The organism is Streptomyces sp. NPDC043854, assembly GCF_056436005.1.
The window spans coordinates 111346-167601 of sequence record NZ_JBWKDK010000010.1; the positions used below are offsets into that span (position 1 = coordinate 111346).

The window sequence follows — 56256 nt, forward strand, 5'->3', positions numbered from 1 at the left end:
ATGAGGAGGAAGAGTTCGACGGAGGACTCGAAGCGGGCCCCCGCCGGGGTTGCCGCCCCGAGGACCTCGGCTCCGCGCTGCGCGGCGGCCGCCAAGGCCTCGTTCATCTGCACGGCGGCAAGGAGGGACCGGACCCAGATGTCGTCGTCGGTGACATAGCGTTCGCGGCGCTCGCCGGGAGTGCGCTCCCGCCTGAGCAGTCCCTGCTGTTCGAGGAAGGCGACGGCGTGCGAGACGGACGCCGGGCTGACGCGGAGCCGCTGGACCAGGTCGGCGGCGGTGAGAGCACCGGAGTCGGTGATGTACAGGCAGGCCAGCACCCTGGCCTCCATCCGGGGCAGCCCCGATCGGGCGAGGAGAGTGGTGAAGGACTCCGTGAAGTCCTGCACCGCTTCGGGGTCGCGCCCGTGGCCGCTGTCGGGGACCGGCGGCGCCGGAGGCTGAGCCTGCTTGCTCCGGCGCGCACGCTGCCGTGTGGCCTCGTGCGCCCGGTCCGCCCCGTAGGCGTCGGGCCCGCCGTTGCGGGTGACCTCCCGCATGACGGTCGAGGCGGGCCTCCCCAGGCGCCGCCCGATCTCCGCGTATCCGAGCCCCTCGGCCAGCCCCGCGGCGATGTGCTGACGGTCCTCGGTGGTGAGCCTGCCTCCCGGCATCGGTACTCGTCTCCCCTTCTGTCGACGTGCGCGGAGTCCGGTGTCCGCGCCACCCCGCTGCGCGCAGTATGCATTCACCCACAGCTCATTGCAATCTCTGCCCTGATCGCCCATTGCATTCAGCACCACGCCCATTGCAATGTAGGAGCACTAACGCCTGTTTTCAAGTGGAGTTGAGCCTCCTCCTCGTTGACGAATCTCTAAACGCAATGTAGCGTCGCAAGCGTTCAGTGATTCTCGAACATTGAATTTCAGGGGGATTCATGATGGGAAAGAGCAACGGCGGCTTCTCCGAAGCAGGGCTGCGCAGGATGCACGACGTGCTGGCGCGGTATGTCGAGTCCGGGAGGATTCCCGGGCTCGTCGCCCTGGTCGGCCGGGGCGAGGAGACGCACGTCGAAGCGATCGGGACGATGAGCCATGACGGTGGCGCGCCGATGCGACGGGACACGATCTTCCGGATGGCGTCCACGTCCAAGCCGGTCGCGATGGCGCCGGTGATGGTCCTCCTCGACGAATGCAAGCTGCGGCTGGACGACCCGGTGGAGCCGTGGCTGCCCGAACTCGCCAACCCCCGGGTGCTGAAGCGGACCGACGGCCCGCTGGACGACACCGTGCCGGCGCAGCGGCCGATCACCGTACGGGACTTGGTGACCTCCACGTTCGGGCTCGGCATGGACCTGTCGACGATCGGCGCCCCGATCCAGGCCGCAATTCAGGAACTGGGGCTCACAGGTCACGGAGCGCCGCTGCCCGAGCCGGACGAGTGGATGCGCCGCCTCGGCACGCTTCCGCTGATGCACCAGCCCGGAGCGCACTGGCAGTACCACATCAGCCACGATGTGCTGGGCGTGCTCGTCGCCAGGGTCACGGGCCGGCCGTTCGAGACGTTCCTGCGCGAACGTGTCCTCGACCCGCTGGGGATGAAGGACACCGGATTCCACGTACCCGCAGACAAGATCGACCGGCTGCCGCCCAGCTACGCCCCCGATCCGCAGACCGGAGAGTTCACGGTGTGGGACGAGCCGGCAGGCGGACGGTACAGCCGGCCTCCGGCGTTCCAGGCAGGCGGCGGCGGGCTGGTCTCCACCGTCGACGACTACCACGCCTACTTCCGGATGCTGCTGCAGCACGGCATGCACGGGAGCGAACGGATCCTGTCCCGGCCCGCCGTCCGGCTGATGACCACCAACCGCCTCACGCCCGAGCAGGAGGCCGCCCGATCCGCCCTGGCCCGCAACGCCGTCCACGTGTCGTTCGGTCAGGGGCAGCAGGGCGGCTGGGGCTTCGGGATGGCGGTGCGCACCTACCGCGGCGACTACGCGCCCATCGGCCAGTTCGGCTGGGACGGCGGAACCGGCACCTCGGCCTACGCCGACCCGGACGAACAGCTCACCGGAATCCTGCTCACCCAGGTCGGGCTGTCCGTTCCGGATCCGGCGCGGCTCATCCACGACTTCTGGACCACGGTCTACCAGGCGATCGACGACTGACACCGAGCCGGCGCCCCGGCGGGCCCGCCGCCCTCAACCCGCAGCACCAACGACCGCCAGGCGGGTGCTGCCGCCGACGGCATCCGCAGCCGACTGCGCCGCGGGCAACGGCGCTCCGCCGACGCTCAGTTGTCCTCGCCGGCGTCCTTGTCCGCGTCGGACGCCGCCTGCTCGGCGGCGTCCAACTTCTGCTGCATCTCCGCCACCTGCCCGGCATCGGCACCGCTCACGGACTGCCCGGCGGGCGCGGACTCCGCGCCGCCCCCGCAGCCGGTGAGGAGCAGCACCGCTCCGGCGGCCAGTGCCGCGAGTGCCGCGGCGCCGCGGACCCGGGCGGTCACTTGGTCCCCTGGGTGGCGCACCAGGTGCTGACGCTCTTCAGGTCGGCCTGGCGCTTCTGCAGCGTCGCCGGCATGCCCTTGCGCACGGTCAGACGGTCGTTGAGGAAGGTGTACACCTCGGCGTGGCCGGCGGTCTTGGCCTCGGCGACGCGCTTCTCCAGCCGGGCGATCGACCCGGGTACGGCGGCGTCGCCGTTCAGCCGGGTGAGGGCGGCGCTGACCCGGGCCTCGACCTTCGGCAGGCGCTTGCACAGGGCCTTGGCACCGTCGCCCTTCGGCACGGACTTCGACGAGGGTGCGGCAGAGGGGGTGCCGGCGTCGGCCTGCGCGGGCGCGGCGCACAGCAGCGCGCCGCCCAGTACGACGGTGCCGAGCGCGGCAGCGGTGGTCCTGCGGTTCGTGAGCATGGCGGGTTCCCTTTCGGTGTCGGTGCGAACTCGGCCGCCGCACGGGCGGTCCAGCCGGGCAGGACCGTAGGGACCGTTCTTGTGGATTCTTTGTGACCCGCCACCCAAGCCTCTTGAGGGACCGTCATGCCCCCGGACGCGCCGGATGCGGGCCCCGTCCTTTCGCCGATGTCACGGTCAGCGCGGCTGGCGTAGTCCCGCGACGAGGAGTGCGACGAGTCGGCGTGCGTCGTAGCGGGGATCGCTTTCGGCGCCGATGCAGAGGTTTCCGATGCCGCGCATGAGTTGGTAGGCATCGAGGCCGGAGCGGACCTCGCCGGCAGCGGCGGCGGCGTCGAGGAGCTGGGCGCACACCGGCAGGAGGCGGTCGAGGAAGTAGGTGTGCAGAGCCTCGAAGCCGGTGCTGTCGGCCTGCATGGCGGCCGCGAGGCCGTGTTTGGTGACCAGGAAGTCGGTGAAGAGGTCGACCCACCGCTCCAGGGCGGCGTGCGGCGTCGGGCCGGCCTCCAGCAGGGCCGGTCCGGCCTCGGCACAGGCTTCGACCTGGTGGCGGTAGACGGCGATGACGAGGTCCGCCCGGGTGGGGAAGTGACGGTAGATCGTGCCCACCCCGACTCCGGCCTCGGCCGCGATGTCCCGTACCGGCGCATCCACACCCGAGCTGACGAAGACCGCGGCGGCCGCGTCCAGCAGGGTCTGCTGATTGCGCCGGGCGTCCTTGCGCTTGGGCCCGGCTGCGCTTCCCGAGCCCCGGCTGCTGTCGCTCACCACGGCACTCCTTCCAAAGCCGATCTTGCAAAGCGGAACAATGTTCCGTATCGTAAGTGGAACAAGGTTCCGTTTCATTCATGATGGCAGACCGCAAGGCCGGCGGCCAAACCGCTGTCGCGCTCCTCGATCCACCCTCCTCTGTCCTGCCGGGCCCGGGCCCGCGGTGCCACCGCTCCCGCCGGGCCCCGAACCAAGAGTCGAAGAAACCGAACGGAAGGCACTTCCATGTCCGACTCGAACACCGCGAACGCGACGCAGAAGGTCGCGGGTGCGCCCACCACCGTGATATCCGCACAGCCGGTCCTCCTGTCCGCCCCGGGCCGCGGTGAGGATCTCCAGGTCCGCGTGTCTGCCCCCGCGACCGGCAGCGGCCTGCCCGTCATCGTCTTCTCGCACGGCTTCGGCTGGTCCATGAACGGCTACGCCCCGCTGGCGGACCACTGGGCCGCACACGGCTTCGTGGTACTGCAGCCCACCCACCTCGACTCCAGGACGCTCGGCCTCCCCGCCGAGGACCCTCGTACGCCGCGGATCTGGCGCTACCGCATCGAGGACCTCACGCGCGTGCTGGACGGCCTCGACCATCTGGAAGCGTCCGTGCCGGGCCTCGCCGGGCGCCTCGACCGCGACCGCATCGCCGTGGCCGGCCACTCCTGGGGAGCCCAGACGGCGAGCGCGCTGCTGGGCGCGCGCATCCTCGGCCCCGACGGCGTCCCCGGCGAGGACATGTCCGACCCCCGCATCAAGGCCGGTGTGCTGCTCGCCCTGACCGGCCTGGGCGACGACCTGACCCCGTTCGCCGCCGAGCACTTCCCCTTCATGAAGCCGTCCTTCGACGGCATGGCCACGCCGGCGCTCATCATCGCCGGGGACCACGACCGGTCCCACCTGTCCACGCGCGGACCGGACTGGTTCACCGACCCCTACACCTACAGTCCGGGAAGCAAGAGCCTGCTCACGCTGTTCGGCGCAGAGCACTCACTCGGGGGCATTCCCGGCTACGAGGTCGCCGAGACGACGGACGGGAGTCCCGCACGCGTCGCTCTGATCCAGCAGCTCAGCACGGCCTTCCTGCACAGCGCCCTCTACCCCGGGAACACCGCCTGGAAGGCAGCGGCCATCGCACTGGGGGAAGACCCCGACCCGCTGGGGAGGCTGCAGAGCAAGTAATCAGGCAAGCCTCCACCCTGACCCGACCACCCGGCCGTCGGAGACCGTGGATCGTTCTCTGAACGCCCGCCTGGAACAGCTCACTTGTGACCGGGGTCGGCTCGGCCATCCGGCGAGAGCGACGAGAACGACGAGATCCAGGCGCGCCGCTCCGGCACCCACGAACCGGGGGAGTCCGGGACGGGCAGGGGAAGGCGTACGGTGAACCGCGCCCCCGTGCCGCTGCCGTCCATCCCGCCCCGCCGATCTGGCCCGCCTGGCCCGCCCGGCCCGTCCTCCACGGTGACGGTGCCGCGGTGCAGTGCCACCTGCTGCGCGACCAGGGTCAGCCCCAGACCCGATCCGGGACTGCCCGGGCGGTGGTGGAACCGCTGGAAGACCGCCTCCCGCTCGCCGGGCGGGACACCGGGCCCCGCGTCGTCCACGGTCAGGACGGCGCTGCCGTCCTCCGCGCGCAGCCGTACCGTGATCCGCGGCGGCTCCTGCGGGGTGCGGCCGTGCACGACGGCGTTGCCCAGCAGGTTGGCGAGCAGGATCCGCAGCCCCGCCTCCCACCCGAAGAGCCTCAGCTCGGCGGGCAGGTCGGCGCTCAGCTGCGCCTCGGGGTGGCGGCGGGCCGCCTCGCCGACCGCCGAGTCCACCAGCTCGCACAGGTCGATCGAGCCGAACGAGGAGACGTCCACCAGGTCTCCCAGGGCGAGCATGCGCAGCGCCGCCAGGAGTTCGAACAGCCGCGCGTGGTCGCTCTGGAGGTCCCGTACCACCTCCGCCCGCTCCTCGGCGGGCAGGTCGGGATGGGCGGCGAGGACGTCGAGGTCGGTCCGCATGCTCATGAGCGGTGTGCGCAGTTCGTGCGAGGCCGCCGACGAGAAGGACCGGGCGGTGTCCAGCGCCCGCGCGGTGCTGGCGGCCTGCTCGTCGTAGCGGGCCAGGAGCTCGGCGATCGCGGCGGACAGCTCGTCCACCTCGGCCACGCCGACCGGCGCGGTGGCGAAGGCCGCGGCGCCCGCCGCCGGGTCGAGGGCGGCCGCCCGGCGGCTCAGCCGCCGTACGGAGGCGGTGGCGCGGCCGGCCAGCCCGTACGCCACCAGGCCGGAGACGGGTGCCGCCAGCACGGCGACCAGCAGGACGCGGCGGCGTACGGCCGCGAGCTGCGGATCCGTCGCCGAGGCCGGGGCGAACAGCCACAGCGTGCCCGGCGCGGACCCGGCCACCGGAACGCTGAGCACCCGCCAGGCGCGGCCCTTGGCCCGGACGGTGACGGGGCCGTCCGGGGTGCGTTCCGGCAGCTGCACCGCGTCGGCCGGCTGCGGTCCGCCCTCCAGCACGACCGACCCCTGCGCGTTCCGGACCCGGATCCCGGCGTCCATGACGCCGCCGAGGACCTTGCGCTGCTGGTTCTGCTCCACCTTCGGCCGGTCGTTGCGGTCGGCGTTCAGCAGCGTCCTGACATCCGGGAGCACCGCCGAGGCCCGGTCCTGGAGCCGGGCGTCCTGCTGCTGGCGCAGGTCCCGCTGGACCAGGCCGAGGAGCAGCAGGCCCGCGGCGAGCACGAGCAGCGGCACGACCACGGTCACCGAGACCGCGACACGGGTGGCGAGCTTCACGGCCCGCTCCGACCGTCGTCGGCGGTACGCAGTACGAAGCCCACACCGCGCACCGTGTGGATCAGGCGCGGTCGCCCGCCCTCCTCCAGCTTCCGGCGCAGATAACTGACGAAGGTGTCCACGGCATCGGTGCGGACCTCGAAGTCGTAGCCCCACACCCGGTCCAGCAGCTGGTCCCGGGTGAGGACGATGCCGGCGTTGCGCACCAGGGTGGCCAGCAGCTCGAATTCCCGGCGAGTGAGGTGCACGGCCACCCCGTCGCGGTGCACCTCGCGGGTCGCCGGGTCGACCACCAGCGGACCGGCCCGCAGCGGCGCGTCCGGTGCCGGGCCGGCGGGCCCCGCCGGCCTGCGGCGCAACAGCGCACGCAGGCGCAGCACCAACTCCTCCAGCGCGAACGGCTTGACCAGATAGTCGTCCGCCCCGGCCTGGAGCCCCGCGACCCGGTCGGCGAGCTCGTCGAGAGCCGACAACATCAGAACGGGCGTCTCATCACCCCGAGCCCGCAGGCCCCGGCACACCTCCGTACCGCTGAGGCCGGGCATGGACACGTCCAACACCAGGACATCGGGGCTCCGCTCGGCGAGCAGCGCGAGCGCCCCGGGCCCGTCCGCGGCGAGCACCACGGTGAACCCGCTCAGCCGCAGCCCGCGCTCCAACGAGCGCCGGATGGCGGCGTCGTCGTCCGCCACCAGCACCACGCCACCCGTGACCCCACTGCCGGCCATGCGCCCCACCTCCCGCTCCCGATCCCACCCCGCAGCCGGCCCGACCCTCTCACGCCACCCCCCCCGCCCCCTGGCCTCCACCAGCCCCGGAGGACCGCACATCGCCGACCTCGCCGGCGGCCGCGGATGGCTCATCTACACCTTCATCCGCCGCCACGCCGAACCGCAGATCACCGTAACCGACGCCTTCTGGACCTGACCTGCCGAGGGCTGACGCCTGGCAGTGAGCACTGGCCTTGGCGCCGCCCGGAGGCCTGACCCCTCACCTGACTGACGTGAATCGTCGACCCTTGGGCGGTGGCGGTGTTGTCTGGGGTGTGGCCGGTCGGGCTTCCGTGACCTCATGGCAGGCCCACCCAACCGTCCCACAGGCGGCTCGGTCATCGACAGCCTCGGCTGGCACCTCAAGGGCGTGGCCCGCCGATGGTCAGGCGCGGCCAGTCGACGCCGGCCCTCGCCGCCACTGCAGTGCTGGCGTGCACTGGCTTTGGCAGGTGTCCTGTCGCACTGCGTCTGGCGTGTGGTGGGCTGCTGACCTGCGCGGTTGCCGGGTCGTTTGAGACCGCCGACGACCAGCGTTCTCAAACGACCCGGCTTTCGCGGAAGTCTCGTTCGCGATAGATGGCAGGAGCACCACCAAAATCGCCGACAGTGTCCGCCGGAGATCGCCGTTCCTCATGGTGCTGCGATGTGGAAAGCCCCGAACCCGCCCTCGCCGCCTCGGATCTGCACGTGGTGATGTGCTGTGCGATGTGCACTGTTACCTGTACGCGGTGCTGAGCTGCACTGTTATAAGGGGAGTCGAACCCCCGCGTTGCTCTTCACGCGCCAGGAGTGGGCTGGAAAACCGCCAGCCCTCGGTGTGTGCACGCCTCCGAAGCTGCTACCTGCTCCACATCGTCCCGGCTTGCCGGACTACTCAGTCCAGCAGATCGACCTCCCAGTTCGTACGCTGGATCCGCATATCGACCTCGCGGATCTCCCGGGCGAGCGCATCCGCCTGACCGCGTAGTTCTGCGACCGGAAGCGCGGAAAGCATCATCAGCTCAGACCGAAGCTGCCGGCCGTATCCCCGATCGCCCTTACCCGCCGCCGCGTCCGCCGCCGCGGTGACCACAGAGTGACGCAACCGCAGGACATCCCGGCGTGCGAGGGCGTCGGTGAGCGTGCCGTCCGGCTCCATCTCCACGGTGGCATTGGTGCGGTTGATCCGCCGGATCAACGTTTCCAGAGCGTCCAGCACCTCACTGGCCTCGGCCAACAGCTGAGCTGCATCCTCGGCGGGTGTCTCCCCCTCCTGGTACCGCGCACTGCTGACGACACGCGCTCGCAGTTGTTCTACACGGCGCGTCGCCTCCGCACGTTCTCCCAGTGCCTCAGCCAGCTTCACTGTCTCCACCTCCGCCTCCATGAACTCGCACGAGTATACGAGTGCGAACCGGCTCATACGCACCTGGATTTTGATCCACCGGAGCCCTGACCAGCCACTGGGTGAGAGCGGACAGCCGCTCAGAGCGCCACGAAAGAGAACCGAGCGAAAGCGATGCTGTCGACCTGCCTCAGCCCCGGGCGACTGTCGTCGACTACGTGAAGGAGGACGGCTGTAGATCACCAACGGTCGGCTTGTCAGGTCCGCGCGGACACGCCGGCGTCCTGGTCGAGGCGGTCCGGCAGGCCGAAGAGCGGGAAGAGGCGGTCGGTGTCGCGGAAGGCCGTGATGCCCGTGACGCGGTCGCCGGTGAACTCGACGACCTGGAGGGCCCACGGCTCGTAGCCGGTGCCGTCCGGCCGGGGGCGGTACTGGCCGAACGCCGGAGAGCCGTTCGCCACGGTCGGGACCAGGCGGGACCCGCGGCAGCCGACGGCAGGACCGGTCAGCCACGCCTGGATGTCGCCAACTCCCCGCATCCACTTGGCGTACGGGGGCAGGCACAGGGTGGCGTCGACGTGGAGGAGCATGCCCAGCTCGTCCATGTCGTAGCGGGAGAACGCCGAGGCGTACCGCTCGGCCAGCACCCTCCGTACGGCATCGGACGGCCGGGAGGCCGGCGGCCCGTCGGCGCTCCCACGGCGCGCGGCCAGTGTGGCGCGGGCCCGCTGCAGCGCGCTGTTGGCGGAAGCGACGGTGGAACCGTGCAGGTCGGCGACCTCCCGCGCGGAGAAGTCCAGTACGTCTCGCAGGATCAGTGTCGCCCGCTGTCTGGGCGGCAGGTGCTGCAGCGCGGCGATGAACGCGAGCCGCACCGATTCGCCCGCAGCTGCCGCCGCCTCAGGGTCATCGCCGCCGCCCGGGCAGGGCTCGACCCACACGGCGGCGTCCGACGGAGCCCCCGGCGGGGTGGCGCCCTCGGCCGGACTTGAAAGGTCCATCGGCAGTGCCCTGCGCCTGCCGGAAGCCAGGGCGTCCAAGCACACGTTGGTGGCGATGCGGTAGACCCATGACCGCAGCGACGACCGCCCCTCGAACCGGTCGATGCTCCGCCACGCCCTCACCAGCGTCTCCTGAACGGCGTCCTCGGCCTCGGAGTACGCCCCCAGCATCCGGTAGCAGTAGCCGGTCAGCTCACCCCGGTACTCCTCCAGCCTGTCCGCCGCCACATCCGATGCGAAGCCCCCCAAAGCCGCGCCCCCTTCCCTCTCCCCGACTGGCAATTCCCGGCCCCCGCGGGCAACCACGGAGCCGCTCCAACGATAGATCCCCAGGTCGATGACGCTCCGGCCGGACCGGTGGCGGTCAGGTCAGCCGATCGGCTGCCGCGCCTCCGCCCGCCCGACGCCGCGGCGGCCTGGCGCCAGGCGAGTGAACAGACGGCAAAGCTCCCGGCGCCGGCCGCCCGGTCGCAATACTGGCGGCCATGACAAGCACCCCTGCTCCACCCGCCCCGTTCTCCCAGATCAAAATCCGCACCGGGGCGCTGGTGTTCTGCGGCGACGACGTAGCCCTCATCCGCCGCGACCGCGCCGACTCCACCCACTACACCCCGCCCGGCGGCAACGTCGAAGACGGCGAAGACCTCATCGCCGCCCTGCGCCGGGAACTCGCCGAAGAACTCGACCTGGACATCGACCAGGCCGAGGGCGGTGACCTGATGTGGGTCGTGGACCAGCGGGTCACCCGGCCCGGGCCCACGCCTCCGCCGCGCAAACTCCACCTGATCTACCGCTTCCACATCAGTCCCGACGTCCGCGAGCGGCTCGCCGAGCTGGAGCTGGACGAGCTGCCCGACGGCAGCCACGAGGCCGGCGTGATCGACTGGATCGACTACCGCAAGACCGCCGACCTCCCCATCTTCCCGCCCATCGGCCCCGCCCTCGCCGCCCTGCCGGGCCCCCGGGCCGCCGTCACCGACGCAGCCCTGGACGCCGTCACAGACGAGAACTACACCTGGGTCTGACTTCCGGCCAGCACATCGCGGCTCTTCGTGAGGGGTGAGCAGCCTCGCGCTGGTTCTGCTGCACGAGGGCAGGCAGTGCCCTGCCGGCCAGATGCCGGCTGCCGTCGCCAGCGGTGCGTTTGCGGCGGTCTGCCTCGGCGTAGCGCTCGATGAGGTCGGCCGGAGAGCAGTCGAGGATGTCGCAGAGCGCGGCAGGGACCGGCAGGGACCGGCAGGGACGGGCGCTCGGGCCGGGGGTCCGTCACCAACCGGTAGACCGGTGCTGCCCGCGTGTTGCTGCCCATGAGGTTGGTGGCGCCGCTCGTCGGTGTTGACCTTCAAGTTGGTTGAAGATCGATGATGGCGCGGTGCCAAATGATGATCTGATGCCGATCGGGGTCTTCGCTCAACGCAGTGGTCTGACCTCCAGCGCGTTGCGGTTCTACGCCGACTCCGGGCTGCTGCTCCCTGCCGAGGTCGACCCGGTCTCGGGCTACCGCTACTACAGCGCCGACCAGGTGGCCCGGGCGACCGTGCTGCGTCAGCTTCGTGAGATTGCCATGCCCCTCGCCGGTGTCGAGGCGGTACTCGGCTCCGGGGCTGACGCGGCATCCCGGCTGCTCGATGACCATGTCGCGAAGGTCGTCGGGGACGCGGCGGCGGCACAGCAGAAGGCTGCTGTCATCAAGTCCGCCCTTGGCAATGTGCCAGGTCTTCCGATTGCGGTGCTGAAGGGTCCCGTGCTGGCGGCTGCGGTCGAACAGGTCCTGACCGCGACCGCACATGAGCCCGGGATGCCGGTCCTCGCCGGCCTGCGCATCGAGGCGAGCCAAGAGGCGGTCACCCTGACCGCGACGGACCGCTACCGGCTCTCCACCCGAACCCTGGTGCCGGCTGAACCGCCGAGGCAGACGTGGGCCGGCACGGTCAACGGCGACGAGCTGCGGGCCGTGGCCGCCGAGATCCGCCGCAGCGCGCTGGTGCGGGTCGAAGCGGTGCCGCACGGGATCTGGCTCCGCGTGGCCGACCGGGAGGACCGGCACTGCCGGTTGCTACCCGGGGAATTCCCCGACCACCGGCTGATGCTCGCGTCACTGGGCGAGGCCACCACCCGTGTGACGGTCGCGAAGGATCTGCTCCTGCGAGCCCTGGAAGAACACCCCGGCGAGCGCATCGGGCTGCACATCGCCGACAACGCGGTGAACATCGCGCCGGCGGACGACGAGCACCCCGCCAGCCCCCTCCCGGCCGCCACCGCGACGGGGCAAGCCCTCCGGATCCGGTTCGAGCTGACCACGCTCTATCCCGCCGTGAGCACCGCGATCGGCCCCGAGGTGATGCTCGACCTGAGGGGACACGACAAGCCCGTCACGATCCGCTCCGCCGACCGCGGCGATCTCACCACCCTGGCCATGCCCGTCAAGGCCGACCACCCCGCCTGAGACAGACGACGAGGAACACCCCATGACCACCGCACCCGCCGGCCCCGACCCGACCATGGAAGCCATCGGCCACGCCGTCACCCAAGGCCGAGCCGGTGACATCGCTTCCGCCCGCCGAAAACTCCTGAACCTGTGGTCCGCGACCAGTGTCACCGGCGATCCGCTGCACCGCTGCTCCCTGGCTCACCACCTGGCAGACCTCTACGAAGATCCCGCCCAGGCCCTGGCCTGGGACATCCGGGCCCTGGACGCTGCCGACGCCGTGACCGAGCAGCGCGTCCAGAAGCACCACGCCAGCCTCCACATCGCCGGCTTCTACCCCTCCCTGCACCTCAACCTCGCCGACGACTACCGTCGGCTCGGCTCCTTCGAAGCCGCCACCGAGCACATCAACGCGGCCCAAGTGCACGCCCCCCGGCTCCCGCAGGATCCCTACGGTGACCTTCTTCGTGGCGCCGTCGAAGAGGTCGCCGCGGCCATCGCCGGGCGGGACCGCACACGGCGAGCCTCTGCACCCGGTTCCGCCGCGTGACGCACCTGAACGCACCCCTCACCGTGGAGGGACGGCGTCGTCGAGTGCGGGCGGACCAGCTCGCTGTGGGTAGGGACTGCTGCGCTGCCGGAAGCACAGCGGCACGAGGCCAGTTGCCGACCCACCGGAACACTCGCCCACGGCGGAAGCGCTTCCCGCCCCCGCCGTCGAACGGGCGATGACCCGGCGCCCTCCTCCCGGCGTCCTCCTCCCGGCGTCTGCGTCAGGCCGTCGTGCCGGCGGGCGAGGCCGTCGCAGCAGGGGCCGTCTCCCGTGCGACGCGGCGGCGGCGTGTCGGGAGGCCGAGGGTCGGGTTGGCGACGCCCCAGGCGGCGGCCTTGCAGACCAGCTCCTTGTACCGGGCGGCGAACCGGCCGGTCAGGGCCGCGCTGACGGCGCGGTCGTCGGCGGTGACGTACTGGATCAGGCCCTCCTTGCGGCCCAGCGAGATGCACTGGTTGAAGTAGCGGATCGGCGCGTTCGGGAGCTTTCCGCCGGTCAGGCGCGCCGCGATCGCGTCGGCGGCCTGCCACGCGGCGGGGACGCCCGAGGCGCACGACATGCGCAGCGGCTTGTCGCCGGGGCCCATCGCCATGGCCGCGTCGCCGATGGCGTACACGTCCGGGTGTGAGACCGAGCGCATGGTCCCGTCGACCACGATCCGGCCCGTGCCGGAGACCTTCAGGGCGGTCGCCTGCGCGATCGGGTGGACCGCGAAGCCGGTGGTCCACACGGTGACCGCGGCCGGGATGACCTCGCCGTCGGCGGTGGTCACGCGGTCGGCCTCGACGGCGGTGACGGCGGCGTGCTCGTGCACGGTGATGCCGAGCCTGCCGAAGACCTTGCCCAGGTGCGCGCGGCCCTTGGGCGACAGCCAGTCGCCGAGGCCGCCGCGGGCGGCGAGGGCGACGTCGAGGTCCGGGCGGGCCTCGGCAATCTCGGTCGCGGCCTCCAGGCCGGTGAGGCCGCCGCCGACGACGACCACGGCCTGTCCGGCGCCCAGGCCGGCCAGCCGCTCGCGCAGCCGCAGCGCTCCGGGCCGGCCGGCGATCTGGTGGGCGTACTCGGCGGCGCCGGGGACGCCGTGGTCGTTCCCGCCGCTGCCGAGGGCGTACACGAGGGTGTCGTACTCCAGCTCCGCGGCGCGGCCGCCTCCATTCTGGTCCCCGTCCCCGTCCCCGTCCCCGTCCCCGTCCCCGTTCGCCGCCCCGTTCGCCGCCCCGTTCGCCGCCGCGTCCGCGTCCGCGTCCGCGTCCGCGTCGACGACGGAGACGGTCTTGCGGTCGACGTCGACGCCGGTGACCTTCCCGAGCCTCAGCTCGACACCGGTGCCGGCGAACATCTCGCTGAAGGGCCGGGGCCTCAGGTCCTGGCCGGCCGCGAGCTGGTGCATGCGGACGCGCTCGACGAAGTCGGGCTCGGCGTTGACGAGGGTGATGGCGACGTCGTCCCGGTGCAGCCGCTTGGCGAGCCGGCCGGCCGCGACGGCTCCGGTGTATCCGGCACCGAGGACGATGATGCGGTGCTGCGTGCGCTGCTGCATTTCCCTGCTCCTGTCTGCGCGGGTCCGCCGCCGTCTTGCGCGGCGTCACCCCTTGAACCGGGCAGCCCGCTGTTTCCTGACAGGTCGGCGGTGTGAAGCACGTCACATCGCGCAGGGCGGGGCGGGGCGGGGCAGGGTGTGGAGTGGGTCAGAAGGCCTGGAACAGGGGCTCCCCGTGCTCCGCGGCCGCCCACACCTCGGTCGCGCGCGTGAGCTTGTCGGGGTTGACCTGGTTGCGGAACGCGGCGATGCCCTCGGCCGTGACCTCCAGGCACATGACGCCGACGACCCGGCCGTCGACGACCGCCACCACGGCCGGGCCGCCGTTCGCGGTGGCCATGTGGATTCCGGCCGAGCCGCCGACCATGGCGCGCTTGACCGCCGCCGGCTTGAACAGACCCCGCATGAACTTCGCGACCGCGACCGCACCCTCGAACGCCTTGGCACGGGCAGGGATCTTCCCGCCGCCGTCGCCGATCGCGATGGCGTCGGAGGTGAGCAGCTGCACGAGCGGCTCGGTCTTCCCGCTGGTGGCAGCCGCCAGGAACTCCTCGACGATCCGCCGGGCAGCGGCTTGATCGATCTCGGTACGGGCCTTGCCCTGCGCGATGTGCTTCTTGGCCCGGTGGAGGATCTGCTGGCTGGCGGCCTCGCTGATGTCGAGGATCTCGGCGATCTCCCGGTGCGGGTAGTCGAACGCCTCCCGCAGCACGTACACCGCCCGCTCGTTGGGGGACAGCCGCTCCATGAGCGTGAGCACGGCGTACGAGACCGACTCCCGCTGCTCGGCGGTGTCGGCCGGGCCGAGCATCGGGTCCCCGCCCAGCAACGGCTCCGGCAGCCACTGCCCCACGTACGTCTCGCGCCGGGCACGCGCCGAACCGAGCTGGTTGAGGCACAGGTTGGTGAGCACCTTCGTCAGCCAGGCCTCAGGCACCTCGATGCGCCGGACGTCCGCCCCCTGCCACCGCAGGAACGTCTCCTGCACGGCGTCCTCGGCCTCACTCGCGGACCCGAGCAGCCGGTAGGCAATGGCCTCCAACCGCCCCCGCGCCCCCTCGAACAGATCCACGTCCTGCGCGCTCAGCAGCATGCCGCGATCCTAACCGCCGCACGCGGAATCCCGGCAGGCGGCATGGGGGGGCGGGCCAAGGCGGCGCGCGCACCGCCGCGATGGCAGGATGACGGCATGGTGACGCATCAGCCGTGGTCGGGAATGCACGGCGACCTGCTGGCGGCGAAGGCCTTGGTGTACGACCCGAGCGGCTTCGCCTGCTCGCTGCCGGTACCCGAACCGGAGAGCGCCGAGTACGCGGCCCACGGGTTCACGCTCGACGGCAGCTCGGTCCGGTTCCGCGTGGCCAAGACCACCCCGACGAAGGCGGGCCAGTTCGTCACCGTGTGGCAGCGGTCCGAGGAGGGGCCGATCCGGCCCTTCGACGCCGGCGACGGAGTGGACCTCTTCGTCATCAGCAGCCGCGACGGCGAGGGCTTCGGACAGTTCGTCTTCCCGTGCGAGGTGCTGTGCGAGCGCGGCATCGTCTCCCGCGGCGGCTCCGGCGGGAAGCGCGGATTCCGCGTCTACCCGCCGTGGGTGACCACGCCCAACCGCCAGGCGGGCAACACCCAGGCATGGCAGGTGAACCACTTCCTCCACCTCGACCGGGCGGGACGGGAGGGACCGGCCGACCTGACGCGCGCCCAAGCCCTCTACCGCCCGTAGGCACCGCCCGGGCCCCGGCACCCGGACCACGTCCGAGAACGTCTACCGCCACTTCACCTCAGGCCCGAACCGGCGCTTGTACGCCGACGGAGTGATGCCGGTCTCGCGGCGCATCAGCGTGCGCAAGTTGGCGGCAGTGCCGAGCCCGCTCCGTCGCGCGACCACCTCGAAGCGGGACTCGCCCCGCTCTATCAGCCGGCATGCCAGGGCGAGCCGTTCCCCCGTGAGCCACACCAGCGGGGTCGTTCCCAGCTGTGCCCGGAAACGGCGGTGGAGCGTTGCCGGACTGACGGCCGCCCGTGCCGCAAGGTCCGACACCGTGAGGGGCGAGTCCAGCCGCTCCTGGGCCCAGGCCAGGACGGGCGCCAGGGACTCGTCGGCCAAGTCGGGCATCGGGCGCTCCACGAACTGCCGCTGCCCGCCGTCCCTGTGCGCCGCGAACACCAGGCGCCGGCTCACCGAGTTGGCGATCTCCGCGCCGTGGTCGCGGCGCACCACGTGCAGCCCCAGATCGAGCGCGGCCGCGCTGCCCGCAGCGGTGAGGATGTCACCGTCGTCCACGAACAGCACGTCCGATTCGAGGTGGACGGAAGGGAAGCGGGCCCGGAAGGAATCCGCCCACTGCCAGTGCGCGGTGGCCCGCCGCCCGTCGAGGACTCCGGCCTCGGCCAGCGTGAAGGCGCCGCTGCAGAAGCCGATCAGGCGCGCACCGCGCGCGTGCGCCCGCCGGACGGCATCGAGTACGGCGGGTCGGCGCGGCACGTCGACGTCGGGGCGGTTGGGAACGATCAAGGTGTCCGCCGCGTCGGCGGCCTCCAGACCTGCGACTCCCGTGAGCGTGAAGAATCCGTCCCGCATCAGGGTGCGGGGTTCGGGGGAGCAGAGCGTGAACTCGTAGAGGTCACGGCCGATCTCCGGTCTGCGCAGCCCGAAGACCTCGGTCGCACAGCCGAGCTCGAAGGGGTTCGAGTTCTCGTCCACGATCACGACGACCCTGGGCACGGCCACGCGGGGCACGGCCACGCGGGGCGCGATCACCCGGGGTACGGCCACGCGGGGCGCGACCACGCGGGGCGCGACCGCCGCCCGCCCTTCCTGCGAGGATCCTTGCGTCATGTGCAATTCCTAGCACTCACGCCGACCGCGCGAAACCGCTCAGGATGAGCCCATGAGCAACCAGCCCATCCCCCTGCGCAAGGCTCTGGCCTCCTTCGATGCCCTGTGGAGCCCCCGTATCGTCACGCGCGTCAACGACTATGACGTCCGCATCGCCAAGGTCGAGGGCGAACACATCTGGCACGCACACGACAACACCGACGAGTTCTTCCTGGTACTCGACGGAGAGCTCTCCATCTCCTTGCGCGAGCCCGACGGCGAACGCACGGTCCGGCTCCCCCAGGGGTCGGTCTTCACCGTCCCCCGAGGGACGGAGCACAAGCCGTACGCCCCGTCCGGCGCCGCGATCCTCATGTTCGAGCCCGCCGGGACACCGACCGTGGGCGACCGCCACGACGAGATCCCGGACCACGTGGACGCAACCACCGGACACAGCCTCGACGCCTGAGCCGGGAGGAGGCCGCCGCCGAGACGTCCGCCCGGCGGCCGGCTTCCGCTCCTCCGGCGGCCGGAACCCGAAGACAGTTGCGCAGTTCGGTCCCTTCAGTACCTGTTCGGACCATGAAATGCCCCCTGACCTGCGCCTCCTGACAGGGACTGGAACAGCACAGGCCGGCACCCAGGTTCGGTTCGGCACCACAGATCAGCCGCTGTCAGAGGTAGTCGGCCCATCCGAACGTGGCGTTGCGGCCGGCCTGCCGAGGCCCTCAGCCGCTGCCACGTCCTGCGGCGGGCACTTGTCGACGCCCTCGCCCGGGAACCCGCGGGCCCGGTGGCCGAGCTCTACGAGCAACTGCTCCGCCTCCGGGGGCTCGTCTCCGCTCGTAGACGGGTCGTCGTCATGTGCTCCTGCGTCGCGGCTTCGCCGTCGTCACCGTCGTCGGCTTCAGCACGCAGCCCGCCTACCAGCCGGGAGACCGGGTCCTGGTATGAGGGGTGGTGCCGGCCCGGGGCGGCGAGGTGCGAACCGGAACGGCCTGGAGCACCCCTGTTCAAACCCCTGCGGCAGGTCATCGAGTCGGTCAACGAGACCTTCAAACGCCAACTCGATCTCGAACAGCACCGAGGACGCACGCCCGTCGGTGTCGTCACCCGCGTCATGCAGCGCATCCTCGCGCTCACCGCCGCGATCTGGCACAACGACCACACCGGACAGCCCGTTCTACGATCACTCACCGCCTGCGATCACTGACCCGCGGGGCTGATCGTCTGCTCGGCGGCGGGCGCCGACGCACGGCGAGGGCGGGCGACGAGTTCACCGCCGCAGTTGGGGCATGTGTCCCGCATGGCGTCGCTGCAGGACACGCAGAACGTGCACTCGTACGAGCAGATGCGGGCTGGCGAGACCTGCGGCAGCACCGTTTCACATCGTTCGCAGCGGTCGCGCATCTCCAGTGCCATGGCTCTCCTGACAGGTTCAAGTATCCGTTGCCCCGGTGTCAGCACCGGACGAAGTCAAGTGCCCATTCTCGGAACAAGGATCTTGACCTGACACTGTCGACAGGGACAGCTTTGGGTAAGATCCGGCCACTGCCGGAGCGCCCGAGCGAGCTGCAGACGACACCTCTTCGCAACCCCTTGGAATCGATCGGGTTCACCACCGTCGCCCTGACCTACATCGGGTCGGAGCTGACCGCGCCGATCTACCGGCAGGGCACCATCGGCGCCGCAAAAGAAGACCTGGAGCGGACCGCCGCCGAGCTCGACGGCGAGCTCGGCGACGAGGGGCGGGCGTTCACCGCGGTCGCGGGCGCGGCCGTCACGCAGGCCTCCAGCGCGATCCCTTCGATCGCCCTGTACACGGCGTTCCTGCGCACGGTCCTCGGTGACGGGTTCCGTACGACGGCCGAGCAGGCCGGGGAGCTGTGGGACCAGCTGACCGGGGCGGTGCCGCTCGTCCTCGACGAAGCGGGTCGGATCCGGCTGGACGGCTGGGAGCTCGACGGGCGGGTCCAGGACCAGGTGCGGGAGCTGTGGGCCGACCCGGAGGCGGGGCTGGAGAAGGCGAGGGCCGGGGCGGACTGGTTCATGGGGCAGATCCGCGAGCTGTACGGGTGGGGTGTCGACGGCGTCGACTACGAGCGGCCCGTGGAGACCACGGTTGCGTGGCCGGCGCCTTGATCAGGCGGGCAGCCGGAGCGGCCCCCAGGAACACCCTGGAGGCCGCCACTGCCAGCCCCGGCCCGTCCAGTGCCGACCGGATGCCGTCCTCCAGGGACAGCTTCGGCGTCCACCCCGGCAGCTCGGCCGCCCGGTCGCTCTTGATGTAGCCACCGGCGAGGTCACCAGGGCGCGGGTCGGCGTCGATGGTGGCCGGCGGCGTGCTGATGACGCGGTTGAAGGCTTCGCACAGCTCCCGAGCCGGTCCCCGGCCCCGGGCGTCCGTTCAGGACGGGCTGGTCAGGGTGTGGACCAGCCGCTCCACCTGGTCCTGCGGGGGCGGGGTGCCCGGGCGGCCGGTCATCAGCAGGTGGTGCAGCGTGCCCACCAGGGCGAGTGCGACCGCGCCGGTGTCCGTGCCGGGTGCGACGCGCCCGAGGCGCTGCTCGGCATCGAGGTAGGCCTTCGTCGAGGCCTGGATCACGTCGAAGCCGGGAGCGCCTGCGGCCCATGCATCGCGGACCCGCTGTGCCGCAGCCGGCCGCGTCACTGCCAGCCCGACGACCCCCGGGTCGAGGGACAGGACTGCCGTGGCCAGTTCCATCAGGTTGCCGGCCACCGAGCCGCTGCCCGCCTTCGCCGGCAGCGTCGCTGCCAGGGTGGCGGATCGGGTGAAGCGGTCCAGCACCAGCTCCGCCACGAACTCGTCGAGCCCGGCGAAGTGGGTGTGCAGCACCCCCTTCGCGCAGTCCGCCTCGGCTGTGATCGCCCTGCTGGTCAGGGCCGCTGCCCCGTCCCGGGCCAGGACGCGCTCGGCCGCGTCGAAGAGCCGCTCGCGCAGATCGGGGATGGCCACTCCACGTGGTGACACCAAGTCCTCCCGGTGGAAAAGGGGATTGAGGATTGCCAGTATGGGCGAGCGCCCATACTATTTGGGCGTGCGCCCATTCTAGGGGTGGGTCGCTGGCCCCGTACTCCCCTTCGCAGGAGGTCCCAACCATGCACGGCATCGCGAACACCGGTCAGGCCCAGGCCTGGAACGGCTACGAAGGAGCCCACTGGGCCGCTCACCAGGACCGCTGGGACGCCGTCAACGCCGGCTTCGACGCCCCCTTGTTCGACGCCGCGGCGATCGCCCCCGGCGAGCGCGTCCTCGACATCGGCTGTGGTGCCGGTTCCACGACCCGGCAGGCCGGCCGCGCGGCCGCACCGGGTGGCCATGCCCTGGGCCTCGACCTCTCGGGCCCCATGCTGGAACGCGCCCGGGCGAGCGCCGACGGCGAAGGCCTCGACAACGTTCGCTTCGAGCACGGCGACGCCCAGGTCCACCCCCTCGACCGCGGCACCTTCGACTTGGCCATCAGCCGCTTCGGCATCATGTTCTTCACCGACCCCGCAGCGGCATTCGCGAACATCGCCGCCGCCCTGCGCCCCGGCGGCCGCGTGGCCCTGCTCTGCGCCGCCGAACCCGAGGGCAACGAGTGGCTGACCGCGCTGACCACCCTCGGCGATCTCCTGCCCTTGGAGGGCTTCGGCAGGCCCGGCGCACCCGGCATGTTCTCCCTCTCCGCCCCCGGCGCGGCGGTCGCACTGCTGAGCGGAGCCGGGCTCCGTGATGTCCGCGCCACGCATGTAACGGCGTACGGGAACTGGGGGCGCGACGCAGCGGACGCGGCAGGCTTCCTGCTCGACTCCGGACCCGGCCGCCATCTTGTGGCCCAGGCCGGCCCCGGCGTCGGCGACCGGGCCAGAGCCCGACTGACCGAAGCGCTGGAACCCCTCGAGGTCGACGGCGCCCTGCGGCTGCGCAGCACGGGCTGGCTGCTCACCGCGACGACCCCCCAGGCCGTCGCCTGAGGACCATCTGATCGGCCCGTAGGCGCCGCATTTGGTGCCGGGTGGCGAAGCGGTGCAGAAGCCGACGGTGTTCGGAGTCCTCGATGGCCCGACCGGGCCAAGGCACGTTCTGAGGGGTGGTCAGTGGTTGTCGCCGGTGGCGAAGTCGGGCAGCTCGGTGGACATCAGGTGGTCGGCGGCACCGTCGAGGAGCTGGGCCATTTCCGTGGAGCGGGGCAGCATGGTCTTCTCGTAGGCGTGGATGGCGTCGTCGACGGTGTCGTGGTGGGCGAGGGCGAGGGCGAGTTCGCAGGCGTCCAGCATGGCCAGGTTGACGCCGACGCCGAGCGGGGGCATGAGGTGGGCGGCGTCGCCGAGCAGAGTCACTGTGGGGTTGTGTTCCCAGGTGTGCGGGACGGGCAGGGCGAAGATCGGGCGGTCGACGTAGAGGCCGTCGTTGTCGGTGATCAGCCGGCGCAGGCGAGGTGACCAGTTGCGGTAGCGCTCCAGGAGGAGGGCGCGGATGCCGTCGCTGTCCTGGGGGTTGAGACCGCCGGCGGTGATCCAGTCCTCCGGGGCCCGCTGGATGATGTAGACGCGGATGTGGTCGCCGCTGTTGCGCTGGGCGAACAGGCCGCGGTCGCCATCGGCTGCGGCGGCGCCGCCCTGGCCGACCAGTTCAGCGATGTCGGGGTGCTGGGCCTCGACGTCGTGGAACCAGGCTTCCAGGAAGCTCACGCCGCTGTACTGGGGGACGGCGGGGGAAATGGCGCGGCGGACCTGGGAGTTGGCGCCGTCGGCGCCGACGACGAGGTCCGCCTCGATGGTGGAGCCGTCGGTGAAGTGCAGCTGCCGGGGGCCTTCGGCGGGGCCGCCGATGGTCTGCAGGGCGTGGCCCCAGCGCACGGTGCCGGGCTGGAGCGAGTTGAGCAGCAGGTTGCGCAGCTGGCCGCGGTCGATTTCCGGCTTGAACCGCTCGCCCTCCTCGGGGACGTGGTGGAAGAGGGTCGTGCCGGCTGGGTCCATCTGGCGCATCTCCTGCCCCTCGGGGCGGGCCAGCTGGAAGAACTTCTCCAGGAGGCCGGCTTCGCGCAGGGCGATCTGGCCGTTGTCGGCGTGCAGGTCGAGGGTGCCGCCCTGGTTGCGGGCGTCGGGGCCGGCGTCGCGGTCGTAGACGGTGGCGGTGATGCCGTGCTGCTGGAGGACGCGGGCGCAGGTCAAGCCGCCGGGGCCGGCGCCGATGATGGCGATGCGGGGTGCGGAGGTGGTGTTCATGGTGTGCTCCGGTCGTTCCGTGCAGCAGTGCCGCGACTGTTCGTGACGGATGGGGTGGGCGCGGGCCATGGGGCTCGCCGAGAAAAGAGGAAGAGAGAGGGGCCTCCAGCCGCCCACCGCACAACAAAAACACACCAACCCAACAAGTGCAACAACTCAACTTTTTTGGTTGGTCAACCTAAGAGGTAGAGTGTCGGTATGCCCAGCACTACGACCGACACCGCAGCAGGTACCCCTCCTGCGCCGACGGGGCGCCGTGAGCGCAAGAAGGCCGCCACCCGCCAGGCCATCGCCGACGCCGCGCTGCGCCTGTTCCTGGAGCGCGGATACGACGGGGTCGGCATTCGCGAGATTGCGGACGCCGCCGACGTGTCCACCACGACGCTGTTCAAGCACTTCCCGGTCAAGGAAGCCCTCGTCTTCGACGAGGACGCCGACCAGAGGGCCCGCCTGCTCGCAGCCGTCCGCGAGCGGCCCAAGGGCCAGTCCATCCCCGCCGCACTGCGGGAACACGCCCTGGCCACCCGGCTGGCAGCCACTGACGGCGATGCCCGTTTCGCCGCCTTCACCAACCTGGTGGCCGGCACGCCAGCGCTGCGCGACTACGCCCAGAACATGTGGCTGCGTCACACCACCGCACTCGCCCAGGCCATCGCCGAGGAGAGCGGCTTCGCCGTGGGCGACCCCGCCTGCACCGCCCTGGCCCACTTCGCCCTCGAAGCCCCCCACGCGGCCTACGCCCACGACGACCGCCGTCAGGCCATCACTCGGGCCTTCGACCTCCTGGAACACGGCTGGAGCGCACTTCACCCGACCGAAGCGTGAGCAAACGCCTTGCCGCGAACTGGCTCGCGATCCGAGCGGCCCTCATCACTCCGGGCCGCCCGCTGCAACGGGCGGTCGAAGCGGGCGTACTCGTCGTCGGTGGCGTTCTCGTCGCGGAGTGGCCGCAGCCCGCCGGGCAGGTCGGGAAGCTGGAAGGAGCAGCAGCCGAGCATGTTGATCCGGGCCGTGGGATCGCTCTGCTCTGGCCTCGACGCGGTTGCCGTGGTCGGCCGGCAGGGCCGGCGGAAGCTGGTAGCCGTCCATGTCGTGCCCCGGATCGGCTGGAGGACGTCGGGCGCAGCACAGCACCCTGCCGCTCCCCAGGGTTCACCCAGGGGTCACTGGGGTCACCCGTTTGGAGTAATCGCGCGTGCTCGCGGGCACGCCGCGCAGTCATCCTGGGAAGACCCGAACGGGCTAACCCCGAGAGGAGCAAGCCATGCGCGTTCGACGACTGCTCGGCCTGGCCCTCGCAACCCTGGCCTTCGCAGGAGTGAGCGTCACCGGGCCCCTCGCGGCCGAGGCGGCCGCACCCCAGGTGTCCTGGGCGGACTGCAAATACGGCGGTGGTAACCCGGTGAAGCACAGCAGCGGCTACTGGTACTGCCAGGGCGGCAACTACGACGGCCAGCGGATCTACGGCGGCAGCGGCTACTGACCACGCACGACCCAGGGTCGTCGGCTCACCACCGACGACCCTGGGTCGTGCCGACGGTCTCAACACGCCTCCCGACATGCTTCCGACAAGTTCTTGTTGCACTTGTCGAGGGTCGGCTGACCCGGGACGAGGCCGACCGCTGGGCCGGGCAATGGGTGACAGACGACGGGCTTGACTGGGATGACGTCTCCTGGTGGGCGCTGAGCCTCCTCCACGGAATCGACCTCCCTGCGGACGAGAGCGGCGGCTACCTGCACGACGACGAGCAGGTACGTGCATGGCTCGCCGAACTGAGGAAAAGCCGGGCGATGTGACGCGGTCGCGGCGAGTTCGGCCCGCTCGACCTTCAACCCCATCCCGGGCGGCAGTGGGCCGAGCGCGTCGGCAACACGATCACGGGGGCGGCGGCCTTCCGCCACTGGCACGGCCCGCCGCCTGTGGGTGGGTGCCAGTCTTGCCGCCGGGCGACGATCGTGTGATCGTCGCCCAGCGGCGGGTTGGTGCACTGGCCGGGGTGTGTTGCCCGGACCGCAGTGCAGAGCGCCGGCGGTCAGCGCCAGATGACGGCGCGCCAGCGAGCCGGCCAGGAATCCGTGTTGCCGACATTGCCCGCGACGCTCCCGGTCGCGTTGATCGCGACCGGGTCGGCTTTGTCCACGCCGGCCTGACCGGGAAGTTCGGTGACCCGGCCCTGTGCGTCCCATGTCACGGCGCGCTCGTCGGAGGTGCCGACGCTGGTTCCCGCGTCGTTGATGCCCTCGACGAAGGTCCTGCCCGTGCCTCGCAGCAATCCGAGCTGAGTGGTGTCGGTCCCGCTCCACCGCAGGGAGCGGTCCTTGACGTTCGCGACCACGACGTCGGCGTTGTTGACGTTCACAGCTCGCGCGCCCTCGTCCTGGGAGGGCAGGGCCTTGACCTTCTTGCCGCGCGGGGCGCAAACGGCCTTCCAGGTGCCGTTCGCGTCGGTTGCCCGGCCGATCACGGTTCCGCGGTCGTTGATCGCGGACGGCTCGCTGTACGAGCCCCCGAGCGAGCCGAGGTCATGGACGCGACCAGCGGGGTCCCAGCGTACGGCGCGGGTCTTCTCCCCGGGCACGAACACGTAGCCGGTGATCTCTCCCCTCTCGTTGATGCCGGTGGCCGAGCCGCCGTTCGCCTGCGGGGGCAGGCGCAGCGCGGTTGCCCGGCCGTCGGCGCCCCAGCGCGCCGGGACCGTGGTGGTGCCCGTCGAGAGATGTCCCACGACGACGCGGGAGTTGTTGATGTCCTGGGCCTCGCCCTGGACATAGCCCGGCGGTTCCTGGAGCCGGGTGAGGGTGCCTGCCCTGTCCCATCGGGCGGCATGCCGTACGCCGTCCGGTGCGTCGGTGAAACCGGCCACGGTGCCGTCATCTGCGATCCTGACGGCCTGCCCGCCCGAACCCCCGTCGATGGCCTGCAGGGTGGTGAGGGAGCCGTCGGCACCCCACCGCACGAGATAGCCGTCCTCGTTCTCGTCCAGCGAGAGCCCGACGACGTCTCCGGTGTCGTTCATCGCCTGAGCCGAGCTACGGGTGTGGCCCGCCAGGAGGGGCAGTTCGTACATCGTGCCGGCATCGGACGCGGGCGGTACCACGATCGTGGTGAGCAGCGCGGAAAGGACCACGGGTAACAAGAAGATCTCCCCTGTCTTCTCGGACTGATACGGCGCCGGCCGTGATCGGCAACCGCCCGGCCTGCGCCTCGAGCGCACCCGCCTGCCCCTGTTGACCCCCGGGCGACGCGAGCGACTCGACGACCAGCCCCTTCCCCCGAAGAAGGCGTGAGGAAACGTTTCCCGCTCGCCGGAGACGGACTGGCCCAACTGCCGTCGTGCGCGCGAGCCCCGCCCGGCCTCGCCGGCTCGCAAGGGAAGCGTGCACCGGCGCCCACTCCCCGCCCGGGTCCCGTCCTCGCATCGCGACCGTCTGTCCCGCGCCGACGTCGCCGAGCTCCTGCAGCAGGTCTTCGCCTCCATCGCCGCGGACGGAGGCAGGCACGCCGCCCTCCTGCTCGACTCCCTCGGCCCGCAACCGAGCACGGCACAGCCGGCCACGACCACGGCATGCATCGGCCTGGCCCTCAGCCTGCGTGGCGGGGCGGGCGGCAGGCGGCTTCGTCCGCTGCGTCCTGCGGTCGGGCCCTGACGGGGACAGCAGGTTTTCGTTTCCCGCGTGCGCCGGATGTGCCGTCAGCGGTCGGCACGCTCCGCCCGGGCGAGCAGGGGTGCCGCCCAGTCGGGAAGAGCGCTCGCGGCGGGCCGGGGCGGACGCGGGTCGCTGGTGATGCCGATGCCGCCGGCGGGATCCCCGTACGTGAAGTTCGCCGACCACCACAGCCAGGAGCGGGCGAACACGGTGGCGCTCCAGGCGAGCGCCAAGCCGCCCCGCTGGGCGGGCAGCTCGTACCAGTAGCTGGTCAGCACCACCGCACGGGAGACGGCCTCGTCCGTGTCCGCGGGGCGCGAGTCCGCCGTCAGCCCGGCGGCCAGGACGGACGCCGCGAACCGGTTGTCCGCGAGCAGCCCGCCGGCATCGCACACGACCGCGTCCAGCAGTGCCGGCGGCAACTCCAGGGCTGCCTGCTCCAGCCTGGCCAGCAGCGCAGCCGTGTCCGGACCGGCGGCCGTCCCCTGGTCGGGGGGCGTCTCGAGGTCGCGGAGGAGTGGCGGTGCCGCCGACCGGGCGCCGGCGGCCAGCACCCGCAGGTACGCCAGCACGCGCAGGGTCTGCCACCGGCACAGTGTGTCGAGCAGCGCGACCCGCGAGGAGCGGAACGCCGGCCGGATGGGCCACGGCGCGGCCCGGACCTCGTCCCCGAGCGCTCGCAGCCCGGCGGGGACGGATGCGGGGAAGACAAGGCGCTGGCGCTGCCCGGGACAGCCGAAGCGGGGCGGCGCCGAGCGATAGCCCGGCCAGGCGGTCGGCTCCGGCTCCGCCTGCCCCGTCTCGCCGGTCATTTGCCTCTCCGTCGTTCGGGGTGCGCCACTCGGCGGCGTCCTCTCCGTCGCGCGGCGTGATGTGGTTCGGCAGGTCCCTCTCATCGATGTGGTCGGCGTGGATCATATGGTGCTGCCTGATGATCGCGACCGGCTTCGCCGGGTTGCCGGCGGTGTCCGTCAGACTGCGGTCGATGATGATACGGGCGCCGGTCACGTCGTCGACGAAGATGGCCTCGGCCTGCAACTGCCGCTTCAGGTACTTCTCCCGAGTTGCTTCGTCGCTGTCGATACCCTCCGGGTAGTGGTCGGGCGCGTATGGGCGTTCACAGGTTGGCGCTCCACACGTCCCCGTGTCCCGCGTGGTAGCCCCTTTCATCGCCGTCGAGACCGTCGAGACCGTCGAGACCGTCGAACGCGAGCCGCGAGCCGCGAGCCAAGGGTTCGATCCGCGGTCGAAGCGGTGGGGGGTTCCGCCGGCTCCGTCCACCCGAGGCGGGGAGGCCCGGCGGCCCGCCCCCGGTACGTGCCGAGGACGGGCCGCCCGGCCGGGTCAGCGGCGCGTGCTGGGGATGTGCTTGTAGCAGGAGGCCCGCATGTTGCCGTCGCCCGTGAGGTTGTCCAGGATGCTGTTCCCGGTGTTCTTGCCGACGATGCCGTCGTCGTCGAGACCCGAGGCGCGCTGGAACCTCTTCACCCACCACTCGGTGGCGCCGCCGAACAGCCTGTCCTCCGCCAGCGGCCTGCCCTGCCCGGTCCGCTGGGCCCAGTTGTTGACCCCGCGCTGCACGCAGTGCACACCGGCGTCGTTACCGCTGCCCTTGCTGATGTTCGGCACACGGTCCCCGGCGTGCGCCGGGCCGGCCGTGGCCAGGCCAGCGCAGAGCAGCGCAGCGGCGGTGAGGGCGGCGGGAAGGAGCCCGCGCGTCGTTTTGGTCATGTGTGCATCCCTTCGGATCTGGTGCCTGCCACCCCGTGGGGTGGCGGCAGATGAGCTGTGCACGGATGGCCGGCGGTCCGCGTTCCGCTCCGGGCAGGCCCGGTCATGTCAGGCGACACGACCTGCGGCGGCAGCGAGGAGGTTCTGCGCTCTCCGCCCACCGGCCGGACCGAGTCTTCACGGCCGCATATTGATAAGCACCCCGTTCACCTGCGACTTTTCAATTCGCCGAGTTCGCTGCTGTCCCATCGGACCGGCCGGGGCACGGCTGAAATCAACGCCTTGTGGGGGATTCTCCGCGTACGTACCGTGGCGGTACTGATCTTGACGCGGCAGGCGGACGGCGGCCGGGGATACAAGGATGGGGAGAGGCAGTGGGGCGTCCAGAGCGTCCGGTGGATCCGGCGGACGGACCGGTGCCGCGCTTCGCGTACGCGCTGCGGGCCCTGCGGCAGGAGGCGGGCGGCCCCACCTACCGCGAGATGGCGCGACGCGTGCCCTACTCGGCCCCCGCCCTGTCCACCGCGGCCGCGGGCGAGAAACTGCCCTCGCTGCCGGTGGCATTGGCCTACGTCCGGGCCTGTGGCGCGGACCAGGAGCAGCTGCGGCGGTGGGAGCAGCGCTGGCAGGAGGCGGCTGACGAGGTCGCCGCCCTGCCACCCGTGCTCGACGGGACGGCCGAGCCGCCGTACCAGGGGCTGGCCCGCTACGGGACGCAGGACCGGGAGCGGTTCTTCGGGCGCGACCGGTTCGTCGATGATCTGCTGGAACTGGGGCGCCGCAACCGGTTCGCCGCGCTGGTCGGCGCCTCCGGCAGCGGCAAGTCCTCACTGCTGAGGGCCGGACTGGTCCCGAAGCTGCAACAGGCCCGTGGGGCCGGTGAGCGGCCGGCCGCGGTAAGGATCCTCACCCCGGGCGAACACCCGCTGCGCACCCACGCCGCCGCACTGCCGCCCGCGGGCGAAGGCGCCGACGCCGACGCCGACACCTGGATCATCGTCGATCAGTTCGAGGAGGTGTTCACCCTCTGCCACGACCCCGCCGAGCGCGCCGCGTTCATCGATCTGCTGCTCGGGGCACACGAACCGGCCGGCCGGGTGCGTGTCGTCATCGCGCTACGGGCGGACTTCTACGGACGCTGCGCCGAACAGCGCCGCCTCGCCGACGCGCTGCGCGACGCGCACGTACTCCTCGGCCCGATGACAGCGGCCGAGATGCGGGAAGCGATCGTCGGACCCGCCATGGCCGACGGGCTGATCGTCGAGCGAGCGCTCACCGCCCGGATCATCGGCGAGGCGGCCGGTGAGCCCGGTGCGCTGCCGCTGATGTCCCACGCCTTGCTGGAAACGTGGCGCCGGCGCAAGGGACGGACCCTCACCGTCGCCGCGTACGAGGCCGCCGGAGGTATGCAGGGCGCGATCGCCAACACCGCCGAAGGCGTGTACGCCCGGCTCGCCCCGCAACAGGCCGTGCTCGCCCGGCGGATCATGCTCCGCCTGATCACTCCCGGGGAAGGAGCCGAGGACACCCGACGTCCCGTCCGCCGCTGCGAACTCGACCTGGCGGAGCCGGGGACGCCCACCGCCCAGGCCACCGCAGCCACGGGCACGACCCGGGATGCGACGGAGATCCTCGAGCACCTTGCCCGGGCCCGGCTCATCACCCTTGACGACGGCACCGTCGACCTCGCCCATGAAGCCCTCATCACCTCCTGGCCCCGGCTGCGGAGCTGGATCGAGGAGGACCGCGACCGCCTCGTCACCCACCGCCGACTCACCGAGGCGGCCCGCGCCTGGGAGGAACTCGACCGCGACACTGGCGCCCTGTACCGCGGGACCCTGCTGGCGATCCTGCGCGACTGGGCGTCCCGCGACGGAAGCAGGGACGAACTCAACACCTCGGAGCGTGACTTCCTCGACGCCAGTCTCGGACTCGCGGAGAGGGAACGGGCCGCAGCCGTCCGCCGCAACCGCCACTTGCGGCTGCTCGCCCTCAGCCTCGCGGTGCTGCTCCTCGTCGCCACGAGCGTCGGTACCATCGCCGTCCACCAGCGCCGGGACGCCGAACACGAACGGCAGCTCACCCTCTCCCGCCAGCTGGCATCCCAGGCACTGGGCCTGGCTCCGTCCCGGCCGGCGCTGGCGAAACTCCTCAGCGTGGAAGCATTCCGTACCGCACCGACGCCCGAAGCACGCGGCGCCCTGCTGACGATGTCCACGTACCAGTACCACCAGGCCGAGCTCACCGGCCACACCGACGCCGTCTCGCAGGCGGTCTTCAGCCCCGACGGCCGTACGCTCGCCTCCGTCGGCCGCGACCGCAAACTCATCCTGTGGGACCCGCAGAGCCGCAGACGGACGGCCGCCCTCACCGGACACGCCACGTGGCTGAGGACGGTGGCGTTCAGTCCCGACGGCAGAACGCTGGCCACCGGCGGCGACGACAACAACGTCGTGCTCTGGGACATGGCGGCCCGCGAGCCCGCGGCGACCTTGTCCGGCCACACCGAGCAGATCAAGAAGCTCGCCTTCGGCCCGGACGGCCGTACCCTCGCCTCCGCTTCCGCGGACGGCACCGTGATCCTGTGGGACCTCGGCCCGGATGCCCGGGGCGGGACCCGCCGGCTCACCCTCGCCGGGCACCAGGGCAACGTGAACTCCGTGGCCTTCGCCCCCGACGGCACCACCCTCGCCACGGCCGGCGCGGACCGCACGGTCGCGCTCTGGGACACGGCGACCGGGGGGCGGCAGGCGGTGCTCGCCGGCCACACCGACTCCGTCGAGGGGGTGGTGTTCCACCCTGACGGCCGGAGCCTGGTTTCCGTCGGGAACGACCAGAAGGTGATGACGTGGGACGTCGGCCGACGTGCCGTCACCGCCACGCTCACCGGCCACACCAGCGCCGTCCGGGCCGTCGCCTTCCACCCCGACGGGCATGCCTTCGCCACGGCCGGGCACGACAGGACCGTCATCCTCTGGGACACGGCCCGCGGCACGCGCCTCGCCACCCTCACCGGGCACGTCACGAACATCTACGGCCTGGCCTTCGGCCCGGGGCCCGAACCGCTGCTGGCGTCGGCAGGGGAGGAGGGCACCGTCACCCTGTGGGACCCGGCCCGCATCGCCCTGGCCGGGCACGGCAACCGCGTGAACAAGGTCGCCTTCAGCCCGGACGGCGCCACCGTGGCAACGGCGAGCGACGACCGGACCGCAATCCTGTGGAGCACCCGCCGCCGCAGCCGGACGGCCGTTCTCGGTGGCGGCACCGGGCCGGTCAACTCGGTGGTCTTCAGCCCGGACGGGCGGACGGTGGCGGCGGGCACGGGGACGGCCGCGCACCCACCGCGTACGGAGGACCACACGCTCACCCTGTGGCCCGTGCCCACCGACCCGGCTCCATCCGCCTCTGCCGGAACCGTGCTCACCGGCCACACCGACCGCGTGCTCGACGTCGCCTACAGCCCGGAAGGGCGGACCGTGGCAACCACGGGCGCCGATGGCACGATCATGCTGTGGGACCCCCAGCACCGCGGCCGCCTCACCACCCTCAGCCACGACGCTGCCCGGGTCGGGCCGGCATCCACCCCTGAGCGGGGCGTCAACGCGCTCGCCTTCAGCCCCGACGGGCAGACCCTGGCCTCCGCGGGACACAACGGCATCACGGTCCTGTGGGACGTGGCCGAGCGCACCCCCCGGCTCTCTCTCACCGGCCACACCGGATCGCTGCGCTCCGTCGCCTTCAGCCCGGACGGCCGTACGGTGGCCACCGCGGGCATCGACCAGAAGATCATGCTGTGGGACGCCGTGCGCGGGACCCGCCTGGCCACGCTCGACGGCGACGCATTCGTCCTCGCCGTGGCCTTCGGCCCCGACAGCCGGACTCTGGCCACCGCCAGCGCCGACACGTCGGTCGTGCTGTGGGACGTCTCCCGGCGACGCCAACTGGCCACGCTCACCGGCCATACCCGCCAGGTGAGGTCCCTCGCCTTCAGCCCGGACGGCGCCACGCTGGCCAGCGCAGGCGTCGACGGCACGGCCGTCCTGTGGAACACGGACGCCGAACGCACCGCTGCGGAACTGTGCTCCACGGTCGCCCGCAGCCTCACCCGCGAGGAATGGACCCGCTTCGCGCCCGAGACCCCCTATCGGCCGACGTGCAGCGAGGCTCCGTGAGGATCGGTGATGCTGTCGCCGCCCGCCCGCCCCGGGCAGGACGCGACGAAGCCGGGATACCCGAACGGCATCCCGGCTCCATCGTCGACGGCGAGGAAAGCGGGGGGACTAGTTCAGTGGAGTGGTGAGAAGGAAGTCCGCCCATGGCCTCGCCGGGGCCAACGGTAGCAGTCAGGCCGGGATCAGTGCGCGCAGGTTTTCCGGGGTGACGACCAGCGAGTCCGGGTGCAGCCCCTCCGGGCGCTCCGGGCCGATGTACGTGACCGGGCCGTCCGGGACCTGGGCCTGCGTGCCGTCCCACCACGTGGTGGCCGTGGCGCGGTCGGCCATCAGGCCGACGAGGTGTCTGACCGTCAGCTGCTCGCGTTCGACGATGCCGCGCACCAGCGTGGCGACCGACACCCGGTTCCCCTCGACCCGGTTGGCACTCGGATTGCCCTTCAGGTACAGGTGCAGCCACTTCGCGCGCCACCCGCCGTCGTCCCCGCGCAGGAACACCAGCGGGAGGGCGACCCTGCCCGTCCCCCGCATCTCCGACTTCATCCGGACCGTGCGCGGCTCGAAGGGGCGGCCCTGCTGTTCGGCGTCGCGCAGCATGAAGCCGAAGAACGACTCCGCGACCTCCTCGAAGCCCTCCCCGGAGAAGATGTTGACCTGCGGGACGATGAAGTCGCCGCGTACGGCGTCCAGGCGCAGGTTGATGAACTCCGAGGCGCCGTCGGGCGCGGGGGCGTCGGTGATGTCGCCCGAGTGTTCACCCTCGAGGTCCTGGAGGGCCGTGTACGACAGCCAGGTGACGGTTTCGTACGACCCGTCCAGCATGAGCGCCGACAGGTCGAAGTCGGTGCTGCGCTGCGCCTGCCGCCAGTGGACGAAGAACCGCAGCAGCTCCCCGTCGACGGGGGAGAGGGACCCGCGGGGGAGCACGCCGAGCCCGGCGGCCGTCGCCTTGCCGCTGAGCGGGAGCGCGACGTCGAGGACCGCGGGGTCGACCAGCAGGTGACCCGGCTCCGGGAGCCGGCGCCGCGTCTCCGCGTCCAGGGCCGCGACCAGCCGCTTGATGTCGGGTTCCGGCACGGGCGGGCGGGTGTCCGCGGCGACCCAGGCGCGGCCGCCGCGGTTGACGAAGACGCGGCGCTGCTGCGCCTCCCGCGTCCGGTTGTGGAAGTGCTCGCGTACGGACAGCAGGACCCGGCCGGAGACCTGCGGGGCGGCCTCCTCGGCGGTGGCCGCGACCGCGTCGCGCTCCTCCTGCCCGGGGCAGGCGCGCAGCAGCCGGTCCAGGGAGCGCAGCAGCCTGCCCGGGGCGGCGGCCGCCAGCAGCCGCGCCGCGCCCGTGACGTCACGGGCGCCGAGCAGTTCCTCGACGCGGCTGTCGAGGGTCCGGGCCTCCTTCTCGCCGCGGGCGACGGCGAACACGTCCGCGGCGTGCGGCCAGCGCGGGTACTCGTGCGGGTGGAGGCGCTCGCCGAGGCGCTTGAACGCCTCGCGGTGCGCGGTGACGTCGGCGAGCTTGGCGGGGGACGCGGCGACGACCGCGTCGAGGCCGGCGAGGAGGGCGCGGCGGACTGGCCGGGACAGTGACCGGAACCGGGTCGGCTCGGTGAGGGTCACGTCGCCGTCCGACAGGGCGCAGGCCAGGCGCAGGACGTCGGTGACGGTGTCCACCAGCAGGTCCGCGCCGCGGTCGAGGCGGGCGCGGTTGACGACGGCGCGGTTTTCCCGGACCGGGATCTCCTCGGGCTGGGGGCCGTCGGCGCAGTGCCCGGCGAGCACGGCGAGGTCGCGCAGGCCGTCCTCGCCCAGCGGGGTGGCACTGCCCGCCAGGGCCAGGTACAGGGCCGTGGCCTCGTCCTCCGGGGCGCCGCCGGCGTGCAGGACCGTCATGCGGTCGCCGGCGGCGGCGATCAGCTCGTCGTGCGCGGCGAGCATCTCCTCGTACGCGTGCCGGTAGGTGCCGTACGTCGGGAGGGTCAGCAGGTCGACCACACCGGACCGGAGCTGGTCGAGGGTGCCCGCCCGGGAGGCGTCGTCGGCGAGCGCCTCGCGGATGCACTGCATCCAGAAGTCGAGCGTGTCCGGCACGTTGGCCGGGAAGTCGGTGAAGTAGACGTTGTGCCGGACGTGGTCGCCGACCATCGCGCGGACGGTGTCCAGCGTGCGCGCCGCGGTCTCGAGGACGACTTCCTCGGCCAGGCCCGAGAGGCGCTCCAGCAGCTCCCCCGAGAGCTTGAAGCCCACGGACATCAGCGCGGCGTCGAACTGCCGCGCGGCGGCACCGCCCTGCCCGGCGGGCCCGGCGGGGGCGGGGAGGCGGTGGGTGTGCCGGATGACCAGGGATTCGAGAGGATGGGGCATCCACGAATGATCCCAGACCACCTCGAACGGTCGCACCCGCGTTTTTCGAACACCGAGGCGGGCCGGCGCAGCCGCCGCCCGCCCCCGTGGTGGGGCCTGATGGTGCAGGGTGCTCGTGTGGGGTCAGCCGCCGTCGACGTAGGCGCGGGCTGCCACCATGACGTCGCGCCTGCGGCCTTCGGCGATGCACTGGGCCGGCGCCTCGTCATCGAGTAGGGGGTTCATTCCGATCATCCATGCGCGGGCCGTGTAGAGGTTCTCGGCGTCCTGGATGAGCTGGAAGACCTGCAGCGCGTCGCGCAGGCGCTGCTCGGATTCGGGGCGGGGTGTGGTGTCGCCGGATGCCCACTTGCCGACCTGCTTGGGGTCGCTGATGTTGGCGATCCGCGCGGTCAGGCGCTGCCCCAGGTTGTCCTGGAGGAAGCGGGCGATGTCGCTGATCTGCATGCGCACGGTGGTGAGGTGCGCCCGCTGGGCGCTGGCGACGCTCCTGGCGACAGAGGATGCGGTGTCTGAAGGCATGGTCAGGTCTCCCTCGTTGCCTTCACTGCGCGCCCGTCGGGTGGCGGGTCGCGTGTCAAAGCGACGGGTTGTCGGGGTGTGCGCTCAGGACCCGGCTGTCGCGTGCTGCCGCTGCGAGAGCAGACGGAAGGGACGCTGGGCATCGGTGAGCTGCGAACGCTTCACGATGTGTTCCCGACCCGCTGGGAAGCGTGACCAACGCGGGTGGGGGTGGCCTGCCTGCTGGCGGCCGGCGCTCAGCACCCTTGTATTCCGGTCCGCAAGGATCCGGCACACGGCTGACTGAGGAGAGCTGGGAGCGCAACGGGTCCACGGCGGTCCGTGCTGTCGGCTGGGAGCGTGGTGCCTGCTGCGGGGGGTGGTGCCGCGATGCAGAGCACGAACCCGGCTGCTAAGCAGGCACTGACGGCGTTACCGATGTTGTTCATGAGATCCCCCACGTGCTCCACGTTGCTGGACGTACTGTCCAGGTTACCCATTATCACCTTCCAACTCCACCTCTTACGCAGAATCCACCGGCTTCTCGACGAGGTGTCAACTGCCGTGCTTGAACGCACACTTACCACTTGACCTGCATGAATGCCACCGATCCTGGGGAGGATCCGATGGCGTGGAGCGGCAGGGAACGGGCCGTTTTCGTCCTTTCGGACGACTCGGGTGCAGTGGTTCTTCAGGTCGACTTCAGATCCCTTTACGGGTGGGCAACGCGAGGGGGTTGAGGGGGGGTCGGGGCGGCCTGGCACGCGGGTCACAGCATGACGAGCCCGAACTCGTCGGCCACCCTCCGCAGCGCCTCCGACTCGGGGAAGACCAGGCTGGACTCCATCTGCTTCAGCTCGAGGTCGTTGAAGACGGCCCAGCACTGGCGCATGCCGTAGAAGCGGGAGCGGTAGGCGATGCCGTGGATGAGACGCTCCTGGTGTGAGGGGCCGGTGCGCTGGGTGATGGCCCAGGCCGAGATCAGTCGGGTGATCCGGCGGTTGGAGCCCTGTACGTGCGTCGTGGTGAGCCTGTCGACACCGTGCTCCGCCAGCTCGACCTTGAGCTCGTCGGACAGGGTCTTGAGGGTGCGGTCGTCGTCCACGTCGAGGAAACGGGCCTCCTTCGGGGGCTGTAGACGGACCAGGGTGCGGCTGGTGATCCAGTCGCGGGGAAGCTTTCCGGGAGCGAGGAAGGAGGGATCCTGCCAGTCGTCCGCGATCACCTCCAGCATGTCGGGGTGCACGCGGAAGGGGGCTAAGGCCTCGGCGAAGCAGCCGTCGGGCTCGGAGGCGCAGTAGAGGGTGCCGTAACTGGCCAGGCTCCAGCGGTTGCCACCGGTCTCGGCCGCGTCCTCCGAGCTGATCGTTTTGAAGTCGACCGGGTGCGGCGATTTTCCCAGGCGCCAGATGCCGTGTTCGGGCGCGGGGATGAGGGTGACGTCCGGCTGCGTGGTGTCCCGGCTCATGCGGCGGCTCTCCTTGCTCCGGCCCGTCCTGCGTGCAGCTCGGGCCGGTGATGCTCGTGGGCTCGTGCGGCGGTTCGGGCCGGCAGGGCGGTCCGCCGGGAGAGCCGGTTCCGTGACGGTGGTGCGCTCATGAGTGGCACTCATGAGCGGCGTGCTTGGCGCGCGACGGGTGGGAGCGCCGTACGGCGGTACTGGTCCGTGACACATGCCGAACGATCATTTTTTATGCTCGGGTCCGATCGAAGCGACCCGGTTGTGGTGGTCAGAGGGGGCGCACGAGGGAACGCGGGGGCGCATACGGACGTGATCAATGATCAGTCTCCGTTCGTCCGGCACTCGGAGAGGTCGACCTCCACGACGGCGGCTCCCGCGTCCCCGGTGAAGGAGAGCACGACGCGTCCGCCGGCCGCGGCGGGGCGGGCGGCGATGCTGCGGACGGGGCTCCCCGTGGCGAGCAGCAGGCGGCACAGCCCGGTGGCGGCGTCCCAGATCCGGACGGTCCCGTCGCCCGAGGCACTGGCGACGAGGCTGCCGTGGCCCTCGGCGTTCCACACGGTCAGGGCGTGCACCGCCGCGGTGTGGCCGGTCAGCGGCTCGCCCAGGGGCCGGCGCTCGAGCAGGTCCCACAGGCGCACGGTGCCCGAGTCACCACCGCTGGCCAGATACGGAGGGAGGCCGCCGAGCGGGCAGCAGTGGATGGCGACGGCGTGGACGAGGCCCTGGTCACAGCGCAGGGGCTCGCCCAGCCGGCCGTCTTCCGCGTCCCACAGCCGCACGGTGCCGTCGGAGCCGGCGGAGGCGAACCAGTCCCGGCCGCCCGGCCCGCACGAGACGGCCGCCACCGCCCGGACCCGCCCCTCGTGACCGGTCCACTTCCGCACCAGGCCCGGGCGGTCGAGATCCCACAGCATGACCCGCATGTCGTCCCCGCCGCTCAGGAGCAGATGCCGGCCGTCCGCCGTGGTGCACGCGGCAAGGGCGCGCACGGGAAGGACGGGTACGTGCCCTTCGAGGACGTCGGGCAGGAACTGCCGGGTCCCGGCGTCCCACAGCCGGATGCCGGGGCTCTCGCCTCCGGCCCCGGCCACCGCCAGGAGGCCGCCTTCCCTCCGGCGGGCCCAGGCCACGGCGGACGGCACCCGGCCGGTGTCGATCCGGGCGACGCCGGCCCCCGTCCCGATGTCCCGGACGTCGATGCGGGGATGGCCGCCGCTGAGCGCGAACCAGGAAGGGCCACCGCCACCGCCCGGATCCGCCGGGTCCGGCAGGAGCAGTGCTCCACCCGTCAGGGCCGGCTCGGCAGCCGTCCGCGCGGTGGCCAGCGCGCTCTCCAGGACCGCCCGGTTCCACAGGCGCAACGTGCCGTCCGTGGAAGCCGAGGCGAGGATTCCGGCATCGGGGGCGGCAACGGGGCTGAGCGCGGTCACGGCCGCGGTGTGCCCGCTCAGCAACCCCGGCGGCCCCGCCGGCCCCTCGCCGGCGGTGTCCCACACGGCGATGTCGCTGCCCGTACCGGCCGCGAGGACGTGCCGTTCGCCCAGAGTGAGCGCGACCAGGCTGCTCACCGCCTCGGTGGCGCCGGTGAGGGTGCAGTGCAGTCCGCCGGGGCCCCAGACGGTGACGCTCCCGTCCGCGTGGCCGGCCGCGACCGTCCCCGGCCGCGTGGTGGGAACCAGCACCCGTACGGCGCTCAGGAGACCGAACCGGGCCACCTCCTCGGCCGCCCCGGGGTCCCGGAACATCAGCGACGTGCCGTCGGCGACGGCCAGCAACGGCCGCCCCGGCGGCTCTTCCAGCGCGGCCAGAGCGGGAGGGCTCGTACGCGGCGTATCGCCGCACGGCAGGGTCAGCAGCTCCTGCGGGCCCATCCGCTCGTTCCACCAGACCACCTCCCCGCTCCCGTTGACACAGACCACCGCGAGCTCGTGCCCGCTGTCGCGGTAGGCGCACACGTCGGCGATCCAGATCCCGCCGGGCCGGTGGACCTGGTCGACGAGGCTTCCGGTCGCGGGGTCCCAGAGGCGGACGGTGCCGTCCGTACTGCCGGACACGAGCAGGGCGGACTGCGCCGGGCGCGGCGCGTCGACCAGGTGGCGCACGGCTCCTTCATGCCCCCGGATCCGCTCGCGGACCGCCGTCCCCTCGACCGCGTCGATCAGTTCGATACCGCCGGCCTCGTCGCCCACCGCGAGAGCCGGGCGGCCGTCGGGGGCCGTCACCGCCGTCAGCGACCGCACCGTGGTGTCGAGGGCGGCCAGGACGTTGACGGGCGGCGCCCACCGGGACCAGAGCACGTTCAGCGGCGCGGCCCGGCGCGGGGCCGCCGCCCCCTCGGGCATCCGCGGGCGCGGCACACCGGGGAAGCGCAGCGCCGTGTACGCCAGGTGCAGGCTGGCCAGGCGCGAGGGGTGGTCGGCGTGGTGCAGATAGGGCTCCACTGCCGCCCACGCCTCCAGCCAGTGCCGGTTGTCCTGCCCCCGCTCCGGGCCGAGCAGGCCGCGGATGGGGCTGCCGGTCAGCCACGGGATGACGTCGGCCGGCACGTGCGCGTCGTCCAGGATTCCTCCCAGCCGGGCGTGACGCGCAAGGTAGCGCCGGACGTACGGATGCGGGGCGGTGCCGGCGGTGTGCGGCGCGGCCAGTTCGGCGAGGGCCTGCACGATGCGGGCGTGCACGGCTACGGCATCATCCTCGTACGCTTCCCCTACAGCGCGGGCTGCCACCGCCGCATCGGTCGCATCGGTCGCATCGGTCGCATCGGCCTCATCGGCCTCATCGGCCCCACCCGCACCCGCCATCTCGGCAGGCTCGTCCCGATCATCCATCGTCTCCATCCCCCCACCGTGCCCGGCGCGGGCGAGGGGCCAGGCGCGCAGGACGGCGGCCAGCCGTTCGTGCGCCGGCCGGTAGACCCGCTGGTCCTCTTCTACGTCACGGGTGAGATACCCCGCCAGACGGCCTCCCAGCAGGATCCGGATCTTGGCATCGGCGTCCTCGAGGGCTCCTCCGAGCAACGCGGACGCGACAGCGGGCCACACCTCACCCCAGGCGATGCCGCGCCCCTGCGCGAACGCCGTCGCGCGCAGCAGCGCCCGTGCCTCGTCAGCCGCCAGGCCGTCCTCCGCCGACCTCGCCAGATCGGCCTCCAGCAGCCCGGTCGTCCCCTCGCCCAGCTGCGCGAGCCAGCGCGCGTCGGCCAGCAGCCGCGGCCCCGCGCTGCGCAGTTGGTGCGCCGCCACGCGGGCGTCGAGGAAGGAGCGTCCCACGGCCTCGGCCACCGTCTCCGCCGCCTCGGTCAGGTCGTGTTCCGCCCAGCCGGCCTTCCCGTGCAGCAGGGCCCGTACGTACCCCTCGACGTCTTTGCCCATGTCCTCGTCGTCGGTGCGCAGCACGGCCGCCCCGCGGAACGCGCTCTGCAGTTGGCCCAGGAGGTCCTGGCCGCCGTCCGGGGCGAGGCGGTCGTCCTCGCCCGGGCCGCTGCTGCGGACGGCGACGACCAGCCGGACACCGCGCCGGACCGACAGGGGTGCGGCGCCGGGGCCGTGGCCCGGATCCGGCGCGTCGCCCGCGGGCGGCCGACTGGGCCGTTCCCCGGTGGGCGACACCGACAGGTGGCCGGCCAGCGGCACCAGCACCTGGTGCAGGGCCGCCGCCGGGTCGGTCGCCTCGTCCAGGGAGTCGACGACGATCGTGACCATGGGTCCGGGCGAGCCCAGGAACCTCCGCAGTCCCAGCTGCCAGCGGCCCATCCGGTCCCGGCCCGAGCTGTCCGGGGTGACACCGAGCTTCTGCCCGATGACCTGCATCAGGCCCAGTGCCTCGCGGTTGCGCGCGGTGACCGCGATGGTCACCGCGCCCTCGTCCGGGACGGTGTCCGGCGGGCAGTGCCCGACGGCGGCCGCGAACAGGTCCGACTTCCTGAACGTCGCATCGCTCAAGGTCACGGCGCGGCCCAGGATGGCCGACTTCCCGCTCGCGGTGATTCCGGTGACGACCAGGACTCCCGGCGCGCCCCGGAGGAAGGTGACCACCGAGGCGTTCAGGTGCGCGCGGCCCGAGAAGTACCATCCGGTGTCGCCAGCGCCGGTGCGGCCGCTGGCCTTCTCCAGCCAGTAGCCCACGTCGTCCAGGGTCGCCGCCACTTCCTGGAGGCTCTCCTCCACCGCCGTCGGCTCCGGCCGGTACCCCGGGTTCGGCAGGGTCGGAGTCGGGACGTGCAGCTTCCCCAGGAGAACGGGGGAAGGGTCGACGGACAGACTCCGGCCGCGCTCCGCGCCGATCGCCTGCGCCGCCCGGTACAGCGCCCGGCTGAACTCCGACATCGTCAGGTACTGCCGGGTGATCCCTCCGGCCGTGCGCAGCCATTCGTGCGCCTCCCGCAGGACGAGCGCGAACTCCCCGCCCAGCACCCGCATCTTCGGCGCCGCGGTGACCAGGACGTTCAGCGTGCCGTGCGTCGTACGTGCGGTGGCCAGGTCCCGTGAGAGTTCGACCAGTTCCCCCGCCATGTCGGCGGACTCGCACATGTTCACGATCACCAGGACGTCCTGCGCATGCGAGTCGAGCGCGGCGATCACGATTTCCGTCGTACGCAGTCCCGTGGCCAGCAGCCGATGCTTCTCGGTGTCCTTCAGGACCGCGAAGTGCTTCGCCGCGGCCGAGGTGACCCCGTGGCCCGACACGTACAGCACCACGGGGACGTCCTTCTCCGCCTCCCGGATTCCCGACTCGGCGAGGAAGCGCTCCACGTCATGACGACTGGTCACCGGGTCCGTGGGCGCCACCTTCACGAAGCCGGGACTCCCGTCCGGCAGCCGCTGCTCCCACCACAGGGACACCGCCTCCAACTGCGCGCCCAGTGCCTGCCGCAGCGCCTCCGTACCGTCCTCCATCGCCAGGACGAACAACGTGCCCGCAGGCGGCGCCGCCGCCGCACCGGACGAGTCCGGCGGCGCCGGTTCCGGAGCCCCTCCGGCGACGGCCGGCGACACCGGCACCTCCACGGGACCGGCTAAGCCGATCCCGCCCCGCTCCCCTTCCACGGTCTCTATTCTTCACTGCCATGAACGAGCACCCGCACCGCACCGCCACCGCCTCCGCGCAGCACCCGCAGGACACCGACGACTTACCCGACCACGTCACCCAGGACGCCGTCGTCGTCGTACCCGGAATCATGGGCAGCACCCTGTACGACACGACCACCGGCAAGGACGTCTGGGGCATCGGCGGCATCTCCTGGCTGCTGAAGGCCTGGACCACGCCCTCGGGCCTGAAGTCCCTGGCCATGACCGAGGACGAGCTGGCGGGCAAGACCGGCCGGATCAAGGCGACCGGCCTCCTCAAGCACTCCGCGTGGACCCCGTACCTCGCCGGCAGCGAGCCGTACACCGACCTGGTCGAGACCGTGCTGACCAGTGTCGCCGACCCTGCCGCGGTCCTCGAGTTCGCCTACGACTGGCGCCTCCCCGTCGCCGCCAACGGCCGCCTCCTGGCCGACGCCGCACGCCGGCACCTGACCGACTGGCGCCGCCATCCCGCCCACGCGCAGGCCCGCCGGCACCGCGCCGACCAGCGGGAAGGACGGCTCGTCTTCGTCGCCCACTCCATGGGCGGACTCGTCACCCGCGCGGCACTCGACCCCGGCTACGACAGCGACCTCCACACCGACACCCGAGGCGTCATCACGCTCGGTACCCCCTTCCAGGGGTCGGTCAAGGCCGCGGTCATCCTCGGCACCGGCCGCGGCGCCCCCGTACCGCTGCCGCACCGCAAGCTCCGCTCCATCTGCGCCACCATGCCCGGCCTCCACGACCTGCTGCCGCAGTACCGGAGCCTGCGCGCCGGGGACGACGTACGCCACCTCACCCCGAGCGACATCACAGCGATCGGCGGCAACGCGGACCTCGCCCGCAACGCGGCCCGCTTCCACCACGGCCAGAAGGACATCGGCCTGCCCGACCACCGCTCCGTCGTCGGGGTCAACCAGCCCACCTGGCAGAACCTGACCATCACCGACGGCCGGGTCGAGGCCCATCTCGACGGAGCCCGGCAGAACTCCGACGGGACCTTCATCCGGGACCGGCACGGCCGCGTCCGGTACTTCCAGGTCCACGGCGACGGCACCGTGTACAAGGAGGCGGCCGTCCTCACCACCGCCGTCACCCACCTGCCGCTCCAGCACGGTGACGTCGCCAGGGCGAAGACGGCCCTCGACGCCGTCACCGAGATCCTGCGGGAGGACATCCACGGGGGCCCGCCCCAGGGCGAGGCAGGCTGCGGCCTGAGCGCACCCGACTTCGTCGAGGCCGGCGAGACGTGGAAGATCCGCCTGAGTGACGTCGACTCCCTCTCGGGCCTGACCTGCACCGTCACCGACCTCGAAAACCCCGGCCTGCCCCGGCAACTCCCCCTGGCCTGGGAAGGAGGAACCGCCACCGCGAAGGCGACCGTGCAGAGCCCGGGCCTCCACCGCATCGAGGTGCACACACCCGACGGCTTCGAGATCACCCAGCTCGTCATGGCCGCCGAACCGGGACAGCCCCTGGCCGAAGCGGAAGCCTGACCAGCGCGGGGCATCCCCGACACGCGGGGCGCCGAGCCACTTCACCGCGCTCTCGTCTCCGGTATCGACGAGAAGGATCACGGTCCACCTGCGGATTCGGCGCCCGCACTCCTGGGAGGGGCCGCTGAGCAGGCATCACCGTGACGAATTCCGCTTGCCCCGGTTCACGCTGTCACAAGATCATGGACACATGCCGTCGACCGAATCAGCAGCCCGCGCACTGCAAGACCACGCCGTTCTCTGGAGCATCGGCGACGCGCGTGCCACCGACGTCGTCAACGCTGCCTGCGCCGAGGAAGCCGCCGTACGAGCACTCGCCGCCCGGACGCTGGCCGGTGAGCTGACCCCACGGGAGTTGGCCTTCCGGATCCACCAGCGCTTCGGGCACGGGCTGCCGCTGGCCGAACGGCTCGCCGAACTCGACGACGAGTACGACATCCTCGAATACGGCGACAGAACGCGGGCGCAGGTCGACGCCGATGTCACTGCCGAAGCCCTCCGGCTGGCCCACGCGGGCCGATGACCTCTGCACCGGCCTGCCCCCTCACGGCAGAGCGGCGAACACCTTCCCCGGGTTGAGGATCCCCGCCGGGTCCCAGACCCGCTTGATGCCCCGGTGCAGGTCCAGCACGGCCGGACCGAGCTCGGACACCAGCCCGCGCACGGCCCTGAGCGAGAGGCAGCGGGCCGCCATGCTGGACCGGGTGCCGCTGGCCCACGGAGCCCATGCGGACGAGGTGGCCGCGGCCGTGTACTTCCTGGCCTCCGAGGGCGCCGCCTACGTCACCGGCGCCGTCCTGCCGGTCGACGGCGGGCTGGGCATGGGCCACTGAGCCGCCGTCGGCGGCTCGCGCCGGGCCGGACCCCTTCGGGTCCGGCCCGGCGTTCAGTGGTGTTCGGAGACGAGCACGGCCCGGGTGCCGGGCTCCAGTGCCTGGAAGAGGTGCGGCACGTCGGCCGGGTAGCAGATGTAGTCGCCCGGGAGCAGTTCCACCGGTTCGTCGGCGGTGCCCACCATGGCCCGCCCGGAGCTGATGACCACGTGCTCCACCACGCCGGGCAGGTGCGCGGCGGAGGATCGCTGGGGTCCGGGCTCGGCCGCGATGCTGTACACGTCGCGCCGGGCACCCGGCGGGCAGGCGGAGAGCAGGGTCGCGCGGTAGGCGCTCTGCGCGGAGGCAACCGCCGGGCCTTGGCCCGCGCGGATCAGCTGGACCTGTGGCCGGGGGGCGGCGAGCAGCCGGGAGAACGGGACGTCCAGGGCCACGCACAGGGCCCAGAGCGTCTCCAGGCTGGGGTTTCCCGCGCCGGATTCCAGCTGCGAGAGCGTGGACTTGGCGAGTCCGGCCCGGCGGGCCACCTCGGTGAGGGAGAGTCCCGCCCGTACGCGCTCCGCCCGCAGGGAGGCGGCGATCACTTCGAGCGGGGGCTTGAGGGCGGGATCGGCATCGGCATCGGCATCGGACACGGCGTTCGCTCCAGTGGTCGGTTGTTCGCCTTGACGAACACTACTGAGGTGTTCATCATAAGCGCCATGTGTTCGATATGGAGAACATTGGACCGCGGGCCGTTACGCGACATCGCCCTCGTCTGTCTGGCCGTCGGCGTCATCGGCGTCTCGTACGGCGCCGTCTCGGTCACCGCCGGCTTCGCCTGGTGGTTCCCCGTCCTGATGGGCGCGCTCGTCCTCGCCGCCTCGTCGGAGTTCCTGTTCGTCGGGATCATCGCGGCCGGCGGCAGCCCGATCGCCGCCCTCCTGGCCTGCCTCCTGGTCAACGCCCGCCACCTGCCGTTCGGCCTGGCGGTCCCGGACGTGCTGGGGCGCGGCTGGCGCCGCCTGCTCGGCACCCACCTGATGAACGACGAGACGGTCGTCTTCGCCCTCGCCCAGGACGGCCTCCCGCGCAAGCGCGCCGCCTACTGGGCCTGCGGCCTCGGCATCCTGGTCTGCTGGCCGGTCGGCGCCGGCCTCGGGGCGCTGCTCGGAAGCGTGGTCGAGGACACGGGGGCCCTGGGGCTGGACGCCATGTTCCCCGCGGTGATCGTGGCGCTGATCCTGCCCGCCCTCAAGGAGCGGGCCCTGCGGCGGACCGCGCTGGCGGGCTGCGCCCTGGCCCTGGCGGCGGTCGCGTTCCTGCCCGCCGGCCTGCCCGTCCTGGTCGCGCTCGCCGCCCTGCCGCTGTTCGTCCTCGCCTCGGAGCGGCAGGACGGGTCGGTCCCGCCGACCGGGCCGAACGGGCCGACCGGGCCGAACGGCTCCACCGCGTCCGAACCAAGCGATCGTTCCGAGTCGTCGGAGTCGCCCGAGGGAGCCGTCCGATGAACGACGCCGTACCCGTGGTACCGGCCCTGGCCGCGATGCTGGCCCTGGCGGGCGGCACCTTCCTGCTCCGCCTCTCCGGCCCGGCGCTGCGCGCCAGGGTCACCTTCCCGCAGCGGGCGGAGAAGCTGCTGGAAGTCTCCGCGGTCATCCTGCTCGCCGCCCTCGCCGCCACGTCGGCACTCGCCGAGGGCGCCGACTTCGCCGGCGTGGCCCGGCCTGTCGGCGTCGCTGTCGGCGGCGTGCTCGCCTGGCGCAAGGCGCCGTTCCTGGTGGTGGTGCTCGCAGCCGCGGGTACGGCGGCACTGCTGCGCCTGGCCGGAGTCCCGTAGACACCCGCCTCCGGTAGCCCGCCTGACCGAAACCCGACCCCCGACCGGCACCCCTCCACCGGCCCCGTGGGCGATCCCCCGGGTCGGGGCCGCTGGACTCCCGTGGCAGCCCCAACGCCGGGACCACCCGACCGGACAACAGAGACGCGAGGCGTACGCGACCAACCGGGGCCAGGACACGTCGCTGACCGCGGATACGGCCCGTTCCCATCGCGGGTCTGTCAATCGAATTTACGGCCCCCGCTACCACCGAGGTGCTTCTTGGCCCACTGGGTCCACTTGAGTTGGCACCTTGAGTGCCACAGCTGGTGTGCGATGGATCCGCCTCGGCTTGTTGAGTGGGCCTGCCTATGCTGCCGCCATGGGTCTGGATCTCACGCTTCTCATGGCGGACTGGAAGTATTTGAGCGCCGTCCCGGTGGAGAACCGGGTCCAAGCACTGGACGACGCAGCCTCGTCACGGGAGCTCGGTGACGGATACCAGGGGGGTGGGCGGGCTGACGGCTGGCTGTGGCCCCCGGATCCGGGGGCCGCGTGGTGCGTCGAGTACAGCTTCTTCACCACCACCGGCTCCTATCGCCCGCACGCCCGCGCCGGGGATGCATGGGACGACATGCGGCGGCTCGTCGGCCCATCCGTGCGTGAGGCGATGGACATGTTTCTCCTCGGTCTGATCTGGGATGAGGATCCGGCCGACGATCCCGCGCTGACTGGCGGCGGAGGGTTCTTCCCGTCGGCCACCGACCGCTGGCACCCGCGTGTCCTCCTGGTGTGCCCGCCCGAGGCAATGCCCGGCAAGGCTCGCGCCTGGGCGCGGGTGGAGTCCCAGCTTGAGGAGTTGCGGGAACCGTTCGCCGCCGAGTGTGAGGGCTGGGCCGGCCGCCCGGACACCTTCGAGGACTTCACCGCGCTGCTGCGTGAATGGGGCGACGTGACCACGGAGGCAGCGCGCCGCGGTTGGGGGCTGGTGGGTCTGCCCTAGCTGTATTGCCCAGTGAGGTTGGGGACGTCCTCGTGGTCCTCGGTGAGGATCTGCGAGGTGAAGCTGATGACGGTGCGGGCGATGCCCTCCGCCGTGTCCGGCCCGGCCTGCTCCCCGGGGCGGACAGCGCGGTGACCGATGGCCGGGCAGGCCTGAACAGCAGACCGGGCAAGTCCAAAGGGGAGCCTGGGCAAGCCGTCGGCGCAGGCGGCTTGCCAACATCTGCGGCGGGCGGCGACCGCCCTTGCCAAGGCGGCCGTCAGCGCGGCTTTGACCGCTGTCCAGGCGGCCGAAGAGGCCGCTGCCGGAGTCGGAACGAGTGCCGCTGTCGGCTGCCCTGGGTTCGGGGGCGGCAGGGGCGGTGCGTCGTTCGTCTCTGACCGCGATGGGTGTCTGCTATCGCGGTCCGTGGGAAGGACTCGGTGGCCTCATCGCGCGTCTCCGTCTCCCTTCGGGCTCTCGTCGTCGACGATCTCCGCGTCGACGACTTCTTCATCCCTGCCGGACGACCCGGCGTCGGACGCCGGCCCGCCACCGCCTGCAGCAGCCCCTTGGGTCTCGTAGAGGGCGGTGCCGATCTTCTGCGCGACGGTGCCGGCGCGCTCCGTCGCCGTGCGGATGGCCGATGTGTCCTGGCCCTTGAGCTTCTCCTTCAGGTCTGCGATCGCGGTTTCCGTCTCGGTCCTGAGGCCGGCCGGGATCTTGGACTCGTTCTCCCGCAGCAGCTTCTCCGTCTGGTAGACGAGCTGTTCGGCGCTGTTGCGGGTCTCGGCCTCCTCCTTACGGCGGCGGTCCTCCTCGGCGTGCTGCTCGGCCTCGCGGATCATGCGGTCGATGTCCTGGCGGGGCAGGGAGGAGCCGCCGGTGACGGTCATCTTCTGCTCCTTGCCCGTGCCGAGGTCCTTGGCGGTCACGTGCATGATGCCGTTGGCGTCGATGTCGAAGGAGACCTCGATCTGCGGGAGACCGCGCGGGGCCGGCGGCAGGCCGGTCAGCTCGAACATGCCGAGCTTCTTGTTGTACGCCGCGATCTCGCGCTCGCCCTGGTAGACCTGGATCTGCACGGACGGCTGGTTGTCCTCGGCCGTCGTGAAGATCTCCGAGCGCTTGGTCGGGATCGTGGTGTTGCGCTCGATCAGCTTGGTCATGATGCCGCCCTTGGTCTCGATGCCGAGGGACAGCGGGGTCACGTCGAGGAGTAGGACGTCCTTGACCTCACCCTTGAGGACACCGGCCTGGAGGGTGGCGCCGATGGCGACGACCTCGTCCGGGTTCACACCCTTGTGCGGATCCTTCCCGGTCAGCTCTCTGACCAGCCCCGTCACGGCCGGCATGCGCGTGGACCCGCCGACCAGGATGACGTGGTCGATGTCCGAGACCTTGATCTTCGCGTCCTTGACCGCGTTGTGGAAGGGCGTCTTGCAGCGTTCCAGGAGGTCGGCGGTCAGCTGCTCGAACTGCGAGCGGGTGAGCTTCTCGTCCAGGTGCAGCGGGCCCTCGGCGGACGCGGAGATGTAGGGCAGGTTGATCGTCGTCTGGGTGGAGGAGGACAGCTCGATCTTCGCCTTCTCCGCGGTCTCGCGCAGACGCTGGAGTGCCATCCTGTCCTTGGACAGGTCGACACCGTAGGCGTTCTGGAACTGCTTCACCAGGTGATCGACTATCTTCTGGTCCCAGTCGTCGCCGCCGAGGTGGGTGTCACCGTTGGTGGACTTGACCTCCACCAACCCCTCGCCGATCTCCAGGAGCGACACGTCGAAGGTGCCGCCGCCCAGGTCGAAGACGAGGATCGTCTGGTCGTTCTCCTTGTCCAGTCCGTACGCCAGCGCGGCGGACGTCGGCTCGTTGATGATCCGCAGCACATGCAGGCCCGCGATCTCACCGGCTTCCTTCGTCGCGGTGCGCTGCGAGTCGTTGAAGTACGCCGGAACGGTGATCACGGCGTCCGTGACGTCCTCGCCGAGATACGCCTCCGCGTCCCGCTTGAGTTTCTGCAGGACGCGTGCCGAGATTTCCTGAGCCGTGTACCGCTTGCCGTCGATTTCGCCGGCATCCGGGAAACGCCAGTCCGCCTCGCCGATGTGGCGCTTGACCGACCGCGCGGTGCGGTCGACGTTCGTCACCGCCTGCCGCTTGGCGATCTCTCCGACCAGGACCTCTCCGCCCTTGCCGAAGGCCACCACGGAAGGCGTGGTCCTGTTGCCTTCGGTGTTGGTGATGACCGTGGGCTCGCCGCCCTCCAGGACTGCGACGACGGAGTTGGTCGTGCCCAGGTCGATCCCGACTGCGCGGGCCATCGTCCGCTCCTCTCAGATCATGAACCTTTCGACTGCTCACTTCGCCGGCGGCCCGAGCAAGCAGGGCCGCCGCGGCGCCGCCCGGTCCGCAGCAGTCGCAGGACTCGAGGCGTGGTCCGCCGCTCCGCCCTGATTCGATCACTCCTCTCCCGACTCGGCACAGATGCACATGGCGACACCACCTATATAGCGCGCGGCAATAAAGTTGACAAGCATCGACTCAAGGTATAGCGGGGTTGGTGATTCCGTTCTCGGCCCGCCGCCGGACGAGGGCCTGGTGGTCCTCCAGCCACACCGGCGATTCGGGCCGGTGGACGCGGGTGCGGGGGAAGGCTGCGATGGTCGCCGCGTCGCGCCGGGCGGAGAGGTGACATTTTCGTGCCGGTCGCGAGAGCGGGTATTCCAACGCTCCTTACGATGCTTGTACCCCACACACAAGCACCGACCTGGGCGCTTCGGTGCCGGAGTAGGAGCGTGCGTAGTGCATTTCAACCTCATCGGCCCCTTCGAGATCGTGACCGGTGACGGCCGGACGTACGCACCGAAGGCGCCCAAAATCTGTCTGCTGCTCGCCGTGCTGGCACTCCAGCCGCGCGAGGCCGTGGCCACCGAGACGCTGATCCGGGAGATATGGGGGCAGGGCACGCCGGGCAACGCGACCAAGACCCTGCAGACGCACGTCTACCACGCCCGCCGGATGCTCGACGAGGCCGCGGGGAGCGCCTCCGCCCGCCGATTACTCGTGACCCAGGCGCCCGGGTACCGTCTCGACATCGCCGACGACCAGACCGACGTGCACGTCTTCGAGCGCCTGGTGCGAGAGGCCCAGTGGGAGCTCACCCACGGCTCGCCGGAGAAGGCCGCCGAGCGGCTTGCCGAGGCCAGGAGGCTGTGGCGCGCCCCCATGCTGAGCAACGTCCCGGCCGGCCCCGTGCTCACCGGCCGCATCGCCCACATGGAGGAGCTCCGGATCCGCGCGCTGGAGCTGCGCGTGGAGACCGAGAACCGCCTCGGCCGCTACCGGGAACTCCTCCCCGAGCTGCGCACCCTCGTCAACGACCACCCGCTCCACGAGTGGTTCCACGGCCAGCTGATCTCGGCCCTGCACCGGGCGGGCCGGCGCGGCGAGGCCCTGCAGGCGTACCAGAACCTCTATTCCGTGCTCATGAGCGAGCTCGGCCTCGAACCCTCGGCGGAGCTGAAGCGGCTCCAGGCCGAGATCCTCCACGCGACCGACCAGGACGCGGTGCGACTGGACGCGCGGAGGGAGGCCGGTGCGCAGCAGGCCGTGACCCCGCTGCGGTCCTCCGCCGTGGCCAGCTGACTCCTCCGCCGTGGCCGGCTGACGGCGTCCTACGGCACCGACCCCGCTCACTCCTGCGGCCCGGCGCCCGGCGGGGTGTCCGGCAGCCGTCGGCCCAGAGCGCGGACGAGCTCGGGCGGACGGCGGGCGGACCCCTCGAACGTCCCCTGCTCCAGGACGACCAGAACGGCGCACTCCAGGAGCAGGGCGACGACGACCGCCTCGCACCGGGGCGCCGGCTCCGCGCCCGCAGGAGGCGGACCCTGATGCCGTACGGGCGCGGCGAGCCCGAAGACGTCCCTGAGCAGAACCCGCGCACGGCGCACCATCGCGTACCGGACCCCGCTGTCGTTCCGCTCCTCCGGGGCGAGCGCCGCGGCCAGCGATCCCTCGAAGCGGCGCAGGACCGCGTCCGCGTAAGGGTCCGGCAGTGCCGCACCGGCGAAGGGCCGACCGGGCAGCGCGTAGGCGCGTGATGCCACGGACCTTGACAGCCCTTCGTTCAGTGCGTCGACGAATGTCTGGCCGATGGCAATCGCCCAGCCGCCGTTCCCCGCGCCGTTTCCCGTTCCGCCAGGCATTTCCCGTACACACCTGCGCATTCGTCGCCCAATGGCTCTGAAGCCCCTTCTCGGTCGAACATACGGCCTGCCGTCCCTCGCGCGTCCACCCCCGAGTAACCGGCCACGGGGTGCTGCGCTCCCATTCGCACGGCAAGGGCGGCGGTCATTCCCCGGTAATCGAGTCCGCCTGCAGCGGGTCCGGGGGCGATTACCGGCAGGAGACCGGGAGGCAGCGGGCCCGCTGGTATCGTCCGAGCAGAATTGCGAAGGTGTTGCACAGATGAATGGAGCGAATGCGTCGTGGCCGATGCCAATTATACGCTGGTGACCGACATCGAAAAGCACCAGGAGGCTTTCGGAAAAGCGTTCAACTCCGGTGACGCGGATGCCGTCAACGCCATGTACGTCGACGATGCGCTCGGAATGTGGGAGCCCGGATTCCCGCTCTACGGCGAAGCCCGGCGTGAATACGTGGTCGAGTTCCTGAAAAACCGCAAGCCCACCGTCGACGCGACGGTGCGCCAGCAGCTCGTGGTCGGCGACACCGCCCAGCTGGTGGTCGAGTGGCAGATGGCGGCGCTCGACGAAAACGGCCGGCCGGAGCTGCTGAAGGGCATCGCCATCGACGTTCTGCACCGGGGCGAGGACGGCTACTGGCGCTACGTCGTCGACAACCCGTTCGGCGTGAGCGGCCCGTGGGACGCCGAGGGCGAGAACCAGGGCTGACCGACGGCCCGGGCGGACGCCCCCCGTTCCCCATCGATCACACCCACCGCGGCGGACGCCGCACGAAGTACGGAGAAATACCTGTGTCCACCCTTCCCGCCTCCGCGGCGCCGGTCACCGTCATCGGCCTGGGCCTGATGGGCCAGGCGCTCGCCTCGGCCTTCCTGGCCAAGGGGCACCCCACCACCGTCTGGAACCGTTCGGCCGCGAAGGCCGAGGAGCTGGTCGCCAAGGGCGCCGTCCTCGCCGACTCGGTCGAGACCGCGGTCCAGGCGAGCCCGCTCGTCGTCGTCTGCGTCTCCGACTACGACGCCGTGCACCAGCTCCTCGGCCCGGTCGGCACCGCCCTCTCGGGCCGCACCCTGGTCAACCTGACCACGGCGAGCTCCACCCAGGCGCGGGAGACCGCCGCATGGGCCGAGAAGGTCGGCGCCGCCTACCTCGACGGCGCCATCCTGGCCCTTCCCCAGGCGATCGGCACCCCCGAGGCGACGGTGCTGTACGCCGGCCCGAAGGCGGCGTACGAGCAGCACCAGGCCACCCTCGAGGTGCTCGGCGAGGGCGCGGCCCTCTACCTCGACGAGGACCACGGCCTGTCCGCCCTGTACGACATGTCCGTACTCAGCATCATGTGGGGCGTCCTCAACAGCTTCCTGCACGGTGCCGCGCTGCTCGGCACCGCGAACGTCAAGGCGACGACGTTCGCGGAACTGGCCGTCACCGCCATCAACGTGACGGCCGAGTACGCCTCCGCCTACGCCCAGCAGATCGACGAGGGCGCGTACCCGGCCACCGATGCCACCGTCAACGTCCACGTGGGCGGCATGACGCACCTCCTGGAGGAGAGCGAGACGCTCGGCGTCAACACCGAGCTGCCGCGCTTCTTCCTGGAGCTGGCGAAGCGCGCGGTGGCCGCCGGCGACGCCGAGAACAGCTACGCCTCGCTGATCAAGCAGTTCCGCAAGCCCTCCGCCTGATCCCCGCACCACACCGGCAGGAGCAGAGCCGGGAACCCGGACGACGTGTGTCTCGCCTCGGATTCCCGGCTCTGGCGTACGTCCGTCCCACACCATCGAACTCGAGAACCACACGGGGGAACCATGTACACCGATGGCGGCAAGAAGGCCGCGTCCCGTCAGGCGATGTCCCGGAGAACCGCCCTCAGGACCGGCGGACTCGCCATCGCCGGCACGGCGCTGGCAACGGGCCTCCCCTCGCTCGCCGAGGCCGCCGACGCCGACCTCACCGGGCAGCGGAGCTACGACACCATCGTGGTCGGAGCCGGCCTCGCCGGTCTCGTCGCGGCCCGCGAGCTGAGGGCCAAGGGCCGCCGGGTCCTCGTGCTGGAGGCGCGCAACCGCATCGGAGGCCGCACGTGGACCGACCGGTTCAACGACTACGAGATAGAGCGCGGCGGCGCCTGGGTCGACCCGCTGCAGCCGCACGTCTGGCGTGAGATATCCCGCTACAAGCTGTCCGTCGTGGCCGATGCGGGCCCCGAGCGCGTCCTCATGCCGACCACGACCGGATTCGCCGAGACCGACCCGGTCACGGCCTACACCCGGCAGGGTGAGCTCTTCACGCCGTTCTTCGACGGCTCCAAGGAGTACTTCCCCAGGCCCTATGCGCCGTTCACCCGCGAGGACCTGATCACGCCGCTCGACCGGCTGTCCCTGCGCGACCGCCTCGACCAGTTGGCCTATGCGCCCGAGGACGAGATCCGGATGACCAGCACCACCGGGCTGTACGGCGCACCGACCGCGCGCGGCTCCCTCCTCCAGCTGGCGCAGTGGTGGGCCCTGGCGGGCTGGAACTACACGGGCTTCTCCGGAATCAACACCTACCGCATGGCCCAGGGCACCGCCGCACTCGCCAACGCGATCCTGGCGGACGGCCGCCCCGATCTGAAGCTCGACTCCCCGGTGGCCTCGGTCACCCAGCAGAACGGATCGGTCAGCGTCGTCACCCGGGCCGGCGTGACGTACCGCGCCTCCGAGGTCGTCATGGCGGTGCCGGTCAACGTCTGGAAGAAGATCGTCTTCAACCCGGTGCTGCCGCAGGACCATGTGTCCGCCACCACCCAGGGCTACGGCGTGCCGCGCCAGAAGAAGGTCTGGCTGGACCTGGCGGCGCCCACCGACCGGTTCATCGCCGAGGCGCCCGAGGGCAAGCCGTTCGTCATCATGGGCCGGCTGAACGACAACGCCCCCGTCGTCGCCTTCACCATCGACACCACGCTGGACTTCGGCAACCACGCCGCGGTCGAGGCCGCCGTCCGCACGATCCTGCCGTCGGCGGTGCTCCGCGGCTACACCGTGTGCGACTGGCAGGCGGACGAGTTCTCCCTCGGCGGGCCCGCCTTCCGCCAGCCCTCCCAGCTGACGAAGCTGCACCGCGCGATCGCCCAGCCCTTCGGGAAGATCAAGTTCTGCGGCGACGACCTGGCCCTCGGCTGGATCGGCTACATGGACGGGGCCATCGAGTCCGGTCTGCGGGTCGCGGGCTCGCCCACGCTCGCCCCGATCCCGGCGGCCGCGCCCACCCTCGGCGGCGTCGCGGCACCCGCCGTCGACCGCAGGACCTACCGCTCGATGGTCGGCCTGTGAGCACCGCATCGGTTCCCGCCACCCCAGGGATGGTCATGTCGACGACAGAGAAATCGGCCACCGAACCCGTGGACGCGGTGTTCGCCTGGTTCCGCGAGATGCACGCCGAGCATCCGGTGCACCACGACGACGAGTACGGCTGGCAGCTCTTCCGGCACGCCGACATCACCCGCGTGCTCACCGACCCCGTGACGTTCTCCTCGGACACGGTCAGCCTCTACAACGAACCCCAGCCCGACTTCGACCTGTTCCTCATGGGCAACCTGGTCACCAGCGACGCCCCCCACCACAAGAAGCTGCGCAGGGCCATCAGCAGTGCCTTCACCCCGCGCGCGGTGTCGGGCCTGGCCGACCGGATCGAACGGATCACCCACTCCCTGCTCGACGGGGTGTCCGGCACGGAGAGCTTCGACCTGATCGGCGAGGTGGCCTACCCGCTGCCGATCCTCGTGGTCGCCGAAATGCTCGGGCTGCCGGCCGAGGACGTGCCGATGTACCGGGCGTGGGGCGACGCGCTGGGCGCGCTCGACGCGGCGACCGTGCCGCCCGAGGTGATGGAGTCCGACATCGTCCCGGCCATCCGGGAGATGAACGCCTACATCCTGGAGCACGTGCGCAGGCGCCGGAAGGATCCGACCGACGACCTGATCAGTCGGCTCTCGCACGCCACCATCGACGACAAGCCGCTGCGCGACGGCGATCTGATCGGCCTCATCGGGCTGACCCTGTTCGCCGGCCACGCCGCCTCCATGGCCCTGCTCGGCAACGGGATCCTCACCTTCGACCGGCATCCCGAGGCGTTCGCCGCCCTGCGCGCCGACCGCGCACTGCTGCCCAACGCCCTGGAGGAGCTGATGCGGCTGTACCCGCCGTTCTCCAGGATGGCGCGCGTCACCACCACCGAGACCGAGCTCGGCGGGCAGCGGATCGGCAAGGGCGAGCTGGTCACCCTGTGGTCCGGGGCGGCCAACCGGGACCCGCTGCGCTTCCCGGACCCCGATCGCTTCGACATCCACCGCGACACCAGCGGGCACATCGCCTTCGGGCTGGGCGTCCACTTCTGTCTGGGCGCTCCGCTGGCCCGTCTCGAGGCGCGCATCGCGTTCAGCGCGCTGTTCGACCGCTTCGAGAAGATCACCGTGGACCACGCGGCGGGAGTGGAGTTCGAGGACCCGATGCAGATCATCTGCCCCCGGCGGCTGCCGGTGCGGGTGTCCGGCTGACGAGGAATTCGGGCCGCCGGCGGACCGCCGGCGGCCCCCGGTTGGGGGACGGGACGCCACCCGCACCTGCCACCCGCACCTGAGGGGAGCCATGTCCTTTTCATCGAATCCGCCCGCGGCCGAGCCGTGGCCGTCGGCCCCGTGGCGGTCGTGGCACCGACCGCTGCTGCTGGCCTCGGCGGCGATGGCGCCGGCGGTGGTCCTGTCCGCGGTGGGCCTCGCCGTCGACGACCGCGTCCTGGTGGGCGCGCCGATCTGGCTGAAGCCGTTCAAGTTCTCGCTGTCCTTCGCGGCCTTCTGCCTCACCCTGTCCTGGATGGTGTCGTTCGTGCCCCGCCGCCGCCGTGTGGTCTGGTGGGCGGGGACGGTCGTCGCGGTGGGCAGCATCATCGAAATCGTGATCATCTCGGGGCAGACGATGCGGGGGAGGCGCAGCCACTTCAACTACGCCACCCCGCTCGACGAGGCGCTGTACAACGCGATGGGCATCACCGTCATCCTGCTGTGGCTGGCCACGCTCGTCCTCGCGGTGCTGCTGGTCCGCGCCCGGCTGGCCGACCGCGCCTCGGCCTGGGCGATGCGTTGCGGCATCGTACTGGCGCTGGCCGGCACCGCCGTCGGGTTCCTGATGGACCGGCCCGCGCCGGGGCAGGAGACGGGTGTCACCGACGTGGTCGGCGCGCACAGCATCGGCGTGCCGGACGGCGGTCCCTCGATGCCGGTGACGGGCTGGGCGACGACCGGCGGCGATCTGCGCATCCCCCACTTCTTCGGCATGCACGCGCTGCAGCTCCTGCCGCTGCTGGTGCTGGTGCTGGCCGTCCTCGCACCCCGCTTCGCGCGCCTCGCCGACGACCGGGTGCGGCTGCGGCTGGTGCTGCTCGCCTCGGGGGTGTACGCCGCCGTCTTCGCGCTGATCTTCTGGCAGGCGCTGCGCGGCCAGGCGCTGGTCGATCCGGACGGCGTGACGCTGGCCGCGGCCGGCCTCGTCCTGGCGGCCGCGGTGGCCGGTGCGTACGCCTGCCTGCGGTCCGCTCCCGTCGACCGGGAGGCGCCCGCGGCCGGGACGAGCAGCGCCGCGAAGGAGTTCACCCCCGTAAGGCCGTGACCGGGCGTTCTTCGCGCGGTCCCTGCCCGCCCCTCGCACGTGTGCGGCCCCGGAGCTCCAGGAGCTCCGGGGCCGAGTCGTCGTCGGGTCCGGGACCGGTGCCAGGTCGGGGATCAGAAGCCGTTGAAGAAGCCGTACAGCCGGCTGATCCGGCCGTCCTCCACCCACGCGACGTCGGCCCCGCTCACCACCGGGGCGCGGCCGGCGGGGCCGACCTGCCACGTGAAGTGCACGGCGTCGTGGTG

54 protein-coding genes and 1 pseudogene (2 of these 55 cut by a window edge) are annotated in these 56256 nt (G+C 71.6%); 28 read left to right on the forward strand and 27 right to left on the reverse strand.

Going from position 1 to position 56256, the window contains the following annotated elements; genetic code table 11:
• Window positions 1-653, reverse strand: partial view of a GbsR/MarR family transcriptional regulator gene (locus AC068A_RS12505; protein WP_478584121.1) — the 5' portion only. It extends 100 nt beyond the left edge of the window; 653 of the gene's 753 nt are visible here — the first part of the coding sequence; its start codon is at window positions 651-653; the stop codon falls past the left edge of the window.
• A 266-nt stretch (window positions 654-919) separates the two neighbouring features.
• On the opposite strand from AC068A_RS12505, the gene AC068A_RS12510 reads away from it, so the two are divergent.
• Entirely contained in the window at window positions 920-2146 is a 1227-nt protein-coding gene (locus tag AC068A_RS12510; protein ID WP_478584230.1) for a serine hydrolase domain-containing protein, read from the forward strand.
• Window positions 2147-2271: 125 nt separating this feature from the next.
• Here the strand turns inward: AC068A_RS12510 and AC068A_RS12515 are convergent, their stop codons facing one another.
• The 3 genes from AC068A_RS12515 to AC068A_RS12525 all read right to left on the reverse strand — a co-directional run bounded on the left by AC068A_RS12515 (window position 2272) and on the right by AC068A_RS12525 (window position 3662).
• Window positions 2272-2487 carry a hypothetical protein gene (locus AC068A_RS12515; protein ID WP_478584123.1) on the reverse strand — a complete coding sequence of 72 codons (216 nt, stop codon included), beginning with the start codon at window positions 2485-2487 and terminating at the stop codon, window positions 2272-2274.
• Window positions 2484-2894, reverse strand: a complete 411-nt coding sequence (locus tag AC068A_RS12520) for a hypothetical protein (protein WP_478584125.1) — start codon at window positions 2892-2894, stop codon at window positions 2484-2486. Before AC068A_RS12520 ends, AC068A_RS12515 begins: the two co-directional genes overlap by 4 nt.
• A gap of 177 nt (window positions 2895-3071) precedes the next feature.
• Entirely contained in the window at window positions 3072-3662 is a 591-nt protein-coding gene (locus AC068A_RS12525) for a TetR/AcrR family transcriptional regulator (protein ID WP_478584127.1), read from the reverse strand.
• 228 nt (window positions 3663-3890) lie between these two features.
• Between AC068A_RS12525 and AC068A_RS12530 the strand changes: the two genes are divergently transcribed.
• Window positions 3891-4835, forward strand: coding sequence for an alpha/beta hydrolase family protein (locus AC068A_RS12530; RefSeq protein ID WP_478584129.1), 945 nt, complete (start codon window positions 3891-3893; stop codon window positions 4833-4835).
• 80 nt (window positions 4836-4915) lie between these two features.
• On the opposite strand, the gene AC068A_RS12535 is transcribed toward AC068A_RS12530, so the two are convergent.
• Window positions 4916-6442, reverse strand: coding sequence for a sensor histidine kinase (locus AC068A_RS12535; protein ID WP_478584131.1), 1527 nt, complete (start codon window positions 6440-6442; stop codon window positions 4916-4918).
• On the reverse strand, window positions 6439-7170 hold the full coding sequence (locus AC068A_RS12540) for a response regulator transcription factor (protein ID WP_478584133.1): 732 nt from the start codon (window positions 7168-7170) through the stop codon (window positions 6439-6441). Before AC068A_RS12540 ends, AC068A_RS12535 begins: the two co-directional genes overlap by 4 nt.
• Between AC068A_RS12540 and AC068A_RS12545 the strand changes: the two genes are divergently transcribed.
• Complete coding sequence (locus tag AC068A_RS12545) at window positions 7169-7369, forward strand: hypothetical protein (RefSeq protein ID WP_478584135.1); 201 nt, start codon at window positions 7169-7171, stop codon at window positions 7367-7369. The two genes, AC068A_RS12540 and AC068A_RS12545, sit on opposite strands and share 2 nt — an antisense overlap.
• A gap of 720 nt (window positions 7370-8089) precedes the next feature.
• Here the strand turns inward: AC068A_RS12545 and AC068A_RS12550 are convergent.
• Complete coding sequence (locus tag AC068A_RS12550) at window positions 8090-8560, reverse strand: DIP1984 family protein (RefSeq protein ID WP_478584231.1); 471 nt, start codon at window positions 8558-8560, stop codon at window positions 8090-8092.
• 236 nt (window positions 8561-8796) lie between these two features.
• On the reverse strand, window positions 8797-9789 hold the full coding sequence (locus tag AC068A_RS12555; protein ID WP_478584137.1) for a sigma-70 family RNA polymerase sigma factor: 993 nt from the start codon (window positions 9787-9789) through the stop codon (window positions 8797-8799).
• Window positions 9790-10025: 236 nt separating this feature from the next.
• On the opposite strand from AC068A_RS12555, the gene AC068A_RS12560 reads away from it, so the two are divergent.
• The 3 genes from AC068A_RS12560 (at window position 10026) to AC068A_RS12570 (ending at window position 12518) form a co-directional block, all read left to right on the forward strand.
• Window positions 10026-10565 (forward strand): NUDIX domain-containing protein, encoded by a 540-nt coding sequence (locus AC068A_RS12560; protein WP_478584138.1) that lies wholly within the window; start codon window positions 10026-10028, stop codon window positions 10563-10565.
• A 347-nt stretch (window positions 10566-10912) separates the two neighbouring features.
• Window positions 10913-11986 (forward strand): DNA polymerase III subunit beta family protein, encoded by a 1074-nt coding sequence (locus AC068A_RS12565; protein ID WP_478584140.1) that lies wholly within the window; start codon window positions 10913-10915, stop codon window positions 11984-11986.
• 22 nt (window positions 11987-12008) lie between these two features.
• Window positions 12009-12518: a hypothetical protein gene (locus AC068A_RS12570; protein WP_478584142.1), complete on the forward strand. Its 510-nt coding sequence runs from the start codon at window positions 12009-12011 to the stop codon at window positions 12516-12518.
• A gap of 223 nt (window positions 12519-12741) precedes the next feature.
• Here AC068A_RS12570 and AC068A_RS12575 read toward each other — a convergent pair whose 3' ends face one another.
• Together AC068A_RS12575 and AC068A_RS12580 are read right to left on the reverse strand one after the other, a co-directional pair.
• Entirely contained in the window at window positions 12742-14061 is a 1320-nt protein-coding gene (locus AC068A_RS12575; RefSeq protein ID WP_478584144.1) for an NAD(P)/FAD-dependent oxidoreductase, read from the reverse strand.
• A gap of 148 nt (window positions 14062-14209) precedes the next feature.
• Window positions 14210-15154 (reverse strand): RNA polymerase sigma-70 factor, encoded by a 945-nt coding sequence (locus AC068A_RS12580; RefSeq protein WP_478584146.1) that lies wholly within the window; start codon window positions 15152-15154, stop codon window positions 14210-14212.
• 96 nt (window positions 15155-15250) lie between these two features.
• On the opposite strand from AC068A_RS12580, the gene AC068A_RS12585 reads away from it, so the two are divergent.
• On the forward strand, window positions 15251-15784 hold the full coding sequence (locus AC068A_RS12585; RefSeq protein ID WP_478584148.1) for a MepB family protein: 534 nt from the start codon (window positions 15251-15253) through the stop codon (window positions 15782-15784).
• A 42-nt stretch (window positions 15785-15826) separates the two neighbouring features.
• Here AC068A_RS12585 and AC068A_RS12590 read toward each other — a convergent pair whose 3' ends face one another.
• Window positions 15827-16771: a helix-turn-helix domain-containing protein gene (locus AC068A_RS12590; protein WP_478584232.1), complete on the reverse strand. Its 945-nt coding sequence runs from the start codon at window positions 16769-16771 to the stop codon at window positions 15827-15829.
• A 181-nt stretch (window positions 16772-16952) separates the two neighbouring features.
• Here AC068A_RS12590 and AC068A_RS12595 point away from each other — a divergent pair, with 181 nt between their 5' ends.
• Window positions 16953-17348, forward strand: a complete 396-nt coding sequence (locus AC068A_RS12595; RefSeq protein WP_478584149.1) for a cupin domain-containing protein — start codon at window positions 16953-16955, stop codon at window positions 17346-17348.
• Window positions 17349-17852: 504 nt separating this feature from the next.
• Window positions 17853-18092 (forward strand): annotated as a pseudogene (locus tag AC068A_RS12600) (IS982 family transposase); the annotation flags it as partial.
• Here the strand turns inward: AC068A_RS12600 and AC068A_RS12605 are convergent.
• Window positions 18086-18301: a DUF1272 domain-containing protein gene (locus AC068A_RS12605; protein WP_478584151.1), complete on the reverse strand. Its 216-nt coding sequence runs from the start codon at window positions 18299-18301 to the stop codon at window positions 18086-18088. The pseudogene AC068A_RS12600 and the gene AC068A_RS12605 sit on opposite strands and share 7 nt — an antisense overlap.
• 177 nt (window positions 18302-18478) lie before the next feature.
• On the opposite strand from AC068A_RS12605, the gene AC068A_RS12610 reads away from it, so the two are divergent.
• Entirely contained in the window at window positions 18479-19021 is a 543-nt protein-coding gene (locus AC068A_RS12610; protein WP_478584153.1) for a hypothetical protein, read from the forward strand.
• Window positions 19022-19286: 265 nt separating this feature from the next.
• Here the strand turns inward: AC068A_RS12610 and AC068A_RS12615 are convergent, their stop codons facing one another.
• The gene (locus AC068A_RS12615) at window positions 19287-19871 is read right to left on the reverse strand and encodes a TetR/AcrR family transcriptional regulator (protein WP_478584155.1); all 585 of its coding nucleotides are present in this window, start codon (window positions 19869-19871) and stop codon (window positions 19287-19289) included.
• A gap of 128 nt (window positions 19872-19999) precedes the next feature.
• On the opposite strand from AC068A_RS12615, the gene AC068A_RS12620 reads away from it, so the two are divergent.
• Window positions 20000-20857, forward strand: a complete 858-nt coding sequence (locus tag AC068A_RS12620; protein WP_478584157.1) for a class I SAM-dependent methyltransferase — start codon at window positions 20000-20002, stop codon at window positions 20855-20857.
• A 120-nt stretch (window positions 20858-20977) separates the two neighbouring features.
• On the opposite strand, the gene AC068A_RS12625 is transcribed toward AC068A_RS12620, so the two are convergent.
• On the reverse strand, window positions 20978-22111 hold the full coding sequence (locus AC068A_RS12625) for an FAD-dependent oxidoreductase (protein WP_478584159.1): 1134 nt from the start codon (window positions 22109-22111) through the stop codon (window positions 20978-20980).
• 198 nt (window positions 22112-22309) lie between these two features.
• Between AC068A_RS12625 and AC068A_RS12630 the strand changes: the two genes are divergently transcribed.
• The 3 genes from AC068A_RS12630 (at window position 22310) to AC068A_RS12640 (ending at window position 23908) form a co-directional block, all read left to right on the forward strand.
• Window positions 22310-22936 (forward strand): TetR/AcrR family transcriptional regulator, encoded by a 627-nt coding sequence (locus AC068A_RS12630; RefSeq protein WP_478584161.1) that lies wholly within the window; start codon window positions 22310-22312, stop codon window positions 22934-22936.
• Window positions 22937-23375: 439 nt separating this feature from the next.
• Window positions 23376-23594 carry a hypothetical protein gene (locus AC068A_RS12635; RefSeq protein ID WP_478584163.1) on the forward strand — a complete coding sequence of 73 codons (219 nt, stop codon included), beginning with the start codon at window positions 23376-23378 and terminating at the stop codon, window positions 23592-23594.
• A gap of 155 nt (window positions 23595-23749) precedes the next feature.
• Window positions 23750-23908 (forward strand): hypothetical protein, encoded by a 159-nt coding sequence (locus AC068A_RS12640; protein ID WP_478584165.1) that lies wholly within the window; start codon window positions 23750-23752, stop codon window positions 23906-23908.
• Window positions 23909-24144: 236 nt separating this feature from the next.
• On the opposite strand, the gene AC068A_RS12645 is transcribed toward AC068A_RS12640, so the two are convergent.
• A complete protein-coding gene (locus AC068A_RS12645) occupies window positions 24145-25239 on the reverse strand; it encodes a hypothetical protein (protein WP_478584167.1) in 1095 nt (364 codons plus the stop codon).
• Window positions 25240-25489: 250 nt separating this feature from the next.
• Here AC068A_RS12645 and AC068A_RS12650 point away from each other — a divergent pair, with 250 nt between their 5' ends.
• A complete protein-coding gene (locus tag AC068A_RS12650) occupies window positions 25490-25759 on the forward strand; it encodes a hypothetical protein (RefSeq protein WP_478584169.1) in 270 nt (89 codons plus the stop codon).
• A 44-nt stretch (window positions 25760-25803) separates the two neighbouring features.
• On the opposite strand, the gene AC068A_RS12655 is transcribed toward AC068A_RS12650, so the two are convergent.
• Together AC068A_RS12655 and AC068A_RS12660 are read right to left on the reverse strand one after the other, a co-directional pair.
• Window positions 25804-26571 carry a hypothetical protein gene (locus tag AC068A_RS12655; RefSeq protein WP_478584171.1) on the reverse strand — a complete coding sequence of 256 codons (768 nt, stop codon included), beginning with the start codon at window positions 26569-26571 and terminating at the stop codon, window positions 25804-25806.
• A 532-nt stretch (window positions 26572-27103) separates the two neighbouring features.
• Window positions 27104-27490, reverse strand: a complete 387-nt coding sequence (locus AC068A_RS12660) for a peptidoglycan-binding domain-containing protein (protein ID WP_478584173.1) — start codon at window positions 27488-27490, stop codon at window positions 27104-27106.
• A gap of 374 nt (window positions 27491-27864) precedes the next feature.
• Between AC068A_RS12660 and AC068A_RS12665 the strand changes: the two genes are divergently transcribed.
• Window positions 27865-31662 carry an nSTAND1 domain-containing NTPase gene (locus AC068A_RS12665; protein ID WP_478584175.1) on the forward strand — a complete coding sequence of 1266 codons (3798 nt, stop codon included), beginning with the start codon at window positions 27865-27867 and terminating at the stop codon, window positions 31660-31662.
• A 171-nt stretch (window positions 31663-31833) separates the two neighbouring features.
• On the opposite strand, the gene AC068A_RS12670 is transcribed toward AC068A_RS12665, so the two are convergent.
• The 4 genes from AC068A_RS12670 to AC068A_RS12685 form a co-directional block, all read right to left on the reverse strand.
• Window positions 31834-34020, reverse strand: a complete 2187-nt coding sequence (locus AC068A_RS12670) for a hypothetical protein (RefSeq protein WP_478584176.1) — start codon at window positions 34018-34020, stop codon at window positions 31834-31836.
• Between the two features lie 123 nt (window positions 34021-34143).
• Window positions 34144-34542, reverse strand: a complete 399-nt coding sequence (locus tag AC068A_RS12675; protein WP_478584177.1) for an XRE family transcriptional regulator — start codon at window positions 34540-34542, stop codon at window positions 34144-34146.
• A 748-nt stretch (window positions 34543-35290) separates the two neighbouring features.
• Window positions 35291-35989, reverse strand: coding sequence for an RES family NAD+ phosphorylase (locus AC068A_RS12680; protein ID WP_478584179.1), 699 nt, complete (start codon window positions 35987-35989; stop codon window positions 35291-35293).
• A gap of 314 nt (window positions 35990-36303) precedes the next feature.
• Window positions 36304-40980 carry a WD40 repeat domain-containing protein gene (locus tag AC068A_RS12685; protein ID WP_478584180.1) on the reverse strand — a complete coding sequence of 1559 codons (4677 nt, stop codon included), beginning with the start codon at window positions 40978-40980 and terminating at the stop codon, window positions 36304-36306.
• A 71-nt stretch (window positions 40981-41051) separates the two neighbouring features.
• Between AC068A_RS12685 and AC068A_RS12690 the strand changes: the two genes are divergently transcribed.
• Together AC068A_RS12690 and AC068A_RS12695 are read left to right on the forward strand one after the other, a co-directional pair.
• Window positions 41052-42551, forward strand: a complete 1500-nt coding sequence (locus AC068A_RS12690) for an esterase/lipase family protein (protein ID WP_478584182.1) — start codon at window positions 41052-41054, stop codon at window positions 42549-42551.
• Window positions 42552-42741: 190 nt separating this feature from the next.
• Complete coding sequence (locus tag AC068A_RS12695; RefSeq protein WP_478584184.1) at window positions 42742-43074, forward strand: hypothetical protein; 333 nt, start codon at window positions 42742-42744, stop codon at window positions 43072-43074.
• 21 nt (window positions 43075-43095) lie between these two features.
• Here the strand turns inward: AC068A_RS12695 and AC068A_RS12700 are convergent, their stop codons facing one another.
• Entirely contained in the window at window positions 43096-43245 is a 150-nt protein-coding gene (locus tag AC068A_RS12700; RefSeq protein ID WP_478584186.1) for an FAD-linked oxidase C-terminal domain-containing protein, read from the reverse strand.
• Here AC068A_RS12700 and AC068A_RS12705 point away from each other — a divergent pair.
• Window positions 43244-43384 (forward strand): SDR family oxidoreductase, encoded by a 141-nt coding sequence (locus tag AC068A_RS12705; protein WP_478584188.1) that lies wholly within the window; start codon window positions 43244-43246, stop codon window positions 43382-43384. The two genes, AC068A_RS12700 and AC068A_RS12705, sit on opposite strands and share 2 nt — an antisense overlap.
• A gap of 53 nt (window positions 43385-43437) precedes the next feature.
• On the opposite strand, the gene AC068A_RS12710 is transcribed toward AC068A_RS12705, so the two are convergent.
• Window positions 43438-44019, reverse strand: coding sequence for a helix-turn-helix domain-containing protein (locus AC068A_RS12710; RefSeq protein ID WP_478584190.1), 582 nt, complete (start codon window positions 44017-44019; stop codon window positions 43438-43440).
• A gap of 87 nt (window positions 44020-44106) precedes the next feature.
• Here AC068A_RS12710 and AC068A_RS12715 point away from each other — a divergent pair, with 87 nt between their 5' ends.
• The 3 genes from AC068A_RS12715 to AC068A_RS12725 all read left to right on the forward strand — a co-directional run bounded on the left by AC068A_RS12715 (window position 44107) and on the right by AC068A_RS12725 (window position 46185).
• The gene (locus AC068A_RS12715; RefSeq protein ID WP_478584192.1) at window positions 44107-44874 is read left to right on the forward strand and encodes an AzlC family ABC transporter permease; all 768 of its coding nucleotides are present in this window, start codon (window positions 44107-44109) and stop codon (window positions 44872-44874) included.
• Window positions 44871-45203 (forward strand): AzlD domain-containing protein, encoded by a 333-nt coding sequence (locus AC068A_RS12720; protein ID WP_478584194.1) that lies wholly within the window; start codon window positions 44871-44873, stop codon window positions 45201-45203. Before AC068A_RS12715 ends, AC068A_RS12720 begins: the two co-directional genes overlap by 4 nt.
• 361 nt (window positions 45204-45564) lie before the next feature.
• The gene (locus AC068A_RS12725; RefSeq protein WP_478584196.1) at window positions 45565-46185 is read left to right on the forward strand and encodes a hypothetical protein; all 621 of its coding nucleotides are present in this window, start codon (window positions 45565-45567) and stop codon (window positions 46183-46185) included.
• On the opposite strand, the gene AC068A_RS12730 is transcribed toward AC068A_RS12725, so the two are convergent.
• Window positions 46182-46379, reverse strand: a complete 198-nt coding sequence (locus AC068A_RS12730; protein ID WP_478584198.1) for a hypothetical protein — start codon at window positions 46377-46379, stop codon at window positions 46182-46184. The genes AC068A_RS12725 and AC068A_RS12730 overlap by 4 nt on opposite strands.
• 234 nt (window positions 46380-46613) lie before the next feature.
• Entirely contained in the window at window positions 46614-48482 is a 1869-nt protein-coding gene (gene dnaK, locus AC068A_RS12735; protein ID WP_478584200.1) for a molecular chaperone DnaK, read from the reverse strand.
• A 481-nt stretch (window positions 48483-48963) separates the two neighbouring features.
• Here dnaK and AC068A_RS12740 point away from each other — a divergent pair, with 481 nt between their 5' ends.
• Window positions 48964-49806: an AfsR/SARP family transcriptional regulator gene (locus AC068A_RS12740; RefSeq protein WP_478584202.1), complete on the forward strand. Its 843-nt coding sequence runs from the start codon at window positions 48964-48966 to the stop codon at window positions 49804-49806.
• A gap of 47 nt (window positions 49807-49853) precedes the next feature.
• Here the strand turns inward: AC068A_RS12740 and AC068A_RS12745 are convergent, their stop codons facing one another.
• Complete coding sequence (locus tag AC068A_RS12745) at window positions 49854-50267, reverse strand: hypothetical protein (RefSeq protein WP_478584204.1); 414 nt, start codon at window positions 50265-50267, stop codon at window positions 49854-49856.
• Between the two features lie 381 nt (window positions 50268-50648).
• Here AC068A_RS12745 and AC068A_RS12750 point away from each other — a divergent pair, with 381 nt between their 5' ends.
• The 5 genes from AC068A_RS12750 (at window position 50649) to AC068A_RS12770 (ending at window position 56011) form a co-directional block, all read left to right on the forward strand.
• Entirely contained in the window at window positions 50649-51074 is a 426-nt protein-coding gene (locus AC068A_RS12750; protein WP_478584206.1) for a YybH family protein, read from the forward strand.
• Between the two features lie 83 nt (window positions 51075-51157).
• A complete protein-coding gene (locus tag AC068A_RS12755; protein ID WP_478584208.1) occupies window positions 51158-52051 on the forward strand; it encodes an NAD(P)-dependent oxidoreductase in 894 nt (297 codons plus the stop codon).
• Window positions 52052-52216: 165 nt separating this feature from the next.
• Window positions 52217-53680 (forward strand): flavin monoamine oxidase family protein, encoded by a 1464-nt coding sequence (locus AC068A_RS12760; RefSeq protein WP_478584210.1) that lies wholly within the window; start codon window positions 52217-52219, stop codon window positions 53678-53680.
• A 35-nt stretch (window positions 53681-53715) separates the two neighbouring features.
• Window positions 53716-54903 (forward strand): cytochrome P450, encoded by a 1188-nt coding sequence (locus AC068A_RS12765; protein WP_478584212.1) that lies wholly within the window; start codon window positions 53716-53718, stop codon window positions 54901-54903.
• A 184-nt stretch (window positions 54904-55087) separates the two neighbouring features.
• Complete coding sequence (locus tag AC068A_RS12770) at window positions 55088-56011, forward strand: hypothetical protein (protein WP_478584234.1); 924 nt, start codon at window positions 55088-55090, stop codon at window positions 56009-56011.
• A gap of 113 nt (window positions 56012-56124) precedes the next feature.
• Here AC068A_RS12770 and AC068A_RS12775 read toward each other — a convergent pair whose 3' ends face one another.
• Window positions 56125-56256, reverse strand: partial view of a nuclear transport factor 2 family protein gene (locus AC068A_RS12775; protein WP_478584214.1) — the 3' portion only. It continues 225 nt past the right edge of the window; 132 of the gene's 357 nt are visible here — the last part of the coding sequence; its start codon lies beyond the right edge, outside the window; its stop codon occupies window positions 56125-56127.

What these genes read in the sequence shown, in the direction of transcription:
- AC068A_RS12625 (WP_478584159.1), bottom strand. Translation starts at nt 22,111, where the DNA reads ATGAACACCACCTCCGCACCCCGCATCGCCATCATCGGCGCCGGCCCC.
- AC068A_RS12570 (WP_478584142.1), top strand. Translation starts at nt 12,009, where the DNA reads ATGACCACCGCACCCGCCGGCCCCGACCCGACCATGGAAGCCATCGGC.
- AC068A_RS12765 (WP_478584212.1), top strand. Translation starts at nt 53,716, where the DNA reads ATGTCGACGACAGAGAAATCGGCCACCGAACCCGTGGACGCGGTGTTC.
- AC068A_RS12530 (WP_478584129.1), top strand. Translation starts at nt 3,891, where the DNA reads ATGTCCGACTCGAACACCGCGAACGCGACGCAGAAGGTCGCGGGTGCG.
- AC068A_RS12770 (WP_478584234.1), top strand. Translation starts at nt 55,088, where the DNA reads ATGGCGCCGGCGGTGGTCCTGTCCGCGGTGGGCCTCGCCGTCGACGAC.
- AC068A_RS12720 (WP_478584194.1), top strand. Translation starts at nt 44,871, where the DNA reads ATGAACGACGCCGTACCCGTGGTACCGGCCCTGGCCGCGATGCTGGCC.
- AC068A_RS12660 (WP_478584173.1), bottom strand. Translation starts at nt 27,490, where the DNA reads ATGACCAAAACGACGCGCGGGCTCCTTCCCGCCGCCCTCACCGCCGCT.
- AC068A_RS12635 (WP_478584163.1), top strand. Translation starts at nt 23,376, where the DNA reads ATGCGCGTTCGACGACTGCTCGGCCTGGCCCTCGCAACCCTGGCCTTC.
- AC068A_RS12545 (WP_478584135.1), top strand. Translation starts at nt 7,169, where the DNA reads ATGCGCCCCACCTCCCGCTCCCGATCCCACCCCGCAGCCGGCCCGACC.
- AC068A_RS12585 (WP_478584148.1), top strand. Translation starts at nt 15,251, where the DNA reads ATGGTGACGCATCAGCCGTGGTCGGGAATGCACGGCGACCTGCTGGCG.
- AC068A_RS12655 (WP_478584171.1), bottom strand. Translation starts at nt 26,571, where the DNA reads ATGACCGGCGAGACGGGGCAGGCGGAGCCGGAGCCGACCGCCTGGCCG.
- AC068A_RS12700 (WP_478584186.1), bottom strand. Translation starts at nt 43,245, where the DNA reads ATGGCGGCCCGCTGCCTCTCGCTCAGGGCCGTGCGCGGGCTGGTGTCC.
- AC068A_RS12575 (WP_478584144.1), bottom strand. Translation starts at nt 14,061, where the DNA reads ATGCAGCAGCGCACGCAGCACCGCATCATCGTCCTCGGTGCCGGATAC.
- dnaK (WP_478584200.1), bottom strand. Translation starts at nt 48,482, where the DNA reads ATGGCCCGCGCAGTCGGGATCGACCTGGGCACGACCAACTCCGTCGTC.
- AC068A_RS12520 (WP_478584125.1), bottom strand. Translation starts at nt 2,894, where the DNA reads ATGCTCACGAACCGCAGGACCACCGCTGCCGCGCTCGGCACCGTCGTA.
- AC068A_RS12580 (WP_478584146.1), bottom strand. Translation starts at nt 15,154, where the DNA reads ATGCTGCTGAGCGCGCAGGACGTGGATCTGTTCGAGGGGGCGCGGGGG.
- AC068A_RS12510 (WP_478584230.1), top strand. Translation starts at nt 920, where the DNA reads ATGGGAAAGAGCAACGGCGGCTTCTCCGAAGCAGGGCTGCGCAGGATG.
- AC068A_RS12540 (WP_478584133.1), bottom strand. Translation starts at nt 7,170, where the DNA reads ATGGCCGGCAGTGGGGTCACGGGTGGCGTGGTGCTGGTGGCGGACGAC.
- AC068A_RS12670 (WP_478584176.1), bottom strand. Translation starts at nt 34,020, where the DNA reads ATGCCCCATCCTCTCGAATCCCTGGTCATCCGGCACACCCACCGCCTC.
- AC068A_RS12690 (WP_478584182.1), top strand. Translation starts at nt 41,052, where the DNA reads ATGAACGAGCACCCGCACCGCACCGCCACCGCCTCCGCGCAGCACCCG.
- AC068A_RS12680 (WP_478584179.1), bottom strand. Translation starts at nt 35,989, where the DNA reads ATGAGCCGGGACACCACGCAGCCGGACGTCACCCTCATCCCCGCGCCC.
- AC068A_RS12605 (WP_478584151.1), bottom strand. Translation starts at nt 18,301, where the DNA reads ATGGCACTGGAGATGCGCGACCGCTGCGAACGATGTGAAACGGTGCTG.
- AC068A_RS12760 (WP_478584210.1), top strand. Translation starts at nt 52,217, where the DNA reads ATGTCCCGGAGAACCGCCCTCAGGACCGGCGGACTCGCCATCGCCGGC.
- AC068A_RS12695 (WP_478584184.1), top strand. Translation starts at nt 42,742, where the DNA reads ATGCCGTCGACCGAATCAGCAGCCCGCGCACTGCAAGACCACGCCGTT.
- AC068A_RS12620 (WP_478584157.1), top strand. Translation starts at nt 20,000, where the DNA reads ATGCACGGCATCGCGAACACCGGTCAGGCCCAGGCCTGGAACGGCTAC.
- AC068A_RS12560 (WP_478584138.1), top strand. Translation starts at nt 10,026, where the DNA reads ATGACAAGCACCCCTGCTCCACCCGCCCCGTTCTCCCAGATCAAAATC.
- AC068A_RS12675 (WP_478584177.1), bottom strand. Translation starts at nt 34,542, where the DNA reads ATGCCTTCAGACACCGCATCCTCTGTCGCCAGGAGCGTCGCCAGCGCC.
- AC068A_RS12705 (WP_478584188.1), top strand. Translation starts at nt 43,244, where the DNA reads ATGCTGGACCGGGTGCCGCTGGCCCACGGAGCCCATGCGGACGAGGTG.
- AC068A_RS12630 (WP_478584161.1), top strand. Translation starts at nt 22,310, where the DNA reads ATGCCCAGCACTACGACCGACACCGCAGCAGGTACCCCTCCTGCGCCG.
- AC068A_RS12725 (WP_478584196.1), top strand. Translation starts at nt 45,565, where the DNA reads ATGGGTCTGGATCTCACGCTTCTCATGGCGGACTGGAAGTATTTGAGC.
- AC068A_RS12595 (WP_478584149.1), top strand. Translation starts at nt 16,953, where the DNA reads ATGAGCAACCAGCCCATCCCCCTGCGCAAGGCTCTGGCCTCCTTCGAT.